We start from the raw sequence: 57,671 nt of genomic DNA, 5'->3' as shown, positions 1-57,671 counted from the left end.
AAAAACCTTATGGAAGGTTTGGAGCATGTGATGGATTATTTTTCAGAATATAATGTCACTATGCTTCACGGGAAAATGAAACCGGATGAAAAAGATGCTGCCATGGCTTATTTTGCTTCAGGAAAAGCTGAAATAATGGTTGCAACCACAGTAATTGAAGTTGGGGTAAATGTTCCGAATGCTTCGGTAATGGTGATTGAAAGTTCTGAAAGGTTCGGACTATCACAGCTTCACCAGCTCAGAGGACGTGTAGGAAGAGGTGCTGAACAAAGTTACTGTATCCTGATGACTTCCGATAAATTATCAAAAGAAAGCCGAACACGTATTAAAACAATGACTGAAACCAATGATGGTTTTAAAATTTCTGAGGTAGATATGCAGCTTCGCGGGCCCGGAGATATACTGGGAACCCAGCAAAGTGGTGTGGTAGATTTTAAAAGACTGGATCTTATTAATGACTCGGCGATCATCAAAACAACAAAAAATACGGTAGAAAGAATACTGGAAGCTGATCCTATGCTTTCAAGACCTGACAATCTGATCATCAAAAATTATTATATCAGATACTACAAAGGAAAAAATAAGTGGAGTAAAATATCATAAAAAAACCGCAGAAAAAAACTTCCTGCGGCCCCCTTATAAAACTGTTATTTAGAAGAAATTACTTTTTGGTATGTCCAAAAAAATTTATTTTAATAGTTCAGGTTTAATATTTTGTGATGTGGTGTGAAAATATTTATATAACAATATAATAATGAGCTAAAACCATTACTATTAAAATAAATTATAAAAAAACAAAATGAATTATTTTTTCCAACTTGCTTATTATAAAAACTAACTGTGTTTCGATGGAGATGAGGGAATGAAACGAATAAAAATACCTCCAACTACTTATTGAGTTTTCATGATTGTACCGTTTTGTTTAAAGATCTTCTGTGCTTTAAAATTGGAAAATTAGTATAATCCATTTTGTTTAACTAACATCGTGATTTATATAATTTTTTTATTTTTAGAAACAATTACTTCTCATTCATCTGTATCTTGTACTATATAATAAATTTGTGTCTGAGTTTACTTTTACAAATGTCCGTATATTAATTCAGATGCCTTTTATATTATTTTAATGATTAGTTATAAAATTTTCACCTATTTGTGAATAGTATGCAATAAATACGATTTTTAAATTATTAACATTAAATTAATAAATCCTTTATTCATCATACTTTCAGGATTAAATTATCTTTATTCAAACCCGACGTGTGATACTGCCAGTTGATGGTAATAACTTCTGTAAGAACCTTTCTGAGTTTATCAAAACAGTCCGGTTTTTTCATAAAAATGTGAGCACCTTTCACAAAAATTTCTTCTACTTCATTTTCCGGAATCGGATCAGAAAAAATGGCTGTCACCATGTTGTTGAATTTTGCATTCGAACTGATATCTTCCAGACATTCCATGCTCTCTTTTCCGGGAATCATATAATTTATAAAAACAAGTTCCGGAACTACGGCATCATCATTATTCAGGTATTCCATCAGGCTGTTCCCGTTACTGAAACATTGAACTTTTATAGAGATTTTCAACTCTTTCAGAATTTTTTTAAAAAAAATCAAGATGTTTTCATCGTTATCTGCTACTATTACGTTCAGAAATTCTTTATTCATACTGCATTTTAGGGTTTATTACCGTGCTTTGTACTCTTCTTCGCCTGCCAATAATTTTTTGAAACTGGGATGGAGTAATTCCTGTTGTATTTTTAAATTGGGTACTTAAATGCGCCACACTGGAATAGTTCAGCTTATGGGCAATTTCTGTAAGGCTTTGTTTGTTTCTTATGATAAGAGCCTTCGCATGCTCTATCTTCTGCAGAATAATAAAATTCTCAATAGAGGTAAAAGCAACTTCTGAAAACAGATTGGAAAGGTATCCATAGCTGTGATTAAGTTTTTCAGAAATATAGATAGATGCTTTTACAGGTATAATTTCATCAGAAAAGACAAGCTCTACAATAGCATCTTTGATTTTCTGTACCAACGCGTTTTTTTGGCTTTCTATGATCTCGATACCATAATCTTCAAGATTTTTCTTAAAAAGATTGTGCTGTTCCTGAGTAAGGGGCTCATAGAATTCCACCTCACCGAAGTTCAGTAACCTGTACTTCAGCCCGTGTTCTTTAAGTTTCTCGTCCAATACCTTTTTACAAAGAGCATTGAAATCAAATTTAACATACATTTTCATCCTAGTATATATAAGCCAATTTATGGAGTAAATATAATAATTTATTTCAAGTAAATGTGAAATAGGTGTATATTTTTAATATTTTACTATAAATACGAAAAAACTCCTGTATTTTAGAATACAGGAATTTAAACACTAAGGATGAAAAAAATATACTGATAAAAAGCTTTTCAGCTCAAAACCAAGCATATGAATGTATTGTATAAGTGATTTGGTTCTGAAGCAAAGATGAATCAAAAAAAGAAATCACTTGTTATAGAATTACAGGATAAAGTTACAAAATTTTAAGTCATTTATCTGTGAATTAGATATTCCATAAGAAAATCATCCATCACAAAACCGTTACCAATATCAAAGACACCTTCGTCATACACTCTATATCCCTGGGATTCGTAGAAGTTTCTGGCTGAATTGTATTTATTGACATTCAGGATAATTCTGTTGTTTCCGTTTTCAGAAACTTTCTCATTCAGAAACTGAAGTGCTCCTTTCCCAAATCCTTTTCCTTTACTCTCAGGAACCAGATAAATCCTGTGTAACTTTGTGGTTTCCTCTTCATAGTTGTGCTCATATCCGATAAAGCCTTCACAAGTATTATTATTTTCATCCTGAATAAGATAATAATGATAATTCGGATTTTGGAAATGATGTAAAATTTCATTTTCAGAATACATTTCTGAGAGCATAAACTCCATTTGTTCTTTGGAAAGAATGTCTGCATAAGCATTTTCCCATGATCGTCTTGCAAGATCCTGAATCAACGGGATGTCTGCAGCTGTTGCCTGTTGTAATTTCATGATTGGTTATATTGTGATGATTAAAAAAAGTGAAAAGCCTAAACTTTTCACTCTTTATATTGTTCAATGATATTGACGAGTTTTAACATGATTAAAATTCATTTTGTCAGATCATTATTAAATCTTAGCCATTTCAGCTTTAATTTTTGCATGAAGACCTTCAGAAGCTTTTACCAAAGGAAGTCTAAGATAATTTTTGATGATTCCTTTTTCAGCCAATATTACCTTAATACCACAAGGATTACCTTCAGCAAAAATCAGGCGGGTAATATCTACCAGTTTGTTGTGAATTTCATAAGCTTCCTTTACTTTACCTTCGAAAGCCAGCTGTACCATTGTTGAAAATTCTTTAGGATACGCCTGTCCGATTACGGAAATTACACCATCTCCACCGGCTAATGTTACAGGTAATGTATATTCATCATCTCCTGAAACTAAAGAAAATCCTTCAGGTTTCTTTCTCAGAATATCAAAATACTGAAGAATGTTAGGAGAAGCTTCTTTAATCAAAAACAAATTCGGGAATTCCTTTGCAAGACGAAGTGTAGTATCAGCTTCTACATTTTGCCCTGTTCTTGACGGAACATTATAAATGATAATATTTTTTCCTGTGGAAGCTAATGCCTTATAATGCTGATAAAGCCCTTCCTGGTTCGGTTTATTATAATATGGAGATACTGAAAGTACTGCTTCAAATGCAGAAAGATCAGCTTCTTCAATCTGTTTCTTGACTTCAAGAGTATTGTTGCCGCCAATTCCCAAAACCAATGGAAGACGTTTATTATTCACCTTAATGATATGCTCAATTACCTGTTTCTTCTCCTCTGCAGAAAGCGTTGCGGCTTCTGCCGTTGTTCCCAATACTACCAAATAATTGGTTCCGTTTTCGATATTGTACTCCACAAGTTTTGTTAAACTGTCGAAGTCTACGGATAAATCTTCATTAAAGGGCGTTACCAATGCAACACCTACTCCTTTTAAAATGCTCATCTGTTAGAATTATTTTTGCCAAATTTAATCATTTACGGTAAGAATTTGTAATAAATAATAATGTTTTATTATACATATAGTTATATTTGCATATACTAAAAGAGATTATGAAAAATAAATTCTTGTTATTAGGAATTGCTCTGGTGTCGCTTACTGCATGCAAAACGGCTTCTGTGCCGCAGCTTGTGAATGTAAAGACCCAGAAAAATATTTCTATTAATAATGAGCTAAAGAATGATGAGGAGTTTGTAAAATTGATCGAACCTTATAAGCAGAAACTGGATCAAGAAATGAACCAGAAGATTTCACATACCAATGTGGATCTTACCAAACAGGGCGATAACAGCAATCTGGGTAATCTTTTAGCTGACTATACGTTTGAAGGAGGTAATGAGTGGATCAAAACTCATCTTAAGCAAAATGTAGACGCTGCACTGATCAATATCGGAGGGATCCGTACCACTATCGGAAAAGGAGATATTTTACTTAAAAATGTATTTGAGGTAATGCCTTTCGAAAATGAAGTAGTGATTGTGAAAATGAAGGGAGCAGATTTACAGGGTCTTTTTGAGTATTATGCAAAAACGCAGGTCAACAATCCTGTTTCTCATTTATACATTGAAACAAAAAACGGACAGGTAACCAAAGCCTTAATCAACGGCAACACAGTAGATCCGGCTAAAGATTATTATATTGCCACTTCAGACTATCTTGCCCTGGGCGGAGACAATATGAAATTCTTTGCTAAAGGAGAAACCATTGCAACAGGGATTAAAATGAGAGATATGTTTATCGATTATTTTAAAAAATCACCTGAAGTGGTGGTTAATTCGGATGTTCGTTTAAATTTTATCGGGAAGTAATAATGGATAGAAAAAGTTTTTTAAAAGCAATAGGAGGCGGATCTTTAGCAATGGCTTTAGCTCCCAATATGATGATGGCGGAGGAATTAAAAATTCTTAATTTAAAATCTGCAAATAAACTGACTATTCTTCATACCAATGATCAACATAGCAGAATAGAGCCTTTTGACGCGAGCTATACCAAAAATCCCAATCAGGGAGGTTTTGCAAGAAGGGCAAGCTTAATCCAACAGATCAGAAACCAGGAAAGCAATGTTCTTCTTCTTGATTCAGGGGATATTTTTCAGGGAACTCCTTATTTTAATTTCTTTGGAGGTGAGCTGGAATTCAAATTAATGTCTATGATGAAATATGACGCCTCTACTATGGGAAACCATGATTTCGACAATGGACTTGATGGATTTTTAAAGGTGCTTCCAAATGCGAAGTTTCCATTTATCTGTTCCAACTATGACTTTAAAAATACCATTCTTGACGGGAAAACCTCTCCTTATCAGATATTCAACAAAAATGGAATCAAAGTAGGGATTTTCGGGGTGGGAATCCAGCTGGATGGTCTTGTAGGTAAAAAACAGTACGGGGAAACTGTTTATTCCAACCCGATTGATGTAGCACAGCATTATTCAAATTTTCTGAAAAAAGATCAGAAATGTGATCTGGTGATTTGTCTTTCGCACATCGGATACGACTACAGAGACGAACCGGATAAAATAAGTGATAAAATTTTAGCGGCCAATACAGAAAATATTGATATTATCTTAGGAGGCCATACTCATACATTCTTACCGGAACCACAATCCTTTACCAACAGACAGGGCAAAAATGTCCTTGTCAATCAGGTGGGATGGGCTGGCCTTCTTTTAGGTAGGATAGATTTTTATTTTGATACAAACAAAAACGTACAGCATATTTCCTGGAACAATCAGGTGATAGATAGCAGCATAACCGCATAATATGAAAAAACTTTCTCTAATTTCTCTTGGTATTTTAGCATCCCTGCAACTGACAAAAGCACAGGTTATTTCATCCAAAAAGTGGGCAGACCTGTTTTCCTATAATAATGTCTTAGCCATGAAAGAAGACAATGGAAAAATCATTGCAGCCACCCAAAACGGAATATTCTATTATACAATATCAACAGGAGAAATTACGAAGTTATCCAAAGCCAACGGGCTTCATAATATCGGAATCACAGCTTTTGATTATAATCCACAGACTAAAACCGGACTTATCGGTTATGAAAACGGTTCTATGGATGTTATTACGCCTCAGGAGATCAAATATATTGTTGATATTCCCATTGCTACAGGATATAATGGGGACAAAAAGATCAACCACATTTCCATAACCGGAGATCAGGCTGTCATTTCTGTTGGATATGGAGTTTCCATCTTTAATCTTCAGAATAAAGAATTTGGTGATTCTGCATTTTTCCTGACCGGCGGGGTTTATCAGGCAAGTAATGAAGCCACCATATTCGGGAATAAAGTATATTCTGTAACAGATACAGGTTTGAAAAGCCATCAAATGAATACTACATTTCCTGTATTTTCAACCTGGACAACAGAAGCTCCCGGAGCTTTCAAACATATAGATTCAGAATCAGAACTGGTTTTCTCAACGGCTACAGCGGCTTATATTTATAATAACGGTACCCCGACACAACTTCCTACTACTTTTGAAAAAATCAGGGATGTTGTTATTACTTCCAATAGTATTGTGGTTACAGATAACAGAGTATACACCTATGGAATCAATGGAGTATCACAAAATGCGGTAAGTCTTGGTGAAGAATGCAATACTGCATTAACAGCTGGCGGAAAGATTTTAGGAGGAACGGTATTATCGGGAATTAAGGATGAAGGTAACAATACTTTTAAACCTTCCGGTCCTTATTTCAATTTTGCTTATAATATCAATCTTTTTGATAATAACCAACTTCTGGTTTCTACCGGAGCAAGAGCGAATAACTATAACGAACCGGTTAGTAATCCTAAAAAACCTGGATTTTACTATTTTACTGGTACAGAATGGGTGTATCCTTCTTTTTTTGTTAATAACCCACAGTCTATCAATGTACTGGATGCTACATTAAGTCCTTTTAGTAATAATGAAGTATTTTTCACCAATTATACGATGTTTGATAATGGGGTCTACAAAATGAAGTACAATGCTACCAGCAAGGATTTTGAACTGGTAAAGTATTATAATCTTGGAGCACAGCCTTATTACAGACGCCCTGTAGGTTTTGCCACAGACTCTCAGAGTAATCTTTTTGTATCTTTTGGTTTCAATGATGGGAATCCATCTATAGGAATTTACGATAAAGCAGCAGATGATTTTGTTATTAAGAAAATAGTTCTGGCCAGTGATGGTACTCAAAAACCGGTTTTCCACGAAAATATGTTGTGGACTCCGCTGCCAAGATCCAATAACTTCTGGGTATATGATTATAAAAATGCTCTTAACCTTTCCGATGATTCAGATTATATTCTGGGAACATCTAATGGATTTAACAGTTCAGGAGGAATTTTATCTGTAGCCTTTGATAAGGCTGGTGATGCATGGATTGGTACGGACGGAGGTCTGAGGATCATGTCAAACGCAGCATCAGAAATAAAAAGTGCCCAGCCTAAAGTAGAACCTATAGTGATAGAGCAGAATGGTTTGGGTGAAGAGCTTTTCAGAGAATCAGCAATTCTTCAGATTGCAGTAGATGGAGGTGATTATAAATGGGTATCCGTTGACGGCGGCGGTGTTTACTATCTGTCTTCAGACGGTCAGAGAACCATAAAACATTTTACAAAGGAAAATTCACCTCTTCCTACCAATAGTGTTACTGATATCAAAATTGATAAAAAAACAGGCAAGGTGTATTTTGTAACGTATAATGGTATTGTAACCTATCAGGGCGATGTTGCTGATGTAACATCCAATTTCGGTGATGTTGTAGTATATCCTAATCCTGTTGTTTATTCAAACTTTAAAGGAAAAGTAACGATAAAAGGTCTTGCAGAAAAAACCAATATAAGAATCGTGGATGCTGCAGGAAATGTAGTACACTCTGCCGTTGCACGTGGAGGTTATTATGAATGGGATCTCAATAATCAGAAAGGAACAAGAGTAGCTTCAGGGATTTATTTTGTCCTGATGACGAACGAAGACGGATCTGATAAAGCTACCGCCAAAATAGGAGTGGTTAATTAATGAATTCACAAAACGGTTTTTTACTTTCATTTATCAAATACGGGGAAAATGATGCGGTATTGCATTGTTTTACAGAAGAAGAGGGTTTTCAAAGCTATTTTCTGAAAGGAATTTATTCCAAAAAGAACAAAAAGAAAGCCCTGCTTCAGCCGCTGAGCCAGCTCAATTTTTCCATTAATCCAGCACGGGGCAACGGAATCCCGACTGTTTCAAAATTTGAATTGGTAAAAAACAATGACATTTATACAGATATAAAGGTCAATACTGTCATTTTCTTTATCTCGGATTTTCTGAGTCATATTCTTAAGCATGAGAATAAAAATATTCCCGTCTATTCCGGTATTGATCATCTTATCACTGAGCTGAACAATAGAAATTATCAGGCACATCTTCTGTTTTTACTGGCTTTTTTAAAAATTCAGGGTGTAGCTCCATTATTGAGTGAAGGTAATTTCTTAGATCCGGAAACCGGCAATTTTTCTCCGGGAATAAGTCATCAGCTTTTTAATGAAGAGATTTCAATGATATGGAAAGAAGCTCTTTGTGCAGAAGATTTTTATGCCACAAAAATCCGTTCTTCTTTGAGAAAAGATTTCCTTGACAGTCTTTTGGTGTACTATCATTATCATATCACGGACTTCAAAACTCCGGCCTCACTTGAAATTATACAGCAGATATTTGAATAAACCAACTTATTGTTTTTCTGCATTATCCGGCATTTCAGTTTCGGATTCTGCCATTTCTTTTTTGGAAAATCTGGGCTGAAGAATCTTAGCAATAAGTCCCGTCCAGCCTGTCTGATGGGAAGCTCCTACTCCACGGCCGTTGTCTCCATGGAAATATTCATAGAAAAGGATATAATCTTTAAAATCCGGATCGGTCTGAAATCTTTCATACTGTCCATGAACCGGGCGTTTACCATTTTCATCCTTTAAAAATATTTTCGCGAGCCTCTTATTTAAGGCATCTGCAATCTGATCAAGGTCTGAATAATTACCGCTGCCCGTAGGATATTCTACCAAAAAATCCGGACTGTAATAGAAGAAAAAACGCTGAAGACTGTCAATAATAAGAAAATTGATCGGAAACCATACGGGGCCGCGCCAGTTGCTGTTTCCACCAAACAAGCCGCTGTCACTTTCAGCAGGGGTATATTTAACAGTAAAATCCGTTTCATTCAGAGTTAAAGTATAAGGATTTCTTTCATACTCTTTGGATAAAGCTCTTACTCCGTAATCACTTAGAAACTCATCCGGATTCAACATCCGGTTTAACAACCTTTTCAGACGATGTCCCCGAAGCAGAGATAAAAGATGTTTTGAATCCTGTCCTTTCACTTCCCATCTTGAAACCAGAGAAGCCAGTTCAGGTTTATTATCCAGTACCCATTTCATTCTTTTTTTGAAATTGGGAAGGTTTTCAATCATTTCATCATCAATAACCTCAACAGCAAACATCGGGATCAACCCAACGATGGTTCTTAATTTCAAATACATATGAGTTCCGTCACTGGAAGTAATTGCATCATAGAAAAATTCATCCTGCTCATCCCAAAGACTGAAATTCTCATCCCCCATATTATCCAATGAATGGGCAATCGACAGGAAATGTTCAAAGAATTTCATCGCCATCTCCTCATACACCTTATTGTAAAGGGCCAGTTCCAGGGCAATTCTCATCATATTGAGGGCAAACATAGCCATCCAGCTCGTTCCGTCCGACTGTTCCAGCTGTTCTCCGTTGGGTAAAACAGAATTCCTGTCAAAAACACCGATATTATCAAGCCCCAGGAATCCTCCTTCAAAGATATTATTACCATTAAGGTCTTTTTTGTTAACCCACCAGGTAAAATTCATGAGCAGTTTTTGGAAAGCACTTTCCAGAAATTCCAGGTCCGGTTTGTCTTTTAAATATTCATCAATTTTAAATACCCTGAAAACCGCCCAGGCATGTACAGGAGGATTCACATCACTCAGGTTCCATTCGTAGGCAGGAAGCTGTCCGTTGGGATGCATATACCATTCAAACAGGAAAAGCTTTAACTGATGTTTGGCAAAATCCGGATCTATCAGTGAAAAGCTGATGGTGTGAAATGCAAGATCCCACGTTGCATACCATGGATATTCCCATTTATCAGGCATTGAAATGATATGCTCATTGTTCAGATGTTTCCAGTCGTAGTTTCTTATCGTTTCCCGGGATTTTGGCGGAGGCATTTCGGAAGGATCACCTTTCAGCCATTTTTCTACATTGTAATGGTAAAACATTTTATTCCAAAGCATTCCTGCAAAAGCCTGTCTCTGAACCAGTTTTTCATCTTCCGAAGCAATTCCTTTCTGGATTTCTGCATAAAACTCGTCTGCTTCTTTTTGTCTTTGTTTAAAAAGAATATCGAAATCTTTAAAAGGTTCTCTTATATCTTTATCTGAAAGCATGAATTCAAATATTTTTGATTCTCCCGCTTTAAAATCTTCATCAATAAAGAAAGAAGCTTTGGTTCCTGCATTTTGTGGATTTACAGACTGGGAATTTCCCGTCATCACAAAATTATTTATTCCATCTTTACAGTATTTTGAATCATTAGAACATTGATAAAGCTTTTCATTATTGGTTTCATTATTACAAAACAAGGTCTTTAAGGACTGTTTTGCATACACATTTTTAATCTCAATATCCTGATGATTGACTTTAATATGGTCAGCATCTTCCGCAGACAATTGGGGTTTATAATCATCATATCCCCATTTCCAGGTATTTCTGAACCAAACTGTCGGCAAAATGACCAGAGATGCTTCTTTTTCAGATTTATTGATAATTGTTAATCTTACTAGAATATCATTCTGACTTTCCTTTGCATATTCTATAAAAATATCAAAATAGTCATTCTGATCAAAAATTCCTGTATCAATCAGCTCATATTCCGGATCCTCTTTTCCTCTTTCAGCATTTATTTTTACAAGCTGCTCATAAGGAAATGCATTCTGAGGGTACTTATACAGCATCTTCATATAAGAATGTGTAGGAGTAGAATCAAGATAATAGAAATATTCCTTTACATCTTCACCATGATTTCCTTGTGCGTTGGTGAGTCCAAAGAACCGCTCTTTCACCATTTTGTCCTTTTTATTCCAGAAACCTACAGAGAATACAAGTTTCTGAAGATCGTCACAGATTCCGCATATCCCTTCTTCACCCCAACGGTATGTTTTGGCTTCTGCGGTATCGTGGCCTGTGTAATTCCAGGCATCTCCGTCTTCACTGTAGTCTTCACGAACGAGCCCCCATTCGCGGTTGCTTACATAAGGGCCCCATTTTTTCCATGAAATATCTGAAATTCTCTGTTTTTCCGACATAAATGATAATTATGAGTAGTGAGTAATATTTAATTCCGTTTCAAGTTCTAAAAAACAACCTCAAAAACTTTAAACCTTGAACATTAAACTTTGAACTTCGAATTCCTTTATCCTCCGGTAGAAAAACTCTCAAACGTAGTCATTCCACCATCCACGAAAATGCTTGTTCCGGTAATATAATCTGCAAGATCACTAGCAAGAAATACAGCTAAATTTCCGATATCCTGCGGTTGTCCGATTCTGTTATAAGGAATAAGGCTGAGAAGAGAATTAAGGGCTTCCGGAGTATCCCATGCATTCCGGTTAATCGGCGTCTGAATCGCTCCCGGACAAATGGAATTGACACGGATTTTGTCCGCACCATATTCCTGAGCAAGCGTTTGCATCAACATTCTGATTGCCCCTTTACTGGAAGCGTAATTAGCATGACCCGCCCACGGAATAATTTCATGGACTGAACTGATATGAATAATTTTCCCACATGCAACAGAGCGGGAAGTGTCGATTCCTCTTCGCAGAAATTCTTTAATGGCTTCTTTGGCGCATAGAAATTGTCCCGTCAGATTAACTCCTATGACCGCATTCCATTGGTCAAGAGTCATTTCAGTAAATTTCGCGTCTTTCTGAATCCCTGCATTATTGATCAGAATATCTACAGTCTGGTACTCAGCAATGACATCCTGAAACATTCTGATGACCTGATCTTCTTTGGAAACATCACATTGGTAGGTCATTCCTTTCCCTCCGGCATCCGTTATTTCCTTTAAAACAGCTTTGGCTTCATCTGTAGATCTTTCTGAGGAATGGTTGACAATGACCGTTGCTCCTGCTCCGGCCAATGATTTTGCAATTCCTGAACCGATTCCACTGGAAGCTCCTGTGACTACAGCCACCTGATTCTGAAGTGATATTTCCATGTTTTGTAATTTGATGTTACTCAAAGTTATGGAAAGATATCAGCAGATAAAAAATTATGATTTTAAAATTTTATTAAAGTTTTTTGTACATCAGATATTGAGGTCCGCTTCTTCCGATTCTGGTCTTACCGTCGTAAATGTATCCTGCCTTAAGGTAAATATGGTAAGCAGAATCGTTTTTCTGATTGACGGCCAATACAATTTCATCGCAGGTTTTAAAGTGGTTTCTGACAAAATCACTTAGTTCAAGCATCGCCGCTTTTCCAATTCCTTTGCCCTGCATCCCGGGATTCACAGATAAAGATCGTAACAACGTTGAGTTTTCATTATCAGTAATTTCCAGTTTATCTTTCCCGAAATCAAGGACAAAAAAGCCTGCAGGCAGATCGTTGTAAAATATAGTCACGGGAAATGCATCGTTATCATCCCGCTCACTGATGCTTTGCAAAGCCTGTTGAGCAGTCGCTGTAAATCTCATCTGATTTTCATCCAAAGCATAGCTGACCCCGGAAAGATCTTCTGGTTTAAAGAATTCTAAATGTATCATAGTATTAGTGATGGTAAATATCTTCATACATTACCCCTGCACGGATTTCCACGGGAAGCTTATTTTCCTCCGGAACAATCGGGCAGTTGTAATCATAAGCATTATAAGCACAGAACGGATGGTAAGATTGATTAAAATCAAGCACAATGGTATTTCCTTTCGGAATCTTGAGATCCATATATTTTCCTCCTCCATACGTTTCTTTTTCATTGGTTGCATCACGGAACGGAAGGAAAAGATAGTCTTTGTATTTTTCCTGTTTGATAAGATCCAGGCTTTGGTATAACGTTACAGTATACGGCTTGCCATCTAATGTAAAGGTTGCTTTTCCATATTCCTGATACGTTTTTGTTTTCCCTGAAGACGTAGGAAGTTCAAAAGGTCGAGTATTTTCTGACTTAACAAATTGTGCAGTAACTCTGTATTTAGCATCAAAAGGGAAGAAAGGATGTCCTTTAAAATTTTTAAAATTATCATCTCTTAATGGAGTTTCCTTTGGGTTAAGATATTCTGCATTGAGTTCTTTCTGAAACTTCTGTACTTCTTTCTCTTCCTTTGACATCTTTTTCTGAGAAAAAACCCATAGAGGAAGCAGTAAAAAGAGTATGATATATTTTTTCATGAATTTAAAATTATAAGTAAAGCTATGAATTTTCATTCCAACAAAAGTTAAAATTGTAATAAAAAATATAATCTGTTTTAAATAAAATTCACCTCTGATAATCTAGCACACTTTTTGAAAAACAAAGCTCATGGACAGAAAAAGCTTCATAAAGACCAGTGTTCTGGCAATATCAGGATTTTATTTTCTTCAATCCGAATTATTTCATGCAGCGGAAAGAAGAAACAATCAGATCGTTGAAAACAACGATGTTCCGATTGTTATTATTGGCAGTGGATATGGCGGAGCGGTTTCAGCTTTGCGTCTTTGTGAAGCAGGAAAAAAAGTAGTGCTGCTGGAGATGGGTCTTAACTGGGAAAAAGCAGGAATTCCGTTTTCCAATCTGCTGAAACCCGGGAAAAGCTCCGCATGGCTGAAAAACAAAAGCATTGCTCCCTTTATGAATATTTTTTCTCTGACTCCTTTTACCGGAACTCTGGACCGTCTGGATTTTAATCATATTAAAATCTGGGTAGGAAGAGGAGTTGGCGGAGGTTCTCTGGTGAATGGCGGAATGGCTGTCACTCCCAAAGAAAGCTATTTCAGAGAGGTTTTCCCTGATCTTGATGCTGAAAAGTTTTATAATCATTATTTTCCTCTGGTACGGGAAGAACTCAAGGTAAATGTGATTGATGAACAGTTTCTGAAAGACTGTCCTTATTATAAATTCACCCGGGTAGGTGAAGCAGAAGCTCACAAAGCTGGTTTTAAAACCATTCGGGTTCCCAATGTATATGATTTTAAATACATGGAAAAAGAATTCAGGAATGAAGTTCCCCGCTCTGCTCTCAATACTGAAGTGATTTATGGAAATAACCACGGAAAAAACAGTTTAGATAAAACCTATCTCAGAAAAGCACTGGAAACAGGAAATTTAGAAATCCTTGACCTTCATCGTGTCCAGACTATTCAACTGAATGATGACAAAAGCTATACATTAAATGTCCGGCAGACAGATACTTCCGGAGCTATGATTGCGGACAAAGTTTTCCACTGCAAAAAGCTGATTCTTTCCGCAGGAACAATGGGTACTTTGCAGCTTCTGTTACAGTCTCATGCAGAGAACGGATTTCCCATCCATGAAAAGATTGGTAAAAACTGGGGAAACAATGGAAATTTCATGACCGGAAGAAACTGGGTTAAGCCATTGTCTGGCGGCACCGGAGCTAAGCAATCCACTATTCCGGTAGGAGGAATTGATAACTGGGATGATCCGGAACATCCGTTTTTCACAGAAATTGCTCCTCTGCCCATGGGAATGGATGTGGCTACTGCTTTATATCTGCTCATCAACAGGGTTGATAAAAAGGGAGAAGTTGCCTATCATAAAGCCAGCCAATCCCTGACATTAAACTGGGATGAAAGCAATACCGCTAAAATGAGAGAAAATGCCCAATATTTTACCCGTAAAATGAATAAGGCTAATGGCGGTACAAGAAGCCATTTACTTTTTAATAATGGGTTTGGGGCAGATATCTGTTATCATCCGCTTGGAGGGTGTGTTCTTGGTGAAGCTACCAACGAATATGGAAAGCTAAAAGATCACGAGAATCTGTATGTGCTGGATGGTTCTTTAATTCCGGGAACCATTGGTGTTAATCCGTTTGTTACGATTACTGCGATTGCTGAATATTGTATTGAAAATCTTATTAAACAGAATGAATTTGCCTGAAATTAAGGCATCTTTCTTACTTCGTTAAGATAGTTCCTGATATCATGCTCCAACTTTGAAGGGTACATACAATGAAGCTTTTCTGCCAGTGAAGTTCCCAGCTCATGAACCACATCTGCATAGGCAAACAATGCATTCCAGTTTTCTTCAATATCGCTGCCGGAGAAAGTTTTTTCCACTTTATTCCATAAATCAGATGAGAGATATTTTTTGAAGAGTCTTCCGTGTTTATTGGTTGTGATATTATTCCAGTCATGATTTTCGGCAATATACCATTCAATCAAAGGGACAAGATAATCTGTACGCAGGATATTTTCAGACATAAATTTGGCGTAAAAAATGTCTCCGCGTTTCAGGCATTTTGCAACATAAGTTGTATCCCACCAGAAGTCATTCATCCGCTGCTGAAATTCTTTTTCTGTCGGCTGCTGAATCATTATTGACTGATAGGTAGGCGGTTTCATACTATTGGTCAGGTTATCTTTATCTATTAAAACCTTGTATCCTACATCCCAGTCTTCGGGAAGGTTTTCCTGATTGATTTCTTCAATAAATTCCGATACCTGATACAGCTTAAAATCCACTTTTACATGATCTTTATATAAGACCATTTTCATAGCATGCTTTCCGTCAAAAACACGATCATCTTCTTCAATCATGGAAATAGGATCACCAAAAAGGCTGATCCATTTATTTTCCGACTCATAGGATGATCTGTTACCAAAAACAAGCTCCACATCAAGATCACTGAAATCATCTACCGGAGCATAAGGGTTTACCAATGAACTGGTCAGGAGAACAGCACGGATATCAGGATTGTTTTCAGCCCATTGAATAATCTGTTTCAGTTTTTCTTCCCTTGCGCTCATACTTACTTAATAAGACTCTGATATTTTGACGCGATACACATCAGAAGAGTTTCTTTTAATTGATTCTACAAAGAATCCTCCTTCCTCAGGAATAACTTCTTTCAGATCAAAACTTTTGCAGTCTTTTGGCAGCCCGGAAAAGATCAGGGTAAACCAAAAGTCTTTCATAAAGGGAACCGGTGTCCAGTATGGAGAAATTGAAATGTTTTCCGCATGAATCATTTTGCTTCTATGCTCAGACTGATTGTCAAAAAGATAGGTTGAATGCCAGATTCTGATCAGGTTTCCTAAGAATGGTGATGCCGGAAAGCAACAGTGTACAATAACCTGCCTCTCCTCTTCTGTTTTCGCCTGAAGAGATTCAAGGATTTCCTTGGCAATGACTGGTTTTACAATTACTTCTTCCACCTTTTTATGAGTAATAGGTAATGAGCAATAAATAATAGGATTACTTATTGCTCATTATGGATGTTAATATTCTAATTCTAATTTTTCTTTGGTGTAATTTCTTACTTCCTGAGTCAGTTCCGGGTTATCAGCCAGTTTTTGACCATAGGAAGGAACCATTTCAAGCAACTTTGCTTTCCATTCTCCATGCAGTTTTTCAGGGAAGCATTTTTCCAGCACATTCAGCATGGCATATACTGCTGTGGATGCACCTGGTGAGGCTCCCAGCAGGGAAGCAATCGTTCCGCTCTTGTTTACGACCACCTCAGTTCCGAATTCCAGTTTACCCCCTTCTTTTTCATCTTTTTTGATGATCTGAACTCTCTGTCCTGCTACTTTCAGTTCCCAGTCTTCTTCTTTAGCATCTTTGATAAATTCTCTCAAATGCTGCATTCTCTGAGACTTTGTCATGGCAACCTGCTGAATCAGATATTTTGTAAGCGGAATATTATGCCACCATGCTCCAAAAAGTGACCTTAAATTCTTCGTATTTACACTTTCAGGAAGGTCAAGATAACTTCCTTCTCTTAAAAATTTGGTTGAGAATCCTGCAAAAGGTCCGAAAAGAAGTGCTTTTTTCCCATCGATAATCCTAAGATCAAGGTGTGGAACAGACATTGGCGGAGCATCTACCGTAGCCTGAGTATATACTTTAGCATGGTGCTTTTCCACCAGTTCCTGATTATGACTTACCAGCCACTGCCCTGAAACCGGGAAGCCTCCGTATCCTTCACTTTCTTTAATATCTGAGCTGTCCAGTAGGGGAAGCGCGTATCCTCCCGCACCGATAAATACAAAATCTGCTACCACTTCCTGTTTGTGGCTATGGATTCTGTCTTTCACTTTCATTTCCCATGTACCGTTTTCTCTAGGGCTGATATCTTTTACTTCGTGGTATAAGAAAACCTCAACATTAGAATCTTCCAGAAGATGTCTTCCCATTTTTCTCGTCAATGTTCCGAAGTTTACATCTGTTCCCATATCCATCTTCGTTGCAGCCATTACTTCGGACTGATTTCTTTTACTCATTACCAGAGGAATCCATTCTTTCAGTTTTTCATGATCGGTAGAAAATTCCATTCCTGAAAAAAGAACAGACTCTGCCATTTTATCGTGGCGTTTTTTAAGGTATTCAGCATCTTTTTCTCCGAATACAAGACTCATATGAGCACAGGAATTGATAAATTCTTTAGGTTCACGGATATATCCTTTGGTAATCAGATAAGACCAGAATTGTTTTGAAATTTCAAACTGCTCTGCAATGCTTTCGGCTTTGGTAATATCAATAGATCCGTCCGGTTTTTCAGGGGTATAGTTGAGCTCACAAAAAGCGGAGTGGCCTGTTCCGGCGTTGTTCCATGCAGCTGTACTTTCTTTGGCAAACCTTCCGAGTCTTTCGAAGATAGCGATTTCAAGATTTGGATCAAATTCATGAAGCAGCGTTGCTAAAGTGGCGCTCATGATTCCGCCGCCTATCAGTACAACGTCGTATTTAGGTTTCGGTGTTCTGCTTGTAAGCGATTGTGACATAATTTTAAAATTTTACTTCAAATTTCGGGAAAAGTTTTAAAAATCAGCACGATTTAATCCGTTATTTTTTTGTTCAGAAGACTTCTTGAGTACACAACAAAAAACCATGGAAAATTTCAATAAAGTACCATTGAAATGATTGATAATATAAAAAGCAGTACGGGCCGCTGCCAGGATAAATCAATAAAAAAACTTAAGCATTTAGTGCCTAAGTTTTTCTATGTATGTTTAACGAGCTTTTATTCCAGCTCCATTTTAATTCAATTTTGCGGTCAGTTTTTTAAACTGCTTTTCAGCATTTTTACCTTCATACAAAATAGCATATACCGTATCAATAATCGGGAGTTTAAGGTTTTTCTGTTTCGCTGTCTTATAAATGGAATCTGCTGCGTAATATCCTTCTGCTACCATATTCATGGACTGAATGGCAGACTTCACGGTATATCCTTTTCCGATCAGGTTTCCAAGGTTTCTGTTTCTTGAGAAAAGTGAATACGCCGTTACCAAAAGATCACCCAGATAGGCACTTTCGTTCACATCTCTTGGTGCTTCATAAATAGCTTCCAGGAAAGTTTCCATTTCACGGATTGCGTTGGAAACAAATACGGCTGTAAAGTTGTCTCCATATCCTAATCCACTGGCAATTCCTGCTCCTATGGCAAAAATGTTCTTAAGGATTGCACTGTATTCATTTCCTAAAATATCTTTACTCGTATGCACTTTGATGAAATCTGAACTGAATATTCCTTCAAGTTTTTCAGCGGTTTCATCTTCTACTGCTGCAATCGTAAGATAAGAAAGTCTTTCCATGGCTACCTCTTCGGCATGACAAGGTCCTGCAATAACAGCCTGGTTTCTGAAACCAATTTTAAATTCATCACGCAGATAATGCGCCACCACATCATTTACTTTTGGAATAATTCCTTTAATTGCAGAGATAAAGATTTTATCTGAGTAATCACAGGTCATCTTATCCAGAGTATCGGACAGGTAAATAGACGGTGTTGCCAGCACAATAACATCACAGGCAGATACCAGCTCGTTAATATCTGTTGTCAGTTTTAAACTTTTAAGATTAAAATGTGCCGCCGTAAGATAGGTTGGGTTATGCCCGCGCAGCTCGATAGCTCCTTTTACAAATTCATTTCTTACGCACCAGTGTACAACTTTACAGTTTTCAACAAGCATTTTTACGATAGCGGTTGCAAAACTTCCGCTTCCTACAACTCCTACAGAAATATCCTTTTTATTCTTTTTTGGATTCGAAGATGCTGAAATAATTTTCTTTTTAGCCATAATTGGAATGTGAACTGCAAAGATATTAAAACAAAGACGTAACGCGGGCTTTGAAACTATGATAAAAGCCATTTTCTGAAAAAATTAACACTTCAACACAATTAAATAGTTAATTAGCCGTTAAATACAGAAAAAACTGAATTTTAAATAAAAATAACTCACAAAACTTATTTTTATTTAAATTTGCAGCTTCAAAACCGTTTTAAATTGACTAAGAGAAGAAATATGAAAAAATTTCTAAGCAGCAAGAAGAACGTAAACATTCTCCTGGGAGGACTTTTACTAGTAGTTTTTGCACAGGGTATCTTCATTGCCAAGCTCTTTTCTGAGAGAGATGACAAAACCTACGAAGTGAACCTTGTAAAAATAAACACTGAAAAAGACAGTGTAGATTATCTAAAAATGAAAACTGATCTTACTCTTGTAGATCAGACTGTTGCCCAGCTCAACTCTTTCCTGAAGTCCAAAGACATTACCAACGAAAAGCTGATGATGCTCAGCCAGGACAGTATTTCAAATTCTATTTATCTTTCCAAGCAGGCTAACCGATACAGCCAGTATCTGATGGATCTTCAGAAAAAACTGATGCAGGTTCCTCTAGGAATGCCTACTGACGGCTATATTTCGTCCAATTTCGGGATAAGAAAAAATCCTATCCCGTTCAAAACTGTTTTTGCTTCGGTAAAATCTGGTGCAGCGACTGAGACAAAGCCAGCTGCCGTTGCAGCAGCAAAACCTGAAGTAAAAGCCGAACCCGTTGAGAAAATTGTAGAGCTTACTGACAGCTATGGAAATAAAAGAGAAGTAAAAGTAATGGTTACTCCAAAAGCGGCTCCTGTAGCTGCTGCTCCAGCTCCTTCTACAACGAAAACTGTTGCGGGTAATACTGCAAAAACTACCATTGCTGAAAAAAACAATCCACCTGCTGAAGCTGATCAGATGCAGTTTCATAAAGGACTGGATATTGCTGTGGCCTATGGTTCCGATGTAAGAGCCGCCGCTGCCGGAACAGTCATTTTCTCCGGACAAAAAGGAGGCTATGGAAACTGTGTAATTGTTTCTCACGGAAACGGACTGGCCACACTATACGGACATTTATCTGAACTTGTTGCTAAGGTGAATGATAAAGTAAAAGTAGGCCAGGTCATTGCGAAATCCGGAAATTCAGGGCGTTCTACAGGACCTCATCTGCATTATGAAGTACACAAAAACAATACTCCGATTAACCCGAAATTGTTTATGAATCTATAAAAAGAAAACTGTCTTATGAGAGGCAGTTTTTTGGTTTTAAAAATTAAAGTATTCATTTAGAGGTCTTTTTTAAACACGAAGAGCACGAATATAACGAATCACGAATATAATTCTCATGATCATAGATCTTCAAAATCTATAAAATCTGCGAGAGAATATTTTAATTCAAAGTTTTTAATTTGCTTTCTTTTGATTCTAAGGAGGCAAAGTTGGAATCAGCAAGCTGATTTAATGAAGCTTAAGGATATTTTCATTGTTAATTCTTATGATATAAAAAAACAGCTGCATTGGCAGCTGTTTTTTTACTTTAAGATTTTAAGCGTTCCTTTCGGATGGGTGAATGTACCGTCCGGACCTGCAATATTTGAATACACGATATTTTTATTATAATCCTGAATATGGGTTACATTGAAACCAAGGTGCGGCTCATGCCAGTATACCATAAAAACATTTTTTGCTACTTCTACTGCAGTATATTCTACAGTGTCCGTACTGTTTTTTGAACTTCCTTCTGTTCCTGTAAACGTCATGGTTTTGTTATCTTTAAAATCAAGAATGAATTTAACTTCTCCAAAGTCCACTTCCACTTTACTTCCGATTACCGGATAGGGTGATTTAAGATCCCAGTCCATTTCTTTAAGATAAACCTTTACTCCCATTTCAAGTTCTTCTTTTCCTGGCAGATCAGGGTATTTTTTTACCATAAAATCTACAATTGCAGATGTAGTTTTGTTCTCTGTTACTGCCTGTTTATAATTTTCCAGATAGTTTTTCACAAAATCAAGAGATTGTGGTGATGTGGAAAGTTCTGCAAAATGAGAAGGAATAACTTTTTCCGGTTTCAAACCTTTCATAGCATCAATCTGCCCTATCCATTGATCAATGGCTTTTACATTCTGAGTGTCTGCCATCCAGAGATGTGAGCCAACAGAAACTGAAATCCCGCCGGCAATGGTTTTAATGGAAGGAATCCACAGAAAACTGTGTGCCGGATCTTCCGGGTTTTGTCTGATTTCAATTTTATTTCCTTCAAGATCAGGAATTGAAGTAACTGCTTCAGGAATTATAATTTCCGATGGTGCATCTGCCTTCAACTGTGGTTTCCACACTCCCATTTTATCATCTTTTGAAGCTGATATAAGATAAGCAGTCTGTGCCGTTGAGATAATTTTAGCATTAGGAAAAGCTTTTCTAATCACATCCAATCCAAAATAAAAATCCGGATCACTGTGAGAAATAAAAACGGTTTTCAGGTTCTTTCCTGTTGCTTTTATTTCTTTTACCAGCTGTTCTGCATACTGTTTCTGAAACTGGGCATCTACAAGTATCGCATCTTTATCTCCATAAATAATGGTAGACGTAATAGGAAAAATAGCTTTGGCTCCCGGATTATAAACTTTCACTTTGAGATTCCCTGCAAATATGCTGATGAATCCCAAAAGTGCTAATACCGACCATAATTTTTTTTGTATCATTTTTGTTCTTTTATAGATTAGTAAGCTGCTGTGAAACGTTCACGGATGTGATTGTTCTGTTCCAATTCATCTACCAGCACTACCGCTACATCTTCTACAGAAAGACGGCTTCTTCCGTTTTCATCAAATACCGGAGTTTCCAGTGAAGTTCTGTATTTTCCTGTTCTTTCTCCTACATTAGCCTGATTCATTTCGATAGCAGGGCTGAAGAATGTCCAATCCAACGTATTATTCTCTTTGATCTTGTTTAAATAATCTCTTGCCGCTGTTGCCCCTGGTTTGTAAGCTTCCGGGAAATCAGGAGTATCTACAATCTGTACGTTATCCGGTGTGTAAAGGCTTCCTGCTCCACCTACTACAATCAGTCTTTTTACTCCCGACTGTTCTACAGCTTTTTCAATGTTCTCGGAACCGTTTAAAAAATCGTTGTAAAGGTTAGGGTTGGTCCATCCTGCATTGAATGTACTGATTACGGCATCGCTTCCTTTCAATGCCTCAGCCAGTTCGTTTACATTGTTTACATCAACACTTTTTGCAGTTACATTTTCCTGTGTTTTCACTTTTGATGCATCTCTTACCAATGCTTCTACAGCATATCCTCTGTCTGCTAATTCTGATACTACGTGTGCTCCTACAAATCCTGTTGCACCGATTACTGCTACTTTTTTCATAATGTTTTATTTTTAATTAAATTGTAATAAATTTTGTTACATTTAAGGCTAAAAAATTTTTATTCAAACTGGTCAGTGAATTCCTGTAATGACTTGTCTCCTAAAAAGTTTACCACCAATTGATCTGTTTCTTCAAATAATGTATTTAAATGATTGTTGATCTCTTTTCCAACACTGCATGCCGGATTGGGATTCTGATTTTTTTTACCTAATACTTCTGTATTTTTTACTGCTTTATAGATCTCGGAAATAGTGATCGTTTCAGCATTCTTTGCAAGCTGGCTTCCTCCCTCTTTTCCCTGTCTGCTGATAATAAGGCCTGCTTCTCTCAATACGCTGATCTCCTTTCGGATAATCACCGGATTCACATTGATACTACCGGCCATCCAGTCAGAAGTAAGCCACTCCTGAGGACTTTTCGCCAATAATGTCATAATATGTACTGCCGTAGCAAATCTTGTATTGTTCATTGTAATTACAGGGCAAAGATACACATTTTTTAAATGTAACAAAATTTATTACAGTTAAATTTTTCTTAAAGGATCAGTTTATCCAGATCCAGTAACAGATAATTGATATTCTGATTAATGGTACGGGTTGCCGACTGCATCTGATTCAGCATAGCAGCGCGGTTATGAAGATCATCAGCCCTGTAAAACCCGCCATCACTGAAAATCACAGATTTATCCGCCGCTTCCTTACTATCATCAAACTGGTAATGCAGCCACCTCTGTTTCATATTCCCTATAATGGAATGCTCTTCTTTATTGGAAAACTTTTTCTCTGTGTACATATACCAGATAAAAGGGGGAAAATTCGGAGACTCTAATTTTTCTTTCCAGATATCTCTCAAAAGGTTTCTCTGGTGAATAAACTCTACCTTTTTCCCTTTTGGATTAAGGGTTGCCAGTCCAAAACCTGCTCCCAGAACCCCTCCGCCAATATCGATGGCATTACTCCAGCCTTGATCATGTACAATTCCTCCTGCTATTGAAGCTGCTGCTCCTGCAACAATTGAATATAAAATAAGCTTATTATTTCTTGATGAATTTAAGTTATCCACATAATTTCCAATCTGGGCTACTCTTTCTCCTTCACAGTCGAACTCTGCGGCTACTGCATCCAGTTCCGTAAGAGCAATCGTTATTTTGCTGTTTATTTTTGTCTTCAACTGTAAAACTTTAACCTGGGAAGCAAGGGATGAATCTTTTTTAAGATCAATAATCTGATGAACTTCATCCAGATTATCCAGTGCGTTTAAGATAAGAATACTCTGATCAGAAAATACTTCTTTTAATTCTTTATTGGCTGCCAATATAGAATCTGAATTATAAGACGGAAGTTTGTTGCTGTAGTTATATTTGAACGGCGCTTTACAGTAGCTGTCTTTCAGGGTGAGAATATTCTGCTGAATAGCCTGATTCTTCCTGGAAACACAGGAAGTAAGAAGCCCGAAAACAATCAATAGGTAAAAAAGTTTTTTCATTCAGTGATTTTTTGTGTTATCAGGTATATTGCAAAATAAATTTCTCCATTTTCCCAATTCTCCTATACGAATATAATACAAATAAAAAAATTTACCTGAAATCAGGTAAATTTTTAATCTATTTTTAAGAAGGATTATTTAATATCCAGCAGTTCAACTTCAAAAACAAGCGTACTGTTAGGCCCGATTTCTTTGCTGATTTCCTGATCGCCATACGCTAAGTGTGGAGGAATGATTAATCTCCATTTGCTGCCAACAGGCATTAACTGAAGTGCTTCCGTCCATCCTGAAATCACTCTGTTCAAAGGGAAAGATGCAGGTGTACCTCTTTTTACAGAACTGTCGAATACTTTCCCGGAAATAGTAGTTCCGTGGTAGTGGCATTTTACAGTAGATTTGGGTCCTGGTTTCGGGCCGTCGCCTTCTGTAATGATTTCATACTGTAAGCCGCTTGGTAACTGCACAACGCTTTCTCTTTTACCATACTCTTCCATATATTCTTTACCGTCTTTCAGGTTTTTTTCTGCTAATTCTTTTTTACGTTTAAATAACATATCTGCTACTCCCATATTATAATTTTTTACAAAGATAAGGCTTTTTGGGTTTGGAAGATGGGAGCACGATAAGCGAAGTTTAAAAGCCTGAAGAATTTTCCTCTCAAACAAAGTGACTTTAATTCATTCTCATTAAAAATAAATAAACACTAATAATCAACAAGTTAAAAAGATTATTTTTCAATATTCATTAATCATATAGTCTTACATTTTTGATTTTCAAAGAGCTTTTCCACAAAATTCAAATATTTGTAATACTTATTTAACACAGATTTCGAAACTTGGCGTTATAATTGGATTTTAAAAACTAAATGCCAAATCCACTAAAATATAATAAGAAGTTTGATGAACTGAATGAAGAGGAAAAAAAGCTTCTGGAAATCAATAAAAAAACAATAGCAGATTTTGTTGAACAATCCTCTTCCATCAGCGATGTCAACTATGCTACCAGAAATGCCCATGCCAAAACGTATGCGGTAGCAAAAGGTACATTCAGGATAGAATCTGATATTCCGGAATCACTGCAGCCTTTTTTTGATAAGGAAAAATTTGATCTTACTATACGGTTTTCCAATGCTCAGCTGAAAATTAAGAATACAAGAAAGGATATTCCTGCCTACGGCTTTGCAGTGCAGATCAAGAATGAAAACGGTGGGCTTCTTGCCAATTATCCATTGGTGAATTTTCCCCTGTTTCCTATAAATTCTGTTTCAAATTTTTTGAAACTGTTTACGGCGGTCAACAGATTTTACACCAAAAAATGGAGCAGTTTGTTTACCCTGCTGCTTCAGATGATTAAAATGACTCCTTCCCTGCTAACAGCTGATATGGTTCGTAATATGATTCAACTTCTTCGTAAAAGAAATGATTTTATTCTTTCCTTCGACTATCATTCTATAGGAGCTTACCGGCTTGGAGATCATATCATCAAAATAAAACTGTCTCCTCAATCTGTGGATAAGAACATTGGAAAAAAACAAAAGGTCAAGGATTCTTTAAAAAACTATCTGCAGACACACAACTTTACTGCAGATGTCCTGATACAGATATGTTATGACCTGAAAGACCAGCCTGTCAACAAACTGAATGTGGAGTGGAAAAACTCTCCTTTTATTAAAATCGGCGAAGTAAAAATCGACAAAGATTCTTTGCTGGATTCCCGTAACTGCAACACTGAACTTCTTTCATTCAATCCTTTTGAGAGTAAAATATTTTTTCAGCCTGTAGGAAAAATACAAAAGCTGCGTGATGAAGCTTATAAGGTTTCCCTACAGACGAGAAGAAAGATCAATAAGCTGCTGCATGGGAAAAACAGCTAGATTAATGATGAATTATGAGTTTTAAATGATGAATTTTTGAGTGCAGCTATAAAGATTTTATCTAAAAAAGAGTATTTCTTGGGAGTGTCATTCTGAACACAGACTGAAAGTCTGCGAACGCAGTTCAGAAATCCAGCCTCTTTTATTAAAGTTTAAAACTTAGAGTTTCAACGGCGTCTTTCTCATTCATTTGTGCTGCTTCTTTCCTACTGTGTCATTCTGTAGAAATCCAGCCACATTGATTAGAGTTTTAAAGATTTAAAAAGTGAAGTAATACTTCAGTTATGTGCTAATACTTTGTTGAGACTCCTACGGAGTGACAATTGGAGTGTTAAGTTAATAATAAGTGATCAATGATGAATGATAATGGTGAATTACTTATTACTTATGCTCATGTATTGGGCTGTGTTGGTATAGGTATAAAACAAAACAAAAAAAATAAAATAAAATAAAAACTGACGGCGACCTACTCTCCCTCGTTAGCAGTACCATCGGTGAAGAATCTCATATCATTGTTTATCTTTAAGATTCTTCCTTCATCAGAAATCAAAGATTCGACGTAGTCAATGACAAAAACCAAATATTTGAATTTGAGATAATTTCTTATTATTTTATCTGAACTTTCTATCTTCTACTTTGATCGCCAGATCATTGATACTGGCATATCTTTTTGCCATGAGCCCGTTCTCATCGAACTCCCAGTTTTCATTCCCATAAGCCCTGAACCATTTTCCTTCCTGAGTCTGATATTCATATTCAAAACGAACGGCAATACGATTGTCGGTGTGTGCCCAATATTCCTTTTTAAGCTTATAATGAAGCTCTTTTTCCCATTTTTTCTGCAGAAATACTACAATCTCTTCTCTCCCATTCACAAAGGTATCTCTGTTTCTCCATTCGCTATCGATGGTATATGCTTTGGAAACCTTTTCAGGATCCTGACTGTTCCAGGCATCTTCTGCGAGTTGAATTTTTTCCAGGGCCGTTTCAAGAGTGAAAGGCGGAAGCGGATGTTTCTGTTCCATAACTTATTGTATTAAATTGGTCACTATTTTTTTTGATTTTTCAATGAGTTCATTGGATTTGAAAAGCTGGCTTTCTATGATACTGCTTTCAAAAAGCATGTAGACATGATCCGAAAATTCATTATCATCGAGCAATTCTAAAAAAAAATTTCTCAGATCTGCTTTATGAGACTGAATGACGCTCAGTATTTTAGTATTATCCATGGGGATCTCCGACAGAATATTCAGAAAGCTGCAACCTCTGAAATTTTCCTTTTCGTTCATATACACGAGGAAATCGAAAGCATTGATGATCTTGGATTTTAAGCTTTTTTCTTTTGCTATAAAGTGATTGAGCTCACCAAACCAATATTCATGTCTTACCTTCAGAAATTCTACACACAGATCTTCTTTGGATTTAAAATGCTGATAAAAGCTTGCCTTGGCAACTTCAGCTTCGGAAATAATCTGATTGATTCCGGTAGAATTATACCCTTGTTTTGCAAACAATTCGAAGGTTATTTCTACTATTCTTTCTCTTGGAGATTTCATATGCTTTTCTTTTCTGGAACAAATGTATGAAAAAAAATTACATACAGACCAGTCTGTCTGTTTTTATTTTTAATTTTTTTTTTGAGAATTTTGGAAAGCGCAAAGGCGCTAAATTTTTATAGATTTAACATATTTAAGGCGCAAAGATTTTATCTCCGATAAAACTTAATAATGCTAAGAAAGGCTTTGAATGAAACCGGTAATTGCGCAGTAATCTTGCTGAAAATCTTCGATTTTCTTGTGTCTTAAAAGCAGCATAATTTTTATCTTCTTTGCGCCTTTGCGTTGTCCAACTAAGAATATGAATAGAAAAAGCCTCCAGAAATAGATTCCAGAGGCTTAATAGTATATTTTAAATAGGATTACTCTTCCAGTTCTTCTTTCTTCTCTTCTTCTTTTTCAGGGAAGATAACGGATAAAAGAACAGAGATCACCAATACACCTCCTACGATTCCTAATGAAACCGGAGACGGAATATGGATCCATGGCGCAATAAGCATCTTAACTCCAATGAAGGACAGGATAATCGCCAATCCATATGGAAGTTTGCTGAACATATGAATAAAGTTCGCTAACAGGAAATATAATGATCTTAATCCTAAAATAGCAAAGATATTTGATGTATAAAGGATAAACGGGTCATTTGAGATTGCAAAGATCGCCGGGATGGAGTCTACAGCGAAAAGAACGTCCGTAAATTCAATAACACCCACTACTACTAAAAGAGGAGTTGCCATTTTAATTCCGTTTTGGATGGTGAAGAACTTATCTCCATCGTAGTTATCTGAAACTTTCCAGAAACTCTTGATCAGTTTTGCTCCTGCTGTATTACTGTAATCTTCATCGTCACCATCATCACCATCACCCCAGGATTTGATTCCTGCATACACAAGGAATAATCCGAATAAAGTCATGACCACATTGATTTTCACTGCCTCACCGAATATTTTCATTTCAGGAAGATACGTCAGATTGATTAATCCTACCCCTGCAAAGATGAATATGGCTCTGAAGATCAGCGCTCCGATAATCCCCCAGAAAAGGACTTTGTGATGAAGGTATTTCGGAACTTTAAAGAATCCGAAAACGAGGATAAATACAAATAAGTTATCCACAGACAATGCCTTTTCAATCCAATAGGCAGCCTGATACTGTGTAAATTTCTCTACTGCCAAAGCATGGCTTTCAGGGCTTCCGTCGGTATTGAATACCCAATAGACCACTCCTGAAAAAACCATAGAAAGCGAGATCCATACAATAGACCAGATGGTAGCTTCTTTGGAAGAGACTTCATGACTTTTTTTATTAAATACCCCTAAGTCCAGGAGCAGCATGATAACGACTGTTACTGCAAATCCCCACACCAGACCAGGGTGCAGTTCTAAAATACTTTGATGTTCCACTTGAGTTATGTTATTATATGATAAAAGCAATAGATGCACAGAGTACAAATATTGCTATTTTATTTATATTTTGATTGTCAATTGATTATAGATAATTCATCTGTACCGTCTGGATTGTCTGCTCCAACTTTTTATCCGCTGTAGGATCTCCGATAGCATTGAATTTCCATTCTCCGTTTCTCTTATAGAAAACACCCATTACCATGGCAACATGTCCGCTGAAAGATGCGTCATTCGCAATATCATATTTTGCAAAAACCTCTCTTACATTGGTAGGTGATCCTTCATAAATACGGATAGAAGCAAAAGGAATAGTTCCGAAATCCTGGCCTCTGTAGCTGTTCAAAACCATTGCCACATGCTCAACATTCGGTTCCAATTGGCTGAAGTCTACCGTGATTACTTCGTTATCCAATCCGTCATCGCCATTCACGTCACCGGTAAGGTCGTCTCCACTGTGTCTTACAGATCCGTTTCTTGATTTAAGATTTCCGAAATAGATTACTTCAGTAACGTTTTTGTTTGAATCATATAAAATACAGCTTCCGTCCAAGTCTACTGCTTCTTTCTTTGTTCCGAAAAATCCTTTCTTTTCGATTGCTCCCCAGTTGATTCCTACACAAGCCTGGGAAAGCTCAGCTCCATTTTCTTTTTTAAGGTTAATTCTCTGACCTTTTTGTAAGTTGATAGCCATCTTTCTATGTTTAGTTGTTATTTACTTTTTTGCAAAAAAGGTAATCTTCTTTGCTTTTCAAATTTCGTTCTAGTTATTATTCAAATTCAAATTAAGCATTGCCCGCAGAATATTCGTTTCTTCGTCGAAGTCAAAGATTTTACTCATAATATCCATATTTTCCAGATTTTTAATATAATCTTTCAGAACGCCTTCCACTTCAGCTGGCAAAGTACGCTTTCTTTCGTTCATACTATGTTCCAGCTGATCATTTTTACTTCTCAGCTGATCAATAATGGAACTCTGATTAGACTGATTCTCGGAAATATCCAGCTTATCCAGTTCTTTGTCGAAAAGATACAATTTCTTTTCGTCTACACTGAAAATAAAATAATCATCAGACTGAAAGATTTTAAAAAGTTCATAATCGTGGGTTCCGATAAGGTAACCACATACGAAACGGACTTTAAACCCCTGTATATTAAGCCTTCCCAACAGTTTCCTTTCAATGGAATATTCTTTATACTGATAGGAAGGAAAAGAATCAGGTTTCAACAGTGTTTCATCTGCCTCCGATCTGTAAAATTCCTGGGCATATTTTTTATGAAAGTACAGTACATTGTCCCAATTGGCCGTAAAACGATCTTCCGTCAGGTCTTTATACACTGTTTTTAAGTGCTGGGAAAAGACACCGCTGTACATTTTTCTGTCGGTCTCAAAACTATCTACCCTTCTTTCTTCAAAACCTGAAATATATTTACTGTTGATGTTAATTTCATTGATGACCGCCAGCATGTCATTTTCCTTCTGCTTTTTAATTTTAGTCAGAAGTTCTATAAGGCTGTCGGTATACTGCAGGTGGAAAAGTTCCAGTTTATTATAATCTAAAGCCGTATTTTCCTGGAACAGATTGTGGATAATATCAGTTTTGATGTAAATTGATATGATGTCAATATGTTCAAAAAAATTAGCGAGAAGCTTAAGCTTTGTTAATCTTCTTTTGCTTTGCGACAATATGGTTGCTGCATCATCCCCCACCTTGGTATCCTATAAATTAACCTCTGACATTTGCTTTTAGTTCGTGCTCCAATGTCTGAAGATCCTGATCCAGTTTTCTTCTGTTGTCAGCTCCCTGTTTCTGGATTTGTTTCACTTCATTCAATGTATTGATCAGCATTGATGTTGTTTCTCTCAATGTTTCCACCGATACGATAGTCTGCTCGTTGGCTCTGGCAACATTTACTGAATTCTGGCCAAGGCGTTCCGCATTCTTTCTTAAAATCTCTTCTGTAGTAGAAGATACTTTTTGCTGGATTTCAATATTCTGCTGCTGTCTGTACATCGCTACCGCAAGGGAAAGCTGGTTTTTCCAAACCGGAAGTGTAGTGGTAAGAATCGTCTGTGCCTTTTCAGCAATAGAAACGTTGTTGTTCTGTACGAGTCTGATCTGAGGAAGTGACTGCATCATAATCACACGCACCACTTTAAGATCTGCCATTCTCCTGTCTAGCCTTGCAATGAAATCTCTTTTATCTGCAATCTGATAATCCTGGTAAATCTGCGGATTAGCTTCCATCTGAGCAAGCTCGCCTGCCGCTCTTTCCATTCTGATATTACCTGCAATGACAAGCTCTTCAATCTGCTTGATAGAATTCACATTGCTTTCAAAAATAGTTTGAAGTACAGCGTTATCTTTTGTAGAGGTGATAATTCCCGCATTTACTTTATAAGAAATCTGATCGATATTGTTGATGATCTTATCGTATTTTGCAAAAAGATTTTCTACCTGAGTCATTACCTTTTTCATGAATGGCAATTTGCTCAGGAAGCTTTTCACTTTATTTCCGTTAAGTTCTTCTACATCTACATAGTTAAGCTCTACCAAAAGGTCGTTGATAAGCCCACCAACTTCTCCTGAGTTTGATCTTCTTACATTTCCTAAGAAGCTGTCACTCTGGTTGGTTAATGTTTTCTGAAGCTCTGCCCCGAAATTCACGATGGAACCTGGGTTGGTCTCGTCAATAGAGTTCGCAAGAACTTCATATTTCTGACGTTCTTCTGACTGCAGCTGTGTCAGATTTACATTTCCCTCTCTATCCACAAGAACAGCCGGCGCCGCATTCTGAGCGGGCTGAGCCGGAGTAGGAGGAGCCATTGGAGTCGGCTCAAAAGTTTTAAGGGGTTCTATTGATCCCAGCGGATCTATGGGTTGATTTTCCTGATTGTCCATGATTACTTCTGATAAATTGATACAAATTTCTCAAGGCCGTCTCTCTGTCCTGCACCTACAGCCTCAAATTTCCATTCTCCGTTTCTGTTGTAGATTCTTCCGAATTCTACAGCGGTTTCGATTGAGAAATCTTCGTCTAATTCGTATTTTAAGATCTCTTCATTCGTATCTGTATTGAAAATTCTGATGAAAGAATTTCTTACCTGTCCAAAGTTTTGCTTTCTTGAATCAGCCTCGTGAATCGTTACGACTACTGTAATTTCTTTGATAGCACTGTCAATTTTAGTAAGATCAATTTTGATCTGCTCATCGTCACCCGATCCTTCCCCGGTAAGGTTATCTCCTGTGTGGATCACAGATTTGTCCGGAGACTCAAGGTTGTTATAGAAAATAAAGTGATTATCTGAAACTAATTTTTTGTCGTCCCCAAGCAAAAACAAAGACGCATCAAGGTCGAAAGCGGTTCCTGTAGAAGTATTATTGATATCCCATCCTAAACCTACAGTAAATTTAGGTGCGTTAATGTTTTCTCTTTGTCCTTTTTGTAAGTTAATAGCCATAATATAATTCCGTTTGTGTTAAAGTATTGATGTTATTTTCGTATTCTTTTATTAAATGATAATTGTTACTGATCGCCAGCTCCAAAAGCAGGTCCATCTGTTCCTTTTTTACTTGAGACGTAAGATAATCAAAATTACTTGATTCCAGGCCTAAAATATATTTTACAATCCTTGTATTGAACTGAAAACTTTCTTTATTCATCACTTCTGCAACATGTTTTACATTTTTTACGGCATAGTAGTTGAAAAAGTTTTCAATTTTCGGGTCAAGGTCAAAATTCATCAGTTCTGCATAATACAGGAACATAAAGTCAGCCTCCACGTTATATTCATTCAGGATTCTGTTGACAGTATATTCATGACTTCCCGTGATTTTTATATCGTCTATAAAAATACAAAGTTTTCCTCTCAAAAAGTCCTTATCGATATAATAAGTGTCATTGGCGATCAGATTTTTGCGGTCTTCAAAATTGAGATTCCCGTAATCTGTGATATAGGTATGATTACGATTGATTTTCGACAGAATACTTGACTTTTTTCCTTTTTGAAACAGATAAAAATCCAGGTGTTTTTTAAAGTAAAAACATAAAAAGTTGGATGCAGTAGGAATCGCCATATAGGGGCTTGGAAGCACTACAATCTCTTTATCTGTATTTAAAAGCTCTTCATTTGCGGAAATAAATCCGTCGAATAATTCTCTTGCAAATTTTTCAGCATACGACTTATCGCCATACTTGAAATAACTGTATTCCGCAGGTGAGAACGTAAACTCATCTGCCGAATGAATGTGGTGTAAGCTGTATCTTTTATTCATGTTTATTTTAGTGTTTAAGTAAATGGGCACTGAAGCCAAAGTTCTTTGCTCCCTGATAATCTGCCACCGGATTATCTCCGATATGCAGGATCTGATTCATAGCCAAATTCTGATCTTTAATCTTATTCTTCACTTCCTGAAAAATAAGCGGATTCGGTTTGGAACAGTTGATTTCATCAGAATAGATATGGAAATCTATGTACTGATCCAGGTTTTCATGAATCAGGAATTTCCTCATTGTTTTTCCTTTGATAAATCCAGTGTTGCTTAGAATATTTATGGTCTTTCCCTGATTTTTAATATCCTCAAAAAAATCGTGAATATTTTCAAAAATCACCACCGGCTTGTATTCCAGAAACAATTCTTCACTCTTGTTGTAAAACTTATTGAGATTTTCTTTATTCAATTGTTTTACATCCACATCCAGCGAACCGAGAATCATCAGATAGATCTCAAAAGTATCGATATTACCACCTGTCACTTCATTAATGGTATTGCAAAGATCATCATAATACTTTACGGTTTTCGCAACCTGTTCTATAGGCTTATCTACGTTAAAAAATGAGGAGAACAGCTCAACTCTTTTTGCTTTAAATTCAGGATGAGATTTGATTAAAGTGAGCCACAGGTCAAAGGAAAAATGACTGTGGTTATGGATGTCGATATCTGTTTTCAATAGGTTTTAAGTTAAAAGTTTTTATCTAGCTTCTTGAAAAAGATTTAAAATTTTTTAATCATCAAAAAGTGTTCACGATACTATTCTTCCCAAAGATAAAATATTTATCATAAAAGCATTACGTTCAAGATCTGTTTTAAGATATTTTTATGAAAATCCAAGGTTTTGAAAGGTTCACAGAAGATGATTGATGAAGCGTTTAAAAAAAATATTTTCAAAAATTCTTTGGAAATCAAAAAAAAATTATAATTTCGCAACCGATTAAAAATCAACAATGTCAACAAAAATGATAAATATTATAACGTTAAGCAATCCTGTCAGAGCTGTGTTCTTTGGCAGCACTGAATATTTATCTGAATAGTTCTATAGATCTTTTATACCCAAAAATATATTGAAGACCTGTCTATTCGGATAGGTCTTTTTTGCTGCCCTGATTTCAGACTTAACAATTCAAACAACTTCTGTTGTTTGTTAAGATCTCTGAAAATTTTCCTTTGATACGAAATACGAAAAATGTTTTGCCGCCTTTATAAGACCGGAGTGTATTTTGTGCTTATTTTTTTCAGAACCTTTTCCAAACACAGATCTAAAAATCAACAATTAAAATCAAACAAAATGAAATATAACACACGAAATATAGGGATTATAGCACACGTAGATGCAGGAAAAACAACGTTATCAGAAAGGCTTTTGTATCACACAGGAGTTATTCATAAAATCGGTAATGTAGATGATGGAAATACCACCATGGATAAAGACATCCAGGAAAGAAACAGAGGAATTACCATTTCATCCGCTGCAGTTTCTACCCAATGGAAAAAAGACGATAAAGTTTATAACATCAACATTATTGATACGCCTGGACACATTGATTTCGCAGTGGAGGTGGAACGTTCTCTAAGAGTTCTTGACAGCGTTGTCGCAGTTTTCTGTGCTTCATCAGGAGTTCAGCCACAGACTGAAAACGTTTGGTTCCAGGCTGAAAAACACGGCACATCCAAAATCTGTTTCATCAATAAAATGGACAGAATGGGTGCAGACTTCTTTGCTGTTCTTAATGAAATAAAAGCAAAGCTGAATTCTGTTCCATTGGCCATTCAGATTCCGATTGGAGCTGAAAACGATTTTGAAGGCGTTATTGATCTTATCAAAATGAAAGCCTTATACTGGACAGATGAAAATGGAGAAACCATTATGGAAAAGAAAATTCCTGCTGCTTCTATGACAGAAGCCCATGAATACAGAGTTAAATTAATGGAAACTCTGGCAGAGAATGATGAGATGTTCTTTGAAGTTTTTATGGATACTGAACAGATTGCCACTGTTGAAATGATTTCAGAAGCTATACAAAGAGTCTGCAGATCCGGATCAGCTGTTCCTGTTTTATGTGGTTCAGCCTTTAAAAATAAGGGAATCCAGCCTCTTCTTGATGCTGTCGTAACGTATCTTCCGGCACCGGATCAGCTTGCTGACCTCCAGGGAAGAGATCCTCAAACGGAAGAAACGGTAACACTGGAAAGAAATGAGGAAGCTGCTTTTTCAGGACTTGTTTTCAAAGTGATAATTGATAAACATATGGGAAGACTGGCTATGCTTCGTGTCTATTCCGGAAAAATCAAATCCGGAGATACGATACTGAATGTAAGAACGGGTGAAAGCTTCAGGATTTCGAGAATTTTACAGATGCAGTCTGATAAAACATTATCAATGGATGAAGCTAAAGCAGGAGATATTGTTGCTTTGACAGGAATAAAAGATGCCAAGACCGGTGATTCTCTATCTTCTCTTGAAAAGCCGATATTACTGGAAGCCATTACCATTCCTACTCCTGTGATCAGAGTTGCTATCGAGCCGAAAACCAATGGTGATGAGAAGTCTTTCGGTTTGGTATTGGCCAAAATACAGGAAGAAGATCCTTCTTTGGTGGTTGAAAGAGACCCGCAGACCGGAGAGACTTTATTAAGCGGATTGGGAGAACTTCATTTGGAGGTTACATTGGAAAAAATCCGTCTGAATCATGGTATTGAAATCAATCAGGGGAAACCTAAAGTTTCTTATCGTGAGATTTTAACGGAAACCAAAGTTCACCGAGAAAAACTTTCCAAACAAAACGGAGGAAGCGGCCAGTTCGCTGATATCACGTTTGAGATTGGCCCGGGAAATGACAATGGATTGGAATTTATCAATATGATCAAAGGTGGAGTTATTCCGACTGAATTTATTCCTTCTGTTGAAAAAGGATTCAGAGAAGCTATGGAGTATGGACCTTTGAACGGATATCCTCTGGAAAACATGAAGATCACTCTTCTTGACGGTTCCTTCCACGCTCAGGATTCTGCTGCATTCGATTTTGAGATTGCAGCAAGAGAAGGATTCAAAACTGCAGCAAAAGGATGTAGCCCTAAGCTGATGGAGCCTGTCATGCAGATAGAAATTCAAAGTATTGAAGAATACACGGGTGCTGTCACAGCAGATATCAACAGAAGAAGAGGAATGATCACTTCTATTGATGAAAAATCCGGAAGAAAGATTTTTGCAGCGGAAGTTCCGTTAGCTTCAACGTTCGGATACATTTCGGATCTGAGAACACTGACAAGCGGAAGAGCTTCCATCAGCATGAAATTATCACACTATGCTTTAGTGCCTGATTTTATCGCCAATACATTAATAACCTAAACAAGCAAGGACTGTAGATTTTTTTCTTACAGTCCTTGTCTTATTTGTGAATGGTCAATTGTCAATTCGCTGCGCTTGTCAATTTTTTTTACTATAAAAATTCACCATTCACTTGCGAAGCAAAATTCATTCATTGACTCCTTTCCTATTTTTCCGGCATCACCTTATAGGTAGGATCTTCCTGGATATTAACTTCCACTACTGCTTCTGCATTTCTTAATATTTTTCTGCAATCTTCGCTGAGATGGCGCAGATATACCGTTTTATTCTGCTGCTTATAACGTTTGGACAATTTGTCCAAAGCATCTATGGCACTCATATCTACAATACGGCTTTCTTTAAAATCAATAACCACCTGATCCGGGTCATTCACAGGATCGAATTTATCCGTAAATGCTGTTACTGAACCGAAAAACAAAGGCCCATATATTTCATAGTATTTCACACCATTTTCATCCACATATTTTCTGGCTCTGATTCTTTTAGCATTATCCCAGGCAAAAACCAATGCTGAAATGATCACTCCAACCAATACTGCTAAAGCAAGGTTGTGTAAAATAACAGTAATCAGCGCTACCGTAACGCCTACAAAAATGTCCGATTTCGGCATTTTATTCATAATCCTGATCGATACCCACTGGAAAGTGCTGATAGCAACCATCATCATCACTCCGACTAAAGCAGCCATGGGAATTTTCTCTATGACAGGTGCACCAACCAGAATAATTATCAAAATAAGCAGTGATGCTACAATCCCTGATAGTCTTGCTCTGGAGCCTGCATTAAGATTTACCAATGTCTGTGCTACCATTGCACATCCACCCATTCCACCAAAAAAGCCGTTGGTAATATTAGCCAATCCCTGAGCGACAGACTCTTTATTGGCACTTCCCTTGGTATTCGTGATTTCATCTACCATCGATAATGTCAGAAGAGATTCAATAAGACCTACTCCGGCCATAATTAAAGCATATGGAAAAATAATCTGTAAAGTTTCCAGAGAAAAAGGGACTTTCGGAATATGAAAATCCGGAAGATTTCCACTGATATGAGCAATATCTGCAACCGTTTTTGTTGGAATATTAAATCCGAGAACCACTGCAAATAAGATGATAATAGCTACCAGAGAGGCAGGAACCACTTTTGTTATTTTTGGAAAAAAATAAACTATGGCAATGGTCAGGGCAGTTAAGCCAGCCATAATGTATAAAGGCATTCCCTGCAGCCAACTTACTCCGCCATTACTGTCTGTGATTTTGAACTGTTCAACCTGTGCCATGAAAATAATAATAGCCAATCCGTTCAGAAATCCGTACATAACAGGTTGCGGAATCAGTCTCACAAATTTTCCAAGTTTAAAAATTCCTACCATCATCTGAAAGATTCCGGCAAGGGCTACAGTGGCAAACAGATATTCTGTTCCATGAGATTGTATCAAAGCAATCAGCACCACGATGGTTGCTCCTGCTCCGCCGGAAACCATACCAGGACGTCCTCCTAAAACTGCGGTTACAAGTCCCATCATAAATGCAGCATACAGTCCTGTAAGCGGAGATAAGCCAGCCAGAATAGCAAATGAAAGAGATTCAGGAATCATAGTCATTGCTACCGTAAAGCCAGCCAGCAGTTCGTTCTTATAATTGATTTTCTTCGAAAAGTCGAATAAACTTATAGTATTTTTCATTGATATGCAAATGTATGGACTGTGCAAATGGTATACAATTTTTTCTTTTTATGATTTTTTCATGATTACAGTGATCACTTTAAACAATTTACATATCGATTTTTATAATATGTTAATTTTACTTAAAATAAATAGATAAAGTATGATTTTTACATTTCTAACTGTTTTTACTTCTTATTTTTGTTTACATTTGAAAACGAATAAGCGATTATTTGGTACTAATTAAAAGATTCGATGCGCAAAAAGCTGTTTATCAACACATCAACAGCCCCAGCTCACAGAATTCTATAAAAACCTTAATAGGTTATATATTATTTTACACAAATGGCAGGAAGAGAGTTTGAAAGAGAAGAAGAAAAGACCCCATTGAAAATAAAGAATATATCCAAATTATATTAAGGTGATCCCTACCCGCCTGTTTTACAATATTTGGTAAGTTACAATGCGTTTCTAAGATAGAGTCTTACGAAAGGTGTTTTTTGATATTTTTCAATCATAATCCATTTTCTTCACCAATTTCAAGCTATCATCAGCTATTTAACACCTCACAAAATAATACACATCACCTATTGTTCGTTTTTTATATATAAGTTTAAACAAAAGAATAATATTCAGTAAAAATGTTATATAAAGAAATCCATATTGGGAAATTTATTAAGGAGAGAGTTGATGAAAACGAAATAACAGTAGAGAGAATATGCAAATTTTTAGGCAAAGATGAGGAAACTGTTGAGATGATGTACGACAGCAGCTCAATGGATACTGATCTTCTTTTAAGATGGAGCAAATTACTGGAATATGATTTTTTCAGACTCTACAGTTCACATTTAATTTTATACGCACCGCCTTCTGCAATTAACAAAAACAGCCAAAAGTCTGAAAAGACGCCTTATTTCAGGAAAAACATTTACACTCAGGAAATCAAAGATTTTATCATGAAAAGGATTACTTCCGGTGAAATGACCCAAAGCGAAGTTATCAAGGAATATTCAATTCCGAAAAGTACGCTTCACAGATGGCTTCAGAAGAGCGATAATGCCAACTGATAAAGAGATAAAACATGCGCCCAAATTACAAAAGAATTTATCAGGATATGCTAAAGATGGAATATCCTGAAAAGCTGAAAGATCCGAAAATCAAAGAACTTCTTGAAAAGCTTCACACCAGTGATGATGTACTTAAGTTCAATGAAAAGCTGTTCAAGCAGTCCAGAGAAAATCAGAAACTGAAAACCTATGACAGGCAGACGATGTTAAAACTGCTTCAGTATCAGAAAAAACATGGCCACTCAACAAGCTATATGTCAAGGAAATATAAAATAAGCCGGACTACGCTTTCAAAATGGAAAGGAATGTTTGAAAAAGAGCTTGAAGATACAATGAAAAGTGCCGGTACATAATCTACCGGCATTTTTTAAAGGTAATAATAAGGAAAAAACCGGGCTGTCGTTTGCCGGAGTCGAACCGGATAACCTTGCCGGAGTAACCGGCTTCGCTATTCCTCCCGTCATTATAGTGCGATGTATTTTTTCCTGACGACACTTCAGATGGTCATATAAAGAAGCTGGAAGTGGAAAGAAGAAAGATGGCAAGCCTGAGATTCCTCCGGCTTTATAGAAAATTACGATACAAAGATCTTTCAACGTCCCACTTCCGACTCCTCATATGATGAAATCAAGGCAATAAGCGAAAAATGCAGTCGTGCTCTAACCAGCTGAGCTACTCTTCCTATATAAACTGTGTTTTTTGTTGTGGAAGAGACGGGACTCGAACCCGTGACCCCGTCGTGATGAGCGAAGTAACATTTTTCTACGGCACTTGTTCGTTTTTATTTTTCTTCTTCAGCAATATATGTTTTGACAATAGGATGAATGCTGGCATTCTCTGAATAATAATTTAAACCGAAACTCCTCCATCCACAAGACCAATAGAGAATCCTTTCTTTCAGGTAAGGAATATCTTTGGTTTCATCATACTTAAAATTTTCATCAAATATATACTTTACCTCATCAATAAGTTGCGGATAAAACATTTGGTCTTCTTCATCAAAGACCTCAATATGGATATTAAGATGGTTACCTATTTCATTTAATAAATAAGTTCTAAAATCCCAACCCATAACAATAATATCGGAAGATCCCATAGAAATAATCGGTTTCCATTTAAGATTCTCATCACTTACAATATATCGGAGACCAGTTAATGGTAAAAGAGCTGGAACATGAGAAAACCATTCTTCAAAAACTTCTATTCTCTTTTCCAAAGATGCAGATTTTATTCCCCATGAATTAAGCCACACCTGGCTCTTCTCATTCACATCGTGCTTCATCCAATTATAAGAACCTTTTATTATTTCCTCAACTTCCTTTTCATCAGCAAGCCAATTATAAAAAAAATCACGTTCTTCAGTAATTAATTCTCCATCATATTCATATTCAACAATTTCTTTTTTATCAATCGCATGAAGAATCTTTAAAAATTCTTTATGCTCAGGAATAAAACTGATCTTATATTTTTTCTCAACCTGATCAATCTGTTCTTCAGAAAGCCCTTGCCATTTGGCTCCGTAAAATCCTTTAGGACAATTTTCATCATCCACAGACCACAGTTTTTCTGTGCGTTCTTTGACCCAGTATAAAAATTCAGTCAGATTACTTGGTATATGCATGGTTATTCATTTTAAAATAAAAAAGAGGCAGGATTCGAAAAGACTTGTACAAGATCACTTTCATAACCTTCTGGAGTCGAACCAAATTAAACCGAAGCAGGCCTTTTCTACGGCACTCTTTTACAAATCAAGGTAATATTTTTCAGAATCTTCCGTGCATTTGCTCTACCTGCTGAGCTACCTCTCCTTTTCGGGGGAGAAGGCAGGATTCGAACCTGCGACCCAATGCTTACTCAATCTCGAAGTATGATTCTAAGACGACACTTGATTTTAATTATTCATAGTTATTAGTTTTCTTTCCACAAGATTATATTCTTATTGCGCATTCTATTTACGTAGTATAATTTTTATTTACATATTTGTTCGTTTTGCCTTGAAGCAAAAGAACCAAAAATTCAAGACCTGGAAACTACGGCTAAAAATAACCTACACTCTCTAAAAATTCTAAAACTTGCGCGAATCTAATGTTACTTTTTAGTTTCACTTTCTGTCTCGCGCTTCAAACAGTAGAATTTTCTTAACGTTCTTGTAGCTTATTTTCTTAACGCCTCCATTTCCTATGTCACATTTCCATAGTTGTCATTGGTGGAAATTTCAACCTTTTATTGTTATTTTTTCATTGATGTGATTTAAATAAAAGAGGCTAGATTCGAAAAGACTTTTACAAGATCATTTTCATGATCTGTTATGGAGTCGAACCAATATTATACCGAAGTAAGCCTTCTCTACGGCACTCTTTATAGATCAGGGTAAAAGCGGCGGAATCTTTCTATACCATCTATTCTTTCTTTTGAACTACATTCCGTTTACAACAGGAATGGCAGGAATTGAACCTGCGTCTGACGGGGGACTCGAAGTATGATTCCTATACGACACCTGGTTTTAATTTTTCCATTGTTCTTTCTGTATTGTATTTCTTTCAGTTTCGCTGGAACTTTATATACCTTGCATTTACCACTTCAAAACCGTGTGGGAAACAATATGAACAACCTAAATCATTTCCATATATCAATCTAGAGATCTGTACGCCTGAAATTTTCTTTGGAAAATCAATGAATCCATATTCATTAAATCCGAATTTCTGTCTTAACGTTTTAGCTTTTTTCATAATTATTGAGTATTAACCTCAATACACTGCTTCTTTTAGATCGGGTTTATAATTATTCATGGTTATTAATTTTCTTTCTACGAATGTATATTCTTACAGCGCATTCTATTTACGCAGTTATTTTTATTAAAAACCAAGCAATAAATCATAAGAGTAATTGATGTTCAATTGAAAGTTGACGATGAAACTCTTATTAACGGCATTGGTTAGCTACCGGGCAATCTGGTGAAAGACTCTGTCAGTTTGAAATCGAAGGAGGTCTTTCTAACGGCACCAGTATTATTAACACTGCAAAATTATATTGTGAGTACGCAATCTTTTTACGTAGTTTTATTTTTTATTTAAATATTTGTTCGTTTTGCCTTGAAGCAAAAGAACCAAAAGTTCAAGACCTGGAAACTCCGGCTAAAAATAACCTACACGCTCTAAAAATTCTAAAACCTGCTCGAATTTGCTATTACTTCTTCGTTTCGCTTTCTGTGTCGCGCTTCAAACAGTAGAATTTTCTTAACGTTTGTATAGCTTATTTTCTTAACGCCTCCATTTCCTATGTCGCATTTCCATAGGTTTTTATTTTTAAAAGCAGTGCCTGTTACAGCACTACTTTCTGAATCATTTTCACTGCAGACTTTTTGTCTTCCAACGCGTTCAATACATCGAAAATTTTGTCTGACCAACCCGCAATAAGGTGTACATCATTTTTTCTGATATCAAGCGGCTGTGTACCATAACCTGCAAGGTCAAAAATATACAGTTTTGCATTGGGAGCGATCGCTTTGTATCTGTTCCACAGGTTTTCAAAAGAGTTTCTGTTTCCTGTGCTATCCCACAGCTGGGTATCGGTGAAAAGCATTACTTTATCTACCTGCTCTCTTCTTTTGATAAGGTCTTCGATCACCAGATAGCCGTTGGTGGAATATCCTACTTCACCTTCACGTTTATAGAATGCATCCACATTCCTTAAAATACCATTTTTTGGCATGGGAACTCTTAGCCAACGGTCACCAAAGATACCTGTCACCACATTTTTACATTGCGACTGCAGGATCATAGACATCAGCAAACCGATATCATACAGTAAAATCTTACTTTTACCGGAAACCGCTTTCTGCATGGAACCCGATACATCGGCTGCAATTACCACTGAAGTATCAAAACCAAAACCTTTGATATTTTTAGCACTTACCACTACAGCATCTTCCAATGCTTCCAATACTGATGACAGGTATGGAGAATCTATTGTTTTCAGTTCTCTGTAAACCGCCAGGAATCGGAATGGGAGCTGTTTCGAGTTGGAGACGGCTCTTTCATCAGAAAGATACCTGCAGACTTTATTCATTGCATCTGGTGATACACCTGCTTCCAGGATATTTCTCAGGTTTCTCATGGTTGCCATATACCCCAATTTGTTACTGAAGATCAGTTCTTCCCATTTGTTTTTGAAAGCCAGTTTTCTTTCTGCATCATTAGCAAACTTTGTCTGGCCCAGAACGGAAAGTTCAACTTCCCATGTATAAGGCGTTTCCAGTGTATTGTTGGCAATTTTGTTGAAAACTGCTTGTTGGTTTTCATCCTTAGCTTTCGGGTGAACCAGAAATAATGCATCTTTCAGCGTTACTTCTGCTTTTCTGTTGTATTTGGCAAACTGATATTCATCAAATTTATTGAATGATTTTACCAGTCCTTTCTGAATCTGCTTGGATAGTTTGTTCAGCTTCTTTATATCGGTTCTTTTATTGGCAAGCTGGTAGTACGCCAGCAATTCTGTGATTTCATCCGCTCTCTGCACGACTCCATCTACTGTTTTGCTTACAAGGTCTGTACCGGAAATCTGCTTTGCCAGTTCAGTTGTCAAAACCAATGGAATAGACCTTAAGTACATATCTTTTCTTGCATATACGGCCAGCTTTGCCACAAATTCAGGATCATTTTTTTTGATCAGAGACTGTATTCTTTCCAATCTGTCATTTCCCTTCTCATAGTTGGCATCTGACAGTCCTGTTGTAACAACAGCACTATACAATTCTTCTGCAGGTGTCATCGCATAGGCTCTGGCACCTTCGTAGTTTGGTACTACTTTAGTTTCTTTTTTTAAAAAATTAAATTTCATGGTTACTGTTTTTATTGTTAACATGGAAAGGATTGATACTTCCTCTCTGATTTCTGATGCAAAGTAAAAACAGTATTACGCAATCTTTTTGCGCAGAAAATTTTTATTTGATTTTTTTTAATTTTAAAATGATTCTCGCAGATTATGATGCACGATTACGCAGATTTAAGTTTTGGCTAAAGCCGGATGAATAAGGCTATTTATAAGGCGGGCTAAAGCCCACCTCTATTGAATAATGCTAAATAGATTTTTTTCCGCAAATCCCACAGATTTATACAGATGTTTGAGAAATACAAACGCATTCATCATTTATCATTATAAAATCCTTCTATCATTCGTTTTCATTAAAGAAATCATCTGTATTTAATTTTTCGCTAAGGCTTTTCTAGCTTTGTTATGATTAAAAATTAAGCTATGATTAAAGGAATATATGAAACCCATGTTCAGGTGAGCAATCTGGAAAATGCAATACAATTTTATACAGAAGTGCTGGGATTGAAACTTGCGTATAGAGATGAAACCAGGCCCATTGCTTTTTTATGGGTTGGAGAAGGGAAAGAATTTATGCTCGGACTATGGGAGCAGAAGGAGAATCTTCAGACCAGACATTTTGCTTTTTCCTGCAGTAAGGACGATATTCTGAATTATTCTGTAGAGTTTCTTGAAAAAAAGAATTTAAAACCTTACAACTTCCTGAAAAACGGGAGTGCCAAGCCTATGGTATTTGCATGGATGCCTGCGCTGGCTGTTTATTTTAATGATCCCGATGGAAACCAGCTTGAGTTTATTTCTGTTCTGGACGGTGAAGGGAGACCGGAATTAGGTGTACTCAGCTATGAAGAATGGATACAGCAGACTGGCCAATAATACAATTTTATAATACAGAGGCGTAGGATTTTTATGCCTCTGTATTATCAGCAAAATAATCGAATAAACATCAGCAGCATTTAAGCATTGACCAGTTTTTTCACTGCCAGGACATGTTTACAGGGCCCTCGCTCACCCTGATATTTACTGAACCATTCACAAGTACAGCGTGCACGCTCATTTTCAATGATAACTGTGTGATGCACACCGGTTCCTTTTACTCTGGCTTCTGTTCTTGTTTTATGATTTAAAATTTCTACTTTTCCGTCTTCAATCAATCTTTCAGCATTTTTTATCCTGGGATTGAGTCCGATAATACGGCTTAATTTAAAAGGAAGCCTGCGATAGAAAAATTCACTGTCATCAAGGTCGTAACCGAGTAATCCCATTGCAGCAAGCCTGCCGGTACTATTTTCAACTTTGTCAAAACTGATATTCTCTTCCAGAGCAAGTGTGGCAGGATTGAAGGACTGGTTGGCATAGGCATATTTATCCAGGGCATCAATCCATTCGTCGGGAACATCCGAAATCAGGCTATCTAACACTGCGCCTTCCCCTGAGAAACCTCTCCAGCATTCTCTAGATAAAGAAAAACTGAAACGGATATTCCCCATACTGAGCTGCCATGTTATGGACTGCATATTGGCATGCGCAAATACCTGCATAGAATCAATATAAGGAAGAAGAGGCTCTAAAAGACGAAGCCTGTGAATTCCTCCTATACAAACAGAATCTGTAGATTGTAGCGGAGAAAATATAGGTTTATTTCCGCGTACAATTAAGTAATAATCTGACTTTACCACTCCTTTCGGCATTCCTCTAAACAATTGCTGCGTCTGGATTCTATTGAAAGTGTAGCGTTTCACTGATTCTGATAAATAGACCTGAACGGTCCCCAATCCTTTGATCCATTTTACAGGCAATGGAACTTTTCTTTCTATTATTTTATTTTCTTCCTGATAAAGCCCAACTTCTTTTTGCCCTACAGAAAGCATAATTTTTCCATTCGGACGGATACTTCCCAAAGCATTTATCATAGGCTGATTGAAATCCACATTTGTTGTTCCGCTTTCAAGAAACTCACCATCCAATCCATCAGGCAGTACATCTACTCTTGCATACACTCCTGCACAATGAGAAAACCCTTCAAATCGTACTCTTCCATTTCCTGCTGTCACTATAGGATCTTTAAGATGTGCCATCTGAAGCGGCGACAGATTAAAACTGGATTTCACAATGTTGGAAAGGGTGATCAGACATCGGGCCAAAATAAAGGGCTGCCCTACATTTCCCCAAAAGAAACAGGGAGCATCAGTATTTTTATATACCTCATTGTATTTGGCGAGGAACAGCTCTTCAAGCGCACCTGTCCTAACTAAAGAGGATGCACCTGAATAGTTGTAAATAAACGTATCTTCCATGATCTATTTTTTCAGGAGTAGATTACAGATTTTTTTAAGGCTAGAGTTTTCTTTCCAGTGGTTTAATTTTTCAAGTACTTCTTTAGGAACCAATGAATGATTCAATGCCAATACTTCATGGTAAATTTCCAGAATTCTTTTCAGATTGGTAACCGGTTCTTCCATTTGAAGTACAATATTGGTAATCAATTCCTCGAGAGCAGTATTATGATTTTTGCTTACATTCAGCATGTGATGCTGCATAAGATCTGTCAATCTTTTCACCGGCGCCCACTCCAGTTTTTCGTGCAGACCAATCACTCTTCCCAGCCTTGCGTTATCCATCATCTGACAGGAAACATGTTCAAGCCAGATTTCAGCAGCAGTTCCTCGGATGGTTTTATCACCATCCAGGAAAATAGTCCCAAGAAACAGATAACCAATTTCATCCAGAGGTTTCTTGATCTGATACAGTGTATTGGCAGTATTCAAAACAAGGTTTCTTTCAAAAACTTCTGCAATTCCTGAATAGAAAAGACAGTACTTGATAACTTTCGCCAGAGCATTGGCAGGCGTATTGGGAAAGCACAGCATCAGTGCAGGAATTTCATTAAGCTCTTTCTGCTCTGCTACAAAATATTCCAGGAACAAAGGTTCTTTTCTTTTTTCGAGATGATATTTTGGAATCGTAATATTCAGCTCTACCGGATAGTATGAGTTTTTCTTATTGTCAATGGTCTTCCATTGGTAAGCCCCTGAAAAGAATTCCACAGGAATATTTTCATATCCGAAACTTCTGAATTCTTCAAAAACAGTGTCAGGTGAACGTGTAATTCCGGCTGTCATCCACCATGTAGGATGTATAAACTTGCCTTCCGGTTTTTCATTTTTACCAAAGAAGAAAAGCAACAATTCTCTATATTCACCCTTTAGTCTTTTCTCTGTTTCTGCAACAGCTTCTGAAGTATCATCCAAAGCACAGCGCTGCAGGGCCAGCTGAATATCCAGATGATGAGGCTCTGTATTACTATTCTGATAATTCTCTAATCTCTCAACGAGAGTCACAGGGGAAATCCAGCATGGCGCGTGGGTGATAGGAAATAACAAAGGCAGTTTATCCCCGGATTTTATTTTTTCAACAGCATATACAGCGATCTCTTTAAAAGCCTGTCTTGCAGGACAATCTGCTCCAACATCTTCTATCGGGCCCAGTTTCTTCTGATAATTGGAATAAGACTCTCTTGTTATTTCTTCCTCCCTTGTTTTCTGATATATTTTTTCCAGATTCTTTAACTGAACCGGATATTTTTCCATTAATACCAGCCCATAATTGATAATAGCATTGCACAGCAAAACATTCAGATAAGGAACTTCCCATTTTGCAATGGTTTTACAGGCCTTTAAAAATACAGGTTCCATCAGTTTCACAGAATCTTCATCCACATCTCCGGCAAACCTTATAAATCCAGTCAAAGCAATATCACAATGATAGCTATACGGATCGTCCATTGCCAAAGGCAGATAGAACATCAGATCTTCAAAATTCTGAAGTACCTGCACTGCATTTTCATCTGTAGCCAGCAATCGTTTTTCCGAAGCTATAGCTTCCAGTTCCGGCTGTTTTTCTTCAATATATTTTACTAAAAGCGGACGTACATTCGTCAATATATTATCTGAATAGTGAGAAAGTGCCTCAATCATATTTTCTGAAGCCGGTATGTATTTAAGAATGATCTTTGCTGCTTTTGACTGTATGCCATCATCTTTACTAACAAACGCTGTACTTAAAGCCACTCCGAGCATATCCGGATCTACCTTCTTTCTCTGAAATATTTTTTCAGTAAGTCCCAGGCTGGAAACCACCACTGTTTTTACCTCTGAGCTCAGCAAATTCGGAAGGTAATGCGAAAATTCTTCATTTTTAAATTCAGCAGCCCCAACAATTTTTTTCAGGTGGGATAATATTGTATTCACGGCTTTTGACTGTGAAGAAACAAGGCCTGCAAGCAGTTCATCCTGCAGATCAGATAATTCTTCTTCTGTTGGTTTTAATGATGTAAAAGCATCCATAAACCAGCCCGTGACATTTTTATTAAAGTTTCTGTTGGAAGCCAGAAGGCATTCTTTCAGGAATCTTTTCCTTTCAATTTTCTTCTCAGCAATGAGCTTTTGAACAATGGGAAACCATTCTTTACGGAAGGGTAAAGATTTGGAAGGAAATTCACATAAATACCAGAAATGTGTATTCAGTGTTTCAGGATAACGGTCAAGATCAGCTGGATAATTACTCAGGTGATGTCCCAATAATTCAGGTTTGGGCTGTACATATCCTTTCTCTGACCATCCTAAAATATCTTTATAATTGAAGGCTGTAAATTCTGCTTCAATAGATTCATTGATAAAGTCTGAAAACCAATCCGGGCATCCCCATTCCAGTATCTGCTCGGTCTGTTCTGCATTGCGGAAAAGGCTCCAGTAATTTTTACCAAAATTCTTTTTGTCCATACATACAAAAGAAGCTATATCTATAATGGAATGCTGGTTCACAGATCCTGCCGTGTGGTAGGAGTTTTTAGTCATTACAATTTTACTGATCTCACGGTCCATTTTCTTGATAGAGGGTATCAGTGTTTTCCTTTCTTCAATGCTAAGCTCTTTTAGAAAGGGAATAATCTCATGTACTTTTTCCTCATTAAGGATCTCATAAAGTCTTTCTTTCATGGGCTTTAATTTGATGTATAAATTTGTTTCAGGTTATTCGTTTTATTCCATTCTTCAGGCAGTTTGATAAGAGCTTTCTCTGGTTCAAACCCATTATACTTTAACAGTTCATGATAGAGCCCGTACTTTTTGTTATTAAAAACCGTTTTCCCACCTGCTGAAAGAATGGAGGTCAGCAGTTTTCCTTTATATTTTTTAAAATTGTTTGAAGACCGTTTGTTAAAAAGGGTCTCAAAAGCCGTAACACAGGGAGTTTCATATTTATTAAACAGTCCCGGAGACAGAAATAAATAAGGCCTCTCCATGAAAAGTAAATTCATCTTCATTTCAACATTTAAAACTATTTCAAATCCTTCACTACAACATTAATACACAGTATTTTATAACAGCAGTTTTTTCCTGTGAAAACAAAGTCTTTAAAACAGGAAGTCCTATATAAAATTGTCATCAGTCCATCATCTTAAAGATCCGGACAAAAATTGAATAAATTATTTAATAAAAAATGTTTTCAGGGGTGTAACTTTTAAAGAATCCGATGGCAAAATCAAATGATATCTTGTCTATCCGGATTTTTCTTTGTACTCATGACCTGCTTTGCAGCCAATAACAGTTTAAATATTTTACCTTAAAACTTTCATTACTAAACATCCATTTATTCTCATTGGCTAAAATAAAAAAAAATGACTGACAGACAGTAAATTATCCCATAAAAGTGATTTTTTTAACAAATATTAAGTTAATAAAACAATAGTTGATAACGCTCTCAGTACAATAAAAATAATTCCCTGTTTAAAGATATAAAATTAAAAAAAATAGCTAAAAGCTCTATATTGTGATATTTACACAACATTTGGTGTCTTATTTTTAGTATTGATGATGGCTTACAACAAAATTATCTTACCGTACCGATACGTTAATTTTATTTAAAATAATAAATAGAGGATAGCCATTCAATAAATTTTATATATTTGCAAAACAAAATACTTGACAACTCAAACACTTTTCAATGATAAGCACAGAATTATTACTTTTAATAAACATCAATAAACTACAGTCCGTAATTGCCAGAAAATTTGACTCTCTGAGTGTTCATGGTCTGGGATTCAATGACTTTGTTATTCTTTATGTGCTCTATTCTTCCTCTGAGAGCAGAATGAGGAGAATAGATCTTGCTGAAAAAATAGGTCTTACGGCATCTGGAGTCACCCGGTTATTGAATCCATTGGAAAAAATCGGACTGGTATCCAGAGAAAGCAACGAAAGAGATGCCCGTGTAAGCTATGTGGTCATCACTCCTAATGGTAAAAAGATATTTGAAGAAGCTAAGCTAAGCGCAGAAAATATTACTAAAGAAATTCTTTCTTCCAAAAAAGGTAAATCTCTACGCATGGTCAATGAGCTTTTATTTGATTTGGGAGGAAATATCCAATAATGAAAAGATGAAAAATGCATTAAAAAAACAACTAAGAGAAAAAGCAAAAGACCATACAACAACAATGGGAGTTCTTGCTGTTACCAACAAATTAAATGGTAAACAATATGTTCAGGCTTCTTTACATCTGGAAGCGCTGGTGAATAAGATGAAATTTCTGCTAAACGGAGGCATGTTTACAAATCCTCAGTTACAGAAGGAATGGACAGAATCGGGAAGTGATTCTTTTACCTTTGAGTTTGCAGTTGTTGTTCCGGATCAGAACAATGAATTTATCAACTACCGAAAAGAGGTTCAAAAGGCTGAACAGTCTTATATTTCCGGACTCACTACAGGATTATATTAAAGTGATGTCAAAAAAATATCTATCTCCAACTTTTGAGGCAGGTAAACATCTGTTTACTAAAAATATAGAAGGAGCCATTATTAACCTCAATCTGATCAGATTAAAAAAAGAAGCAGATTATTCAGACTATCCGGATCTGAAGCCCAATGAAAAATCAAGCGGTTTGGATGCCTATCTTACCTATATCAGGGAAACCGAACCTTATTTAAAGGAAAGCGGCGGAGAAATTTTGTTTATTGGAAAAGGAGATCAGTTTCTGATAGGTCCTGAAAGTGAATATTGGGATCTGTGCCTCTTAATCAAACAAAAAAGTGTTAATGATTTTTTCGGTTTCGAAAAAAATGAAGCTTATATGAAAATAATGGGTCACAGAATGGCTGCAGTAGAGGATTCAAGGCTTTTACCATTGGAAGAAATAGTATTAAATACACAAAGGGATTAAATGAAAACAGTCAAAATGAATGAGGTGGAATTATGCTATGAGGTATTGGGTGAGAAAAATCCTGATACCATTGTATTAATTTCCGGATTGGGAAGTCAGATGATCCGTTGGGATCATACATTCTGTGATCTTTTGGTTGAAAAAGGATTCAGGGTTATCCGGTTTGATAACAGAGATTCGGGGAGTTCTGTTTTTAATACAAAAAGGGAAATACCTTCTGATAAAAGCATTGAAGAGATTTTTGCGATGCTCAGTAAAGAAGGGATTCCTTATTCTTTAATGAATATGGCGGATGATGTTATCGGTCTTCTTAATCATTTAAATATTGAAAAAGCTCATATTGCAGGACGTTCCATGGGAGGAATTATTGCACAGCTTTTAGGTTCCTATTATCCTGAAAGAGTTTTATCATTGACCATCATCATGTCAACATCCTTAAATCCTTCCCTTCCCAAGCCTGATCCGGAAGTGATGGCTATGATGACACAGGTGTCTGCTGATCCTGTTCTTCAGAAAGAAGAGTATATGAGAGAAAAGATCCATTTTGCAAAGAAAATATCGGGCTCGGGATATGCTTTTGATTCGAATCAGGAAAAAGCTTTGCTTGAAGAGGAACTTATACGTTCCAGAACCAAAAACGGAATCATCTGGCAGCTTTTAGCAATGGGTTCCTTTCAATATAATCCTGAAGTGCTGAAGAAAATAACTGCTCCGGCTTTAATCATTCATGGAACAGAGGATCTGATCTTTCATCCTGATTGCGGAAAAGATATTGCGGATTCTATTCCGGGTGCCAAATGGCTGCTTATTGAAGGAATGGGACATTTTATTCCGAGGGAATTATTTGATACAATCAGTGAAAGGATGGTCAGTATTATCAACAAAAAGCTCCTATATTAAAGGGAGCCTTTTACTATTCATCCTGTAAAGTTTGTATAATATGAATTGTCTTATCTTCATTATTGGCAAAATAAAGTTTCAGTTCTTCATACATAAAGTTCTTAATTTCCGTCTGCACTTTCGGAGTTCCAAGCTTCCATCTGGTTGAACCCAAAAATGTAAGTTCTCCTTGTACAGAAGCATAAAGCAAAAGGTATTTTTTAAGTCTTGCTGTAGTTATATTTAATTCTATATTTCTCTTTACGGCTTCCTCTTTCAAAAATATCTTGAATCCTTGTATAATTCCATCCAGTAAAGATCCTCCCAAAATGGTTTCTTTATAATTGGCGTACATCTTGATTTTAGGTGTAAAGATCTGGTAATCTGCAAAGGCAAATGCTACCGAATATGAATACTCTGTTTTTTTCCGAAAATTCAATGTAAAAAAATAGGAATTATATGGCAATCTCTTTTGCACTTCATCATCTATGATCTCAGCTAAACCATCTGGGTAATGAAAAATATTAATCTGCTTTTCATCTCCAGATTCATCAATACTTTTTATTTTCATATTTGAATCCAAAAATGAAAACCTTCTGAACAAATTGTTCAAAACCCGGTAACTCAATATCAGGCCCTTAAAAATATCTTTATCAGGAATGAAATCAATTGTCCATCTGCAGATTTCTTCATTATCAATATGCTGTATGTTGTCCAAAATCTTAAAATTCCCTTTTTCGGATTGTAAGACAGGTAAGTCATTAATCTCAATCGTAGAATACTCTGTCAATGCAATAATACCTGCCAATGATACATAAAACTGTCCTTGTTTATACTGATCAATAGTTTTTATGATTTCTGTATTAAAAAGTTTTTTTTCAGGACTGATCCATTTCATAACCAATCTATTATCTTTTTTCAGGATGAAAGTGATATCATAGATTTCTGCTCGAATAAAATCTTCAATAAAATAGCTTATTAATTGATTGTAGCCTAAGTGGTTCAGAAAACCTATATACATTGCAGGCCGCATTCTGATATGCTTCAGCACATTATATTCTTTAATCATATATTAAGAATCAAGATATTTAAATATATGAATTTTAAAAGTTTTATCGGGACTTTTGAAAACACCAATGCAGAATCTTTGCAATGTTTTTGGCATCGTCTACACCTCTGTGGTGGGTACCTTCTAAAGTCATACCTAATTCGCCCAAAGCTCTGTTCATTCCGACACTTTTCCTGATCGTAGGATGAATTTCACCAAATAATGTCTTCACATTGATGTGATCATCACTCATGGGATAATCTGTGTAGAATCTTCTTGCCTGGTTTTGAAGCATATTCAGATCATAGTTTCCATAGCTTGCCCATGTCAGTTCTTCGGAATCATATTCTGCCCTCAGGATATCGAAAGCATCATCCAGCATAATGCCTTCATGATCCAGCATATTTTGGGTAATTGTAGTCAATTCCGTACAGAACGGACTCACTTTTGAATACTGGGGTTTTACTAAAATTCCTTCATTTTTAGAGATCTTACCCGTTTTTGCATTCATGATGCATACTCCGATTTCAATGATCTCACTTTCCTGACCTCTTGGCGGCCGGTTATCCCAACACGTTGCTTCAAGGTCTACTATTAATATATTTTCTGTCGTTTTCACTTGTTTAAAATTTAATTGTTAAAGATTGGAAGAGGGATTCGGGAAGAGGGAAATTTGAACAGTGTCTTATTTACTTCCAGCCTCCAGCATCAGTCTTCCAGCCTATTTATCATTTACAGAATCTTACTTAAAATTCTGGCTGTATTATAAGCATCGTCTGCTCCGCTGTGATGGGTGCCTTCAAAATCCATATTCAAATAACTTAAAGCTCTTTTAAGGCCTATCTGTTTGTGCAGGTTGAAATGTCTTTTAAATTCATGCATCACATTCATGTAGTTTTCTGAAAAAGGATTGGTTATCCCGAGCCAGTCACATTGTTCTATGATCTGCTCTCCGTCGAAGTTTCCATAACCTGCCCAGGTAAGCAGTACAGAATGGTATTGATCTCTGATTATTTCACAGGCTTCTTCGAAATAGATTCCTTTTTCTTCTATCAGTTGTGGGGTAATTCCTGTCAATTGTGTACAGAATCTGTTGATCTCTGACCGCTCCGGAATGACATAGATGCTTTGTTTCTGGGAAATCGCTTTTGATGTTAAGTTTAATTTGCAAATTCCTATTTCTATAATATCGACCTGCTGCCCAATGGGAATTCTGTCGTTTTCCCAGCATGTAGCTTCCAGATCGATAATGATTATCTCATTGGTTGTTTTCATGATTTTATTCTTAGAAATTAGAAGTTAGAAGTTAGAGGTTAGAGGTTAGAATTTAGTTTGGTTTATACTTCTCATATCCTCAAGCTTCATTTTCATTGTTAATTGTTAATTCCTGGGAGCAAATGGAGGCGTCCATTTTTTTCTCTTCATTATTTCTTTAACTTCTTCGTAGGAAACCGGATAAAAATTGTGACAGTCTACCCCAACGTCAAAACTGAGTGCCATTTCATCATCCGGCAATGTTCCGTGCGAGTGACCGTATAATTGCCAGACCCCACGGTGGGAGCCATTCCAGGTACGCATGGCGTAATGGAAAAGAATGATTTTCTGTTTGCCATTATTTTGATCCGGTTCATCAATTCTCAGTTCGTGGTAATCTCTGATGGAAGCAAATCGTTTGGGATACGTTAAAGCAGCTCCTTCATGATTGCCTTTGATCAGATGGATATTACCATGTAAGCGATCTAGAATTTCTTTTGTAAAATCCGGTTTTCCTAAACTCATATCTCCTAAGTGGTATACCGTATCACCGGGCTCAATTTTCTTATTCCATCTTTTAATGAGTTCTTCATTCATATGGTCCAGAGATTCAAAAGGCCGCTCTGAAAATTTTATAATATTCTCATGACCAAAATGATGGTCTGCTGTAAAAAATATATTGGATTTCATTTTTTTAATTGTTTTTTCTTTTTTAAACCACCCCGTCAAAAATTCTATGAATTTTCGCCACCCCTCCAAATGATGGGAATTGCCACACTTTTATGAGCCCTGTTTCTCTTTAATACAATGAAGTGTTTTTGTTCTTCTGACTTTGATGGATACTTATTATACATAAAAAAGTTTCGGTAAAAAATTACCGAAACTATACTTTGAGAGTCATCAACTCTTCTTTTATAAAATCAATGACTAAAGAATTCAACTTTTTGTTGATTCTTTTCTGCTCTTCTTTTTCAATAGCCATAAAAGCTGCCGGGAAGTCTTTATCAAAGTCTTCTAAAATATCCTGCGCAAAAAGGCCAATCACTTTACCTATCATTTTAGGTTCGAATTCACCGATTTTGCTCACCACATTATTCAATCTGTTGGCAGTAGCATATTGTTGGATTTCCTCCCAGATCTCCTGAGCTTTTTCACTGAAATGAACCTGTTTCTGAACAGTTTTCGCTTGTTTTTTAACCATTTTCGCTTTTTCGACCCATTTTTCATTCTTATTTTTCAGAATGATTCTTGCACCGTTTCCAAAGTATTTGGTCCTCAAAGTTTTTACAATGGTTCCTTCACACCTATTGTTCTCTAATTCAGGTAGCCCAAGCCATGCCGGAATGTATGAATTGAAAACATTGGGGAATTTCAAAGCTTCCTCAAGACTTCCTTGAAACAAAATTTTTGCATAGAAAAATCCTGTGTCTTCAAAAATTTGATTGACTAATTCTGTATCCAAATAGGTAACTCCATTCAGTTTAATATCGAAAGCGTAAAATTCGTTGTAAGGTGCATATTCAATACCTTTCTGTACTTTCACAGCATCTTTTACGGATTCTACTTCTTTATGCTGGTAACCACCACCGAACAATTCACCGTAGATCACTACAGTTTCAACATCCGGGTGGATGGTCTTTACTTTCTGAAACACTTCTATTACATTATTTCTGTAGCGTTCCAAAACCTGATGGGCATTGAAAAATTTTTCATCTTTTTCGATGAAAGCAGTTCTCTTCGCGATTTTAATTTCCTTTCCGTCGGTAAAGAAAGAGAAATTAGCGCCGTGAACTTTTTCCTGTACGATGAAAACCTCATCCCCAAAACCCTGCATTCTGATCTGTTCGATCACGCGGGCCTGGTAAGCATTTTCTATAGCGTTATATGTTTTGAAAATCATTTTGTTTTAGTTTTTAATCGTTTCTGATTCGTTTTGCTGCATCTGGATAATATGTCTTCGAGCATGGAGTGACAGAAAATAAATATATTCATATACATTAATTTTCCCCAGGTCATTCACTGTCATTGTAGTTTTATACAAAACGCCTTCGCCATTTTTCATTACCTCAAGATAGTGTAAGCATTGAAGAAATTGTTGGCCTATTAAGCTTCGGATTTCATCTAAGCTTAATTCTCCTTTCGGCTCCATATGTTCTGGTCTTATCCATTCAAAAGCACCATATTCACCTACTTTGTCGAAATTTTCTTTATTGAAACTGTAGTTTTTTATTTCAGATTCCAGATCAAGTTCTAAAGAATTCTTCATTGCTTTTTTGGACCCTTTTTCGATAAGGATGAGCAGATAAAAATTCGTAAGATAAATGTGCTCTAAAATCTGCTGAATCGTCCAGCCTCCGTTTGAAGGCTGATGATTCAACGTTTTTTTATCTTTTTGAAACCATCCGTCTACATTATCAAATGTGAGCTTCAGATGTGCTTTTATATCTTCAATAAATCTAAAAATGTCCATTACAATTCTTTAAAGTTTTGCAGCAGGTTTAGGATATTTTCCTTTCCTACCGGATTCATGGAGTGGCAATAGAATTTCGGAAGATCCAGATAATGATCCATACAATATTCTACCAGCCATTTGGCGCAGTCGTATCCTGTTTTCTCAACAAATTCCTGAGAATTCTGTTTCAAATAGTGTTCGTCTGCAAGATCATGGTCAAAAGATATCATTTCCGGGAGTCCTTTTTCCAAGATCCTGTTGACAAACTGTTCGTAATTCCGAACAATGTGCCAGTCGCTTCTGAGGAAAATATCCTGTTGGGTATAATGATAAGCCTCGATCGGATATCTTATATCATCCAGAAATAATAATCTTTTTGTTTTTTCCATTGTTAATTTTTATAAATTCTTTAAACTTCCAGCTCCCAACATCCCTCTTCCATCTTTCTTACACCATCATATCAGCACAATTGGAACTTGCGAAAGCGTAAGGCTTTGCTTTAAACACATATCCCATTCCCAGAATATATC

The 57,671-nt window shown here is 36.5% G+C and carries 56 protein-coding genes (2 of these 56 cut by a window edge); 16 read left to right on the top strand and 40 right to left on the bottom strand.

Annotated features, from left to right (window positions below):
* A protein-coding gene (gene recG / locus AC59HC_RS02835; protein WP_343641811.1) for an ATP-dependent DNA helicase RecG crosses the window boundary here: on the top strand, window positions 1–603 show its final stretch. 1,485 nt of this gene lie to the left of the window's left edge; 603 of the gene's 2,088 nt are visible here — the last part of the coding sequence; its start codon lies beyond the left edge, outside the window; the stop codon is at window positions 601–603.
* Between the two features lie 614 nt (window positions 604–1,217).
* Here recG and AC59HC_RS02830 read toward each other — a convergent pair.
* The 4 genes from AC59HC_RS02830 to dapA form a co-directional block, all read right to left on the bottom strand.
* Window positions 1,218–1,664 (bottom strand): response regulator, encoded by a 447-nt coding sequence (locus AC59HC_RS02830; RefSeq protein ID WP_202843507.1) that lies wholly within the window; start codon window positions 1,662–1,664, stop codon window positions 1,218–1,220.
* Complete coding sequence (locus AC59HC_RS02825; protein WP_110009546.1) at window positions 1,657–2,238, bottom strand: helix-turn-helix domain-containing protein; 582 nt, start codon at window positions 2,236–2,238, stop codon at window positions 1,657–1,659. The genes AC59HC_RS02830 and AC59HC_RS02825 overlap by 8 nt, the downstream gene beginning before the upstream one ends.
* 293 nt (window positions 2,239–2,531) lie before the next feature.
* Window positions 2,532–3,035, bottom strand: a complete 504-nt coding sequence (locus AC59HC_RS02820; protein ID WP_110009547.1) for a GNAT family N-acetyltransferase — start codon at window positions 3,033–3,035, stop codon at window positions 2,532–2,534.
* A 117-nt stretch (window positions 3,036–3,152) separates the two neighbouring features.
* The gene (gene dapA / locus AC59HC_RS02815; RefSeq protein ID WP_202843509.1) at window positions 3,153–4,025 is read right to left on the bottom strand and encodes a 4-hydroxy-tetrahydrodipicolinate synthase; all 873 of its coding nucleotides are present in this window, start codon (window positions 4,023–4,025) and stop codon (window positions 3,153–3,155) included.
* Window positions 4,026–4,132: 107 nt separating this feature from the next.
* Here dapA and AC59HC_RS02810 point away from each other — a divergent pair, with 107 nt between their 5' ends.
* The 4 genes from AC59HC_RS02810 to recO are packed head-to-tail and all read left to right on the top strand — an operon-like array spanning window position 4,133 to window position 8,781.
* Window positions 4,133–4,888, top strand: a complete 756-nt coding sequence (locus tag AC59HC_RS02810) for a 5'-nucleotidase C-terminal domain-containing protein (protein ID WP_202843511.1) — start codon at window positions 4,133–4,135, stop codon at window positions 4,886–4,888.
* 2 nt (window positions 4,889–4,890) lie between these two features.
* A complete protein-coding gene (locus tag AC59HC_RS02805; RefSeq protein WP_202843513.1) occupies window positions 4,891–5,841 on the top strand; it encodes a bifunctional metallophosphatase/5'-nucleotidase in 951 nt (316 codons plus the stop codon).
* A 1-nt stretch (window position 5,842) separates the two neighbouring features.
* Complete coding sequence (gene porZ / locus AC59HC_RS02800) at window positions 5,843–8,095, top strand: type IX secretion system anionic LPS delivery protein PorZ (protein WP_496557969.1); 2,253 nt, start codon at window positions 5,843–5,845, stop codon at window positions 8,093–8,095.
* The gene (gene recO / locus AC59HC_RS02795; protein WP_496557968.1) at window positions 8,095–8,781 is read left to right on the top strand and encodes a DNA repair protein RecO; all 687 of its coding nucleotides are present in this window, start codon (window positions 8,095–8,097) and stop codon (window positions 8,779–8,781) included. Before porZ ends, recO begins: the two co-directional genes overlap by 1 nt.
* Window positions 8,782–8,787: 6 nt before the next feature.
* Here recO and AC59HC_RS02790 read toward each other — a convergent pair whose 3' ends face one another.
* The 4 genes from AC59HC_RS02790 to AC59HC_RS02775 form a co-directional block, all read right to left on the bottom strand.
* Window positions 8,788–11,448, bottom strand: coding sequence for an MGH1-like glycoside hydrolase domain-containing protein (locus tag AC59HC_RS02790; protein ID WP_496557967.1), 2,661 nt, complete (start codon window positions 11,446–11,448; stop codon window positions 8,788–8,790).
* Between the two features lie 107 nt (window positions 11,449–11,555).
* A complete protein-coding gene (locus tag AC59HC_RS02785) occupies window positions 11,556–12,365 on the bottom strand; it encodes a glucose 1-dehydrogenase (RefSeq protein ID WP_496557966.1) in 810 nt (269 codons plus the stop codon).
* 73 nt (window positions 12,366–12,438) lie between these two features.
* A complete protein-coding gene (locus AC59HC_RS02780; protein ID WP_496557965.1) occupies window positions 12,439–12,912 on the bottom strand; it encodes a GNAT family N-acetyltransferase in 474 nt (157 codons plus the stop codon).
* A 4-nt stretch (window positions 12,913–12,916) separates the two neighbouring features.
* Window positions 12,917–13,534 (bottom strand): DUF1684 domain-containing protein, encoded by a 618-nt coding sequence (locus AC59HC_RS02775; protein WP_496557964.1) that lies wholly within the window; start codon window positions 13,532–13,534, stop codon window positions 12,917–12,919.
* A 130-nt stretch (window positions 13,535–13,664) separates the two neighbouring features.
* Between AC59HC_RS02775 and AC59HC_RS02770 the strand changes: the two genes are divergently transcribed.
* A complete protein-coding gene (locus tag AC59HC_RS02770) occupies window positions 13,665–15,245 on the top strand; it encodes a GMC family oxidoreductase N-terminal domain-containing protein (RefSeq protein ID WP_496557963.1) in 1,581 nt (526 codons plus the stop codon).
* Between the two features lie 2 nt (window positions 15,246–15,247).
* Here the strand turns inward: AC59HC_RS02770 and AC59HC_RS02765 are convergent, their stop codons facing one another.
* The 4 genes from AC59HC_RS02765 to AC59HC_RS02750 form a co-directional block, all read right to left on the bottom strand.
* Window positions 15,248–16,114, bottom strand: a complete 867-nt coding sequence (locus tag AC59HC_RS02765; protein ID WP_496557962.1) for an AadS family aminoglycoside 6-adenylyltransferase — start codon at window positions 16,112–16,114, stop codon at window positions 15,248–15,250.
* Between the two features lie 6 nt (window positions 16,115–16,120).
* A complete protein-coding gene (locus AC59HC_RS02760; protein WP_034693615.1) occupies window positions 16,121–16,522 on the bottom strand; it encodes a hypothetical protein in 402 nt (133 codons plus the stop codon).
* 63 nt (window positions 16,523–16,585) lie between these two features.
* Window positions 16,586–18,091 carry a malate dehydrogenase (quinone) gene (gene mqo, locus AC59HC_RS02755; protein WP_137904875.1) on the bottom strand — a complete coding sequence of 502 codons (1,506 nt, stop codon included), beginning with the start codon at window positions 18,089–18,091 and terminating at the stop codon, window positions 16,586–16,588.
* Window positions 18,092–18,346: 255 nt separating this feature from the next.
* Window positions 18,347–19,387, bottom strand: a complete 1,041-nt coding sequence (locus tag AC59HC_RS02750; RefSeq protein WP_343641820.1) for an NAD(P)H-dependent glycerol-3-phosphate dehydrogenase — start codon at window positions 19,385–19,387, stop codon at window positions 18,347–18,349.
* Between the two features lie 225 nt (window positions 19,388–19,612).
* Between AC59HC_RS02750 and AC59HC_RS02745 the strand changes: the two genes are divergently transcribed.
* A complete protein-coding gene (locus AC59HC_RS02745) occupies window positions 19,613–20,638 on the top strand; it encodes a M23 family metallopeptidase (protein WP_343641781.1) in 1,026 nt (341 codons plus the stop codon).
* Window positions 20,639–20,940: 302 nt separating this feature from the next.
* Here the strand turns inward: AC59HC_RS02745 and AC59HC_RS02740 are convergent, their stop codons facing one another.
* The 5 genes from AC59HC_RS02740 to bamJ all read right to left on the bottom strand — a co-directional run bounded on the left by AC59HC_RS02740 (window position 20,941) and on the right by bamJ (window position 24,839).
* On the bottom strand, window positions 20,941–22,113 hold the full coding sequence (locus AC59HC_RS02740) for a MoaF-related domain-containing protein (RefSeq protein ID WP_496557961.1): 1,173 nt from the start codon (window positions 22,111–22,113) through the stop codon (window positions 20,941–20,943).
* 17 nt (window positions 22,114–22,130) lie between these two features.
* The gene (locus AC59HC_RS02735; protein ID WP_227942311.1) at window positions 22,131–22,784 is read right to left on the bottom strand and encodes an NAD(P)-dependent oxidoreductase; all 654 of its coding nucleotides are present in this window, start codon (window positions 22,782–22,784) and stop codon (window positions 22,131–22,133) included.
* 59 nt (window positions 22,785–22,843) lie between these two features.
* The gene (locus tag AC59HC_RS02730) at window positions 22,844–23,254 is read right to left on the bottom strand and encodes an Rrf2 family transcriptional regulator (RefSeq protein ID WP_202843540.1); all 411 of its coding nucleotides are present in this window, start codon (window positions 23,252–23,254) and stop codon (window positions 22,844–22,846) included.
* Between the two features lie 65 nt (window positions 23,255–23,319).
* Window positions 23,320–24,270 carry a hypothetical protein gene (locus tag AC59HC_RS02725; protein WP_202843542.1) on the bottom strand — a complete coding sequence of 317 codons (951 nt, stop codon included), beginning with the start codon at window positions 24,268–24,270 and terminating at the stop codon, window positions 23,320–23,322.
* A gap of 134 nt (window positions 24,271–24,404) precedes the next feature.
* On the bottom strand, window positions 24,405–24,839 hold the full coding sequence (gene bamJ, locus AC59HC_RS02720; protein WP_052198510.1) for a BamJ family beta-barrel-assembly machinery protein: 435 nt from the start codon (window positions 24,837–24,839) through the stop codon (window positions 24,405–24,407).
* 296 nt (window positions 24,840–25,135) lie between these two features.
* On the opposite strand from bamJ, the gene AC59HC_RS02715 reads away from it, so the two are divergent.
* Entirely contained in the window at window positions 25,136–26,143 is a 1,008-nt protein-coding gene (locus tag AC59HC_RS02715) for a catalase family protein (RefSeq protein ID WP_496557960.1), read from the top strand.
* Window positions 26,144–26,754: 611 nt separating this feature from the next.
* On the opposite strand, the gene AC59HC_RS02710 is transcribed toward AC59HC_RS02715, so the two are convergent.
* From AC59HC_RS02710 to AC59HC_RS02670, 9 genes are all read right to left on the bottom strand, one after another.
* On the bottom strand, window positions 26,755–27,168 hold the full coding sequence (locus tag AC59HC_RS02710) for a DUF1348 family protein (RefSeq protein WP_411414321.1): 414 nt from the start codon (window positions 27,166–27,168) through the stop codon (window positions 26,755–26,757).
* Window positions 27,169–27,171: 3 nt separating this feature from the next.
* Window positions 27,172–27,699 carry a TetR/AcrR family transcriptional regulator gene (locus AC59HC_RS02705; protein WP_202843550.1) on the bottom strand — a complete coding sequence of 176 codons (528 nt, stop codon included), beginning with the start codon at window positions 27,697–27,699 and terminating at the stop codon, window positions 27,172–27,174.
* Between the two features lie 362 nt (window positions 27,700–28,061).
* The gene (locus AC59HC_RS02700; protein ID WP_496557959.1) at window positions 28,062–29,102 is read right to left on the bottom strand and encodes a TerC/Alx family metal homeostasis membrane protein; all 1,041 of its coding nucleotides are present in this window, start codon (window positions 29,100–29,102) and stop codon (window positions 28,062–28,064) included.
* An 85-nt stretch (window positions 29,103–29,187) separates the two neighbouring features.
* A complete protein-coding gene (locus tag AC59HC_RS02695) occupies window positions 29,188–29,796 on the bottom strand; it encodes a TerD family protein (protein WP_047428248.1) in 609 nt (202 codons plus the stop codon).
* A 69-nt stretch (window positions 29,797–29,865) separates the two neighbouring features.
* Window positions 29,866–30,813: a hypothetical protein gene (locus tag AC59HC_RS02690; protein WP_496557958.1), complete on the bottom strand. Its 948-nt coding sequence runs from the start codon at window positions 30,811–30,813 to the stop codon at window positions 29,866–29,868.
* A 16-nt stretch (window positions 30,814–30,829) separates the two neighbouring features.
* Entirely contained in the window at window positions 30,830–32,005 is a 1,176-nt protein-coding gene (locus tag AC59HC_RS02685) for a toxic anion resistance protein (protein WP_496557957.1), read from the bottom strand.
* Between the two features lie 2 nt (window positions 32,006–32,007).
* On the bottom strand, window positions 32,008–32,565 hold the full coding sequence (locus tag AC59HC_RS02680; protein WP_433627730.1) for a TerD family protein: 558 nt from the start codon (window positions 32,563–32,565) through the stop codon (window positions 32,008–32,010).
* Window positions 32,555–33,379: a phosphoribosyltransferase family protein gene (locus tag AC59HC_RS02675; RefSeq protein ID WP_202843566.1), complete on the bottom strand. Its 825-nt coding sequence runs from the start codon at window positions 33,377–33,379 to the stop codon at window positions 32,555–32,557. The genes AC59HC_RS02680 and AC59HC_RS02675 overlap by 11 nt, the downstream gene beginning before the upstream one ends.
* 7 nt (window positions 33,380–33,386) lie before the next feature.
* On the bottom strand, window positions 33,387–34,055 hold the full coding sequence (locus AC59HC_RS02670; RefSeq protein WP_482399719.1) for an HAD family hydrolase: 669 nt from the start codon (window positions 34,053–34,055) through the stop codon (window positions 33,387–33,389).
* Between the two features lie 615 nt (window positions 34,056–34,670).
* Between AC59HC_RS02670 and fusA the strand changes: the two genes are divergently transcribed.
* Window positions 34,671–36,731: an elongation factor G gene (gene fusA / locus AC59HC_RS02665; protein ID WP_429816535.1), complete on the top strand. Its 2,061-nt coding sequence runs from the start codon at window positions 34,671–34,673 to the stop codon at window positions 36,729–36,731.
* A gap of 145 nt (window positions 36,732–36,876) precedes the next feature.
* On the opposite strand, the gene AC59HC_RS02660 is transcribed toward fusA, so the two are convergent.
* Complete coding sequence (locus AC59HC_RS02660; RefSeq protein WP_496557956.1) at window positions 36,877–38,415, bottom strand: SulP family inorganic anion transporter; 1,539 nt, start codon at window positions 38,413–38,415, stop codon at window positions 36,877–36,879.
* 620 nt (window positions 38,416–39,035) lie between these two features.
* Between AC59HC_RS02660 and AC59HC_RS02655 the strand changes: the two genes are divergently transcribed.
* Window positions 39,036–39,461: a transposase gene (locus tag AC59HC_RS02655; protein WP_343641762.1), complete on the top strand. Its 426-nt coding sequence runs from the start codon at window positions 39,036–39,038 to the stop codon at window positions 39,459–39,461.
* A gap of 14 nt (window positions 39,462–39,475) precedes the next feature.
* Complete coding sequence (locus tag AC59HC_RS02650) at window positions 39,476–39,814, top strand: hypothetical protein (protein ID WP_110009580.1); 339 nt, start codon at window positions 39,476–39,478, stop codon at window positions 39,812–39,814.
* Between the two features lie 428 nt (window positions 39,815–40,242).
* Here AC59HC_RS02650 and AC59HC_RS02645 read toward each other — a convergent pair whose 3' ends face one another.
* Entirely contained in the window at window positions 40,243–41,082 is an 840-nt protein-coding gene (locus AC59HC_RS02645) for a hypothetical protein (protein ID WP_123278928.1), read from the bottom strand.
* A gap of 1,700 nt (window positions 41,083–42,782) precedes the next feature.
* Window positions 42,783–44,300 (bottom strand): TROVE domain-containing protein, encoded by a 1,518-nt coding sequence (locus tag AC59HC_RS02640; RefSeq protein ID WP_496557955.1) that lies wholly within the window; start codon window positions 44,298–44,300, stop codon window positions 42,783–42,785.
* Window positions 44,301–44,714: 414 nt separating this feature from the next.
* On the opposite strand from AC59HC_RS02640, the gene AC59HC_RS02635 reads away from it, so the two are divergent.
* Entirely contained in the window at window positions 44,715–45,167 is a 453-nt protein-coding gene (locus AC59HC_RS02635) for a VOC family protein (RefSeq protein ID WP_496557954.1), read from the top strand.
* A gap of 80 nt (window positions 45,168–45,247) precedes the next feature.
* Here the strand turns inward: AC59HC_RS02635 and AC59HC_RS02630 are convergent, their stop codons facing one another.
* From AC59HC_RS02630 to AC59HC_RS02620, 3 genes are read right to left on the bottom strand one after another with little or no spacing between them, the layout of a single operon-like run.
* On the bottom strand, window positions 45,248–46,588 hold the full coding sequence (locus tag AC59HC_RS02630) for an SWIM zinc finger family protein (protein ID WP_496557953.1): 1,341 nt from the start codon (window positions 46,586–46,588) through the stop codon (window positions 45,248–45,250).
* A gap of 3 nt (window positions 46,589–46,591) precedes the next feature.
* On the bottom strand, window positions 46,592–49,288 hold the full coding sequence (locus tag AC59HC_RS02625; RefSeq protein WP_496557952.1) for a DUF6493 family protein: 2,697 nt from the start codon (window positions 49,286–49,288) through the stop codon (window positions 46,592–46,594).
* Between the two features lie 5 nt (window positions 49,289–49,293).
* Window positions 49,294–49,608 (bottom strand): hypothetical protein, encoded by a 315-nt coding sequence (locus AC59HC_RS02620; RefSeq protein ID WP_482399725.1) that lies wholly within the window; start codon window positions 49,606–49,608, stop codon window positions 49,294–49,296.
* Between the two features lie 686 nt (window positions 49,609–50,294).
* Between AC59HC_RS02620 and AC59HC_RS02615 the strand changes: the two genes are divergently transcribed.
* From AC59HC_RS02615 to AC59HC_RS02600, 4 genes are read left to right on the top strand one after another with little or no spacing between them, the layout of a single operon-like run.
* Window positions 50,295–50,720, top strand: a complete 426-nt coding sequence (locus AC59HC_RS02615) for a MarR family winged helix-turn-helix transcriptional regulator (RefSeq protein WP_496557951.1) — start codon at window positions 50,295–50,297, stop codon at window positions 50,718–50,720.
* A gap of 7 nt (window positions 50,721–50,727) precedes the next feature.
* Complete coding sequence (locus AC59HC_RS02610; RefSeq protein ID WP_202843589.1) at window positions 50,728–51,066, top strand: GIY-YIG nuclease family protein; 339 nt, start codon at window positions 50,728–50,730, stop codon at window positions 51,064–51,066.
* 4 nt (window positions 51,067–51,070) lie between these two features.
* A complete protein-coding gene (locus tag AC59HC_RS02605; protein ID WP_202843591.1) occupies window positions 51,071–51,508 on the top strand; it encodes a DUF1330 domain-containing protein in 438 nt (145 codons plus the stop codon).
* Complete coding sequence (locus tag AC59HC_RS02600; protein WP_496557950.1) at window positions 51,509–52,408, top strand: alpha/beta fold hydrolase; 900 nt, start codon at window positions 51,509–51,511, stop codon at window positions 52,406–52,408.
* A 13-nt stretch (window positions 52,409–52,421) separates the two neighbouring features.
* Here AC59HC_RS02600 and AC59HC_RS02595 read toward each other — a convergent pair whose 3' ends face one another.
* The 8 genes from AC59HC_RS02595 to AC59HC_RS02560 all read right to left on the bottom strand — a co-directional run.
* The gene (locus AC59HC_RS02595) at window positions 52,422–53,456 is read right to left on the bottom strand and encodes a hypothetical protein (RefSeq protein ID WP_496557949.1); all 1,035 of its coding nucleotides are present in this window, start codon (window positions 53,454–53,456) and stop codon (window positions 52,422–52,424) included.
* Between the two features lie 43 nt (window positions 53,457–53,499).
* Window positions 53,500–54,054, bottom strand: coding sequence for an exonuclease domain-containing protein (locus AC59HC_RS02590; protein WP_495288925.1), 555 nt, complete (start codon window positions 54,052–54,054; stop codon window positions 53,500–53,502).
* A gap of 113 nt (window positions 54,055–54,167) precedes the next feature.
* Window positions 54,168–54,710: a 3'-5' exonuclease gene (locus tag AC59HC_RS02585; protein WP_343641736.1), complete on the bottom strand. Its 543-nt coding sequence runs from the start codon at window positions 54,708–54,710 to the stop codon at window positions 54,168–54,170.
* Window positions 54,711–54,815: 105 nt separating this feature from the next.
* On the bottom strand, window positions 54,816–55,379 hold the full coding sequence (locus AC59HC_RS02580) for a metallophosphoesterase family protein (RefSeq protein ID WP_496557948.1): 564 nt from the start codon (window positions 55,377–55,379) through the stop codon (window positions 54,816–54,818).
* Window positions 55,380–55,572: 193 nt separating this feature from the next.
* Window positions 55,573–56,589, bottom strand: a complete 1,017-nt coding sequence (locus tag AC59HC_RS02575) for an RNA ligase, Rnl2 family (protein WP_496557947.1) — start codon at window positions 56,587–56,589, stop codon at window positions 55,573–55,575.
* 6 nt (window positions 56,590–56,595) lie between these two features.
* Window positions 56,596–57,159: a DinB family protein gene (locus AC59HC_RS02570; protein ID WP_496557946.1), complete on the bottom strand. Its 564-nt coding sequence runs from the start codon at window positions 57,157–57,159 to the stop codon at window positions 56,596–56,598.
* Window positions 57,159–57,530 (bottom strand): cyclic-phosphate processing receiver domain-containing protein, encoded by a 372-nt coding sequence (locus AC59HC_RS02565; protein ID WP_120233401.1) that lies wholly within the window; start codon window positions 57,528–57,530, stop codon window positions 57,159–57,161. The genes AC59HC_RS02570 and AC59HC_RS02565 overlap by 1 nt, the downstream gene beginning before the upstream one ends.
* A 58-nt stretch (window positions 57,531–57,588) precedes the next feature.
* On the bottom strand, window positions 57,589–57,671 hold the 3' end of the coding sequence (locus AC59HC_RS02560) for a ribonuclease H-like YkuK family protein (protein WP_062675669.1). 403 nt of this gene lie beyond the right edge of the window; 83 of the gene's 486 nt are visible here — the last part of the coding sequence; its start codon lies off the right edge, out of view; it ends in the stop codon at window positions 57,589–57,591.

Source organism: Chryseobacterium sp. DZ-32, assembly GCF_059587025.1.
Note: the sequence above shows the minus strand (reverse complement) of the source record. Positions and strands in the feature narration are given on the sequence as shown.

What these genes read in the sequence shown, in the direction of transcription:
- AC59HC_RS02830 (WP_202843507.1), bottom strand. Translation starts at nt 1,664, where the DNA reads ATGAATAAAGAATTTCTGAACGTAATAGTAGCAGATAACGATGAAAAC.
- AC59HC_RS02825 (WP_110009546.1), bottom strand. Translation starts at nt 2,238, where the DNA reads ATGAAAATGTATGTTAAATTTGATTTCAATGCTCTTTGTAAAAAGGTA.
- AC59HC_RS02820 (WP_110009547.1), bottom strand. Translation starts at nt 3,035, where the DNA reads ATGAAATTACAACAGGCAACAGCTGCAGACATCCCGTTGATTCAGGAT.
- dapA (WP_202843509.1), bottom strand. Translation starts at nt 4,025, where the DNA reads ATGAGCATTTTAAAAGGAGTAGGTGTTGCATTGGTAACGCCCTTTAAT.
- AC59HC_RS02810 (WP_202843511.1), top strand. Translation starts at nt 4,133, where the DNA reads ATGAAAAATAAATTCTTGTTATTAGGAATTGCTCTGGTGTCGCTTACT.
- AC59HC_RS02805 (WP_202843513.1), top strand. Translation starts at nt 4,891, where the DNA reads ATGGATAGAAAAAGTTTTTTAAAAGCAATAGGAGGCGGATCTTTAGCA.
- porZ (WP_496557969.1), top strand. Translation starts at nt 5,843, where the DNA reads ATGAAAAAACTTTCTCTAATTTCTCTTGGTATTTTAGCATCCCTGCAA.
- recO (WP_496557968.1), top strand. Translation starts at nt 8,095, where the DNA reads ATGAATTCACAAAACGGTTTTTTACTTTCATTTATCAAATACGGGGAA.
- AC59HC_RS02790 (WP_496557967.1), bottom strand. Translation starts at nt 11,448, where the DNA reads ATGTCGGAAAAACAGAGAATTTCAGATATTTCATGGAAAAAATGGGGC.
- AC59HC_RS02785 (WP_496557966.1), bottom strand. Translation starts at nt 12,365, where the DNA reads ATGGAAATATCACTTCAGAATCAGGTGGCTGTAGTCACAGGAGCTTCC.
- AC59HC_RS02780 (WP_496557965.1), bottom strand. Translation starts at nt 12,912, where the DNA reads ATGATACATTTAGAATTCTTTAAACCAGAAGATCTTTCCGGGGTCAGC.
- AC59HC_RS02775 (WP_496557964.1), bottom strand. Translation starts at nt 13,534, where the DNA reads ATGAAAAAATATATCATACTCTTTTTACTGCTTCCTCTATGGGTTTTT.
- AC59HC_RS02770 (WP_496557963.1), top strand. Translation starts at nt 13,665, where the DNA reads ATGGACAGAAAAAGCTTCATAAAGACCAGTGTTCTGGCAATATCAGGA.
- AC59HC_RS02765 (WP_496557962.1), bottom strand. Translation starts at nt 16,114, where the DNA reads ATGAGCGCAAGGGAAGAAAAACTGAAACAGATTATTCAATGGGCTGAA.
- mqo (WP_137904875.1), bottom strand. Translation starts at nt 18,091, where the DNA reads ATGTCACAATCGCTTACAAGCAGAACACCGAAACCTAAATACGACGTT.
- AC59HC_RS02750 (WP_343641820.1), bottom strand. Translation starts at nt 19,387, where the DNA reads ATGGCTAAAAAGAAAATTATTTCAGCATCTTCGAATCCAAAAAAGAAT.
- AC59HC_RS02745 (WP_343641781.1), top strand. Translation starts at nt 19,613, where the DNA reads ATGAAAAAATTTCTAAGCAGCAAGAAGAACGTAAACATTCTCCTGGGA.
- AC59HC_RS02740 (WP_496557961.1), bottom strand. Translation starts at nt 22,113, where the DNA reads ATGATACAAAAAAAATTATGGTCGGTATTAGCACTTTTGGGATTCATC.
- AC59HC_RS02735 (WP_227942311.1), bottom strand. Translation starts at nt 22,784, where the DNA reads ATGAAAAAAGTAGCAGTAATCGGTGCAACAGGATTTGTAGGAGCACAC.
- AC59HC_RS02730 (WP_202843540.1), bottom strand. Translation starts at nt 23,254, where the DNA reads ATGAACAATACAAGATTTGCTACGGCAGTACATATTATGACATTATTG.
- AC59HC_RS02725 (WP_202843542.1), bottom strand. Translation starts at nt 24,270, where the DNA reads ATGAAAAAACTTTTTTACCTATTGATTGTTTTCGGGCTTCTTACTTCC.
- bamJ (WP_052198510.1), bottom strand. Translation starts at nt 24,839, where the DNA reads ATGGGAGTAGCAGATATGTTATTTAAACGTAAAAAAGAATTAGCAGAA.
- AC59HC_RS02715 (WP_496557960.1), top strand. Translation starts at nt 25,136, where the DNA reads ATGCCAAATCCACTAAAATATAATAAGAAGTTTGATGAACTGAATGAA.
- AC59HC_RS02710 (WP_411414321.1), bottom strand. Translation starts at nt 27,168, where the DNA reads ATGGAACAGAAACATCCGCTTCCGCCTTTCACTCTTGAAACGGCCCTG.
- AC59HC_RS02705 (WP_202843550.1), bottom strand. Translation starts at nt 27,699, where the DNA reads ATGAAATCTCCAAGAGAAAGAATAGTAGAAATAACCTTCGAATTGTTT.
- AC59HC_RS02695 (WP_047428248.1), bottom strand. Translation starts at nt 29,796, where the DNA reads ATGGCTATCAACTTACAAAAAGGTCAGAGAATTAACCTTAAAAAAGAA.
- AC59HC_RS02685 (WP_496557957.1), bottom strand. Translation starts at nt 32,005, where the DNA reads ATGGACAATCAGGAAAATCAACCCATAGATCCGCTGGGATCAATAGAA.
- AC59HC_RS02680 (WP_433627730.1), bottom strand. Translation starts at nt 32,565, where the DNA reads ATGGCTATTAACTTACAAAAAGGACAAAGAGAAAACATTAACGCACCT.
- AC59HC_RS02675 (WP_202843566.1), bottom strand. Translation starts at nt 33,379, where the DNA reads ATGAATAAAAGATACAGCTTACACCACATTCATTCGGCAGATGAGTTT.
- fusA (WP_429816535.1), top strand. Translation starts at nt 34,671, where the DNA reads ATGAAATATAACACACGAAATATAGGGATTATAGCACACGTAGATGCA.
- AC59HC_RS02660 (WP_496557956.1), bottom strand. Translation starts at nt 38,415, where the DNA reads ATGAAAAATACTATAAGTTTATTCGACTTTTCGAAGAAAATCAATTAT.
- AC59HC_RS02655 (WP_343641762.1), top strand. Translation starts at nt 39,036, where the DNA reads ATGTTATATAAAGAAATCCATATTGGGAAATTTATTAAGGAGAGAGTT.
- AC59HC_RS02650 (WP_110009580.1), top strand. Translation starts at nt 39,476, where the DNA reads ATGCGCCCAAATTACAAAAGAATTTATCAGGATATGCTAAAGATGGAA.
- AC59HC_RS02645 (WP_123278928.1), bottom strand. Translation starts at nt 41,082, where the DNA reads ATGCATATACCAAGTAATCTGACTGAATTTTTATACTGGGTCAAAGAA.
- AC59HC_RS02640 (WP_496557955.1), bottom strand. Translation starts at nt 44,300, where the DNA reads ATGAAATTTAATTTTTTAAAAAAAGAAACTAAAGTAGTACCAAACTAC.
- AC59HC_RS02635 (WP_496557954.1), top strand. Translation starts at nt 44,715, where the DNA reads ATGATTAAAGGAATATATGAAACCCATGTTCAGGTGAGCAATCTGGAA.
- AC59HC_RS02630 (WP_496557953.1), bottom strand. Translation starts at nt 46,588, where the DNA reads ATGGAAGATACGTTTATTTACAACTATTCAGGTGCATCCTCTTTAGTT.
- AC59HC_RS02625 (WP_496557952.1), bottom strand. Translation starts at nt 49,288, where the DNA reads ATGAAAGAAAGACTTTATGAGATCCTTAATGAGGAAAAAGTACATGAG.
- AC59HC_RS02620 (WP_482399725.1), bottom strand. Translation starts at nt 49,608, where the DNA reads ATGAATTTACTTTTCATGGAGAGGCCTTATTTATTTCTGTCTCCGGGA.
- AC59HC_RS02615 (WP_496557951.1), top strand. Translation starts at nt 50,295, where the DNA reads ATGATAAGCACAGAATTATTACTTTTAATAAACATCAATAAACTACAG.
- AC59HC_RS02610 (WP_202843589.1), top strand. Translation starts at nt 50,728, where the DNA reads ATGAAAAATGCATTAAAAAAACAACTAAGAGAAAAAGCAAAAGACCAT.
- AC59HC_RS02605 (WP_202843591.1), top strand. Translation starts at nt 51,071, where the DNA reads ATGTCAAAAAAATATCTATCTCCAACTTTTGAGGCAGGTAAACATCTG.
- AC59HC_RS02600 (WP_496557950.1), top strand. Translation starts at nt 51,509, where the DNA reads ATGAAAACAGTCAAAATGAATGAGGTGGAATTATGCTATGAGGTATTG.
- AC59HC_RS02595 (WP_496557949.1), bottom strand. Translation starts at nt 53,456, where the DNA reads ATGATTAAAGAATATAATGTGCTGAAGCATATCAGAATGCGGCCTGCA.
- AC59HC_RS02585 (WP_343641736.1), bottom strand. Translation starts at nt 54,710, where the DNA reads ATGAAAACAACCAATGAGATAATCATTATCGATCTGGAAGCTACATGC.
- AC59HC_RS02580 (WP_496557948.1), bottom strand. Translation starts at nt 55,379, where the DNA reads ATGAAATCCAATATATTTTTTACAGCAGACCATCATTTTGGTCATGAG.
- AC59HC_RS02575 (WP_496557947.1), bottom strand. Translation starts at nt 56,589, where the DNA reads ATGATTTTCAAAACATATAACGCTATAGAAAATGCTTACCAGGCCCGC.
- AC59HC_RS02570 (WP_496557946.1), bottom strand. Translation starts at nt 57,159, where the DNA reads ATGGACATTTTTAGATTTATTGAAGATATAAAAGCACATCTGAAGCTC.
- AC59HC_RS02565 (WP_120233401.1), bottom strand. Translation starts at nt 57,530, where the DNA reads ATGGAAAAAACAAAAAGATTATTATTTCTGGATGATATAAGATATCCG.